Raw genomic sequence first — 57,496 nt, 5'->3', positions numbered from 1 at the left:
ACGACGGGCGGGCCGTCGTCGACCTTCCCGCACGGGAGGCGCGCGCCGCCGGACTCGCCACCTTCGAGGAGATCCTGGAGGTGCTCCCCACCGATATCGGGCTGGACGTGGACGTCAAGACGGTCATGGAGGACGCGGTGGACGCCCCCGCGCGTCGCACGACCTCCCTGGTCCTGCCCCACCTGCGCCGTGAGGCGGCGCGGCGCAGGGTGATGGTGTGCTCGTTCGACCCGGGAGTGCTGACCGCGGTCCATGAGGGCGCCCCGGAAGTGGCGACGGCATGGATGCCCTTCGTGCGCGGCCCCCTGGACCAGGCGGTCGCCGGAGCGGCGGGCCTGGGATGTCGGCTGGTGGCGATCGACGCCCGGTCCTTCGGGCTGCTCGGCGAGGCACCGCGCCCGGGTGCGCGCCCGGTCGGGTACACCGTGGAACTCGCGCACCGTGCCGGATTGCAGGTTCTTTCGTGGTGCCCCGGCCCGGCGGACGCGGCGCGTTTCGCCGCGGCGGGGATGGACGCCGTCGTCGTGGACGACGTCCCAGGTGTCATCGAGGCCCTTGGCAGGACCGGGGTCGCGTCCGGCACCCGCTAGGACGGGGCCTCGCCTCGAAGGCACGGGGGAAGCGGGACGACGGCCTGCGCCGGGGCCCGGCCGCCGTCACCGGTCAGGCGTTCTGGGTACGGGTGCGCGCCGTGCGGGAGTCCTTGCCCAAACCGGGCGGACTGGTGATGAAACCCGCTCCCCACGCCATGTGCATGGTGCCCAGGGCGACCGGGATGGCCATTCGGGCCTTGACCGGGAGGCCTGCGCCCAGCAGGACCGATGCGCCGGTGATCGCAACGGCGTAACCGGCCGGGACCAGCCAGGCCGGCCAGAAGAGGAAACCCCCGACGAGACCGGCGACGACCCCGGTGAGGGCGATCGGTGGGGCGAGGTAGCGCAGGTTGATGGTGCCCTTGTGCTGGCGGGCCACGACCCGGCGCCAACGGCCGTAGTGGAAGTACTGCTTGGCGAGCGCCTTCACGCTGGGGCGCGGCCGGTAGGAGACCCGCATACGGGGCTGGAACCACACCGTGCCGCCGGTGGCGCGGATGCGGTGGTTCATCTCCCAGTCCTGGGCCCGCAGGAACGCCTCGTCGTAGCCCTGTACGCGGTCGAGCGCGGAACGACGGAAGACCCCCAGGTAGACGGTGTCGGCGGGGCCGCCCTGGCCACCGGTGTGAAAACGGGCGTTGCCCACTCCGATTTTGGACGTCATGGCGGCGGCGACGGCCCGTTCCCAGTCGGTCTCGCCCTCGGCGGCCATGATTCCGCCGACGTTGTCGGCACCGGTCTCCTCAAGCGTTTCCACGGCCACGCGGAGGTAGTCGGCGGGCATCATGGCGTGCCCGTCGATACGCGCGACGATGTCATGGGAGGAGGCCGCGATGGCCGCGTTGAGTCCCGCTGGGGTCCGCCCGGTGGGGTTGGGAACGACTTTGACCCTCGGATCGTCCGCGGCCAGGGCGTCGGCGACCTCCTGAGTCCGGTCCGTGGAGGGACCGACCGCGAGGACGACCTCCAGCTCACCGGGATAGTCCTGGCTGAGCACGTGGCGAACAGCGGCTTGGAGGTGGCGTTCCTCGTTGAGGATGGGGGTTACTACCGAGACGGCCGGCCAGGTCACGGGCATGTCCAAAGAGTTCGGGCGGCAGGGGAGAAAAGAGACGGGGGGATGCGCAGTCGCAACGGTACTGCACCCTGCTCGCAGGCAGTGCGCGTCGAACGGGCCGACCGCGGCCGCGCACGCGCTCCCGCGGGTTTCGACACCCCCGAGCGCGGGGGGTGAAAGATTCCGGTAAGCGGCGGCTGGGAACGTCTTGTGCATCCGGCATCGTGGCGAATTGGCAGGCAACACGCCGCGGGTGTCTTCTTCGATCCACTGGCCGGATTCCTGACAACCTGTAGGGGTTGCACACATTGGGCCTTGGGGGAATGGTCGATGGGGCGGAGGCCAACTGGTGAACGGTGACGGTGACCCAACGACGGGGGGCGCCCCGGAGTTTCGCCGGGTGCGTTCGGGGCCGGTCCCTCCTGTGGACGGCAGCGGCTCCGGTCCGCGTCGGGGAGCAGCAGCCGTGGGCAGTCCCGCGTGGCTGCCCAGTGCTGCGGCGAGGCGGCGCCGGTTGACGCTGTTGTTGGCCGGGGTCATGTCGATGGTGGTGCTGCTGGCGTCGGGGACGGCATGGGCGATCACCGGCTGGGTCTCAGGACGGCTCAACCGCGACGACGTGTTCGCCGGGCTGCTGGACGCCGACCGCCCGGAAGCAGGCCCCCGAGGCGCACTGAACATCCTGGTGATCGGTTCGGACGGTCGCGGCGATATGCAGCGCGAGCGCCAGGACGAACTGGGGGTCGGCCACACCGACGGACAGCGCTCGGACACGATGATGCTGGTGCACGTCAACAACGACCGTGACCAGATCACGGTCGTGGGCATCCCGCGCGACTCCTGGGTGCAGATTCCGGGGCACGGCGGGGACAAGATCAACGCCGCTTACGCCTACGGCGGCCCGCAATTGGCGATCCAGACGGTGGAGCTGGCCTCCCGGGTGCGAATCGACCACTACGTCGAGGTCAACTTCAGCGGGTTCGTCGATGTCGTGGACGCCCTCGGCACGATCACGGTGTGCCTGCCCGAGGCGATCCAGGACGAGAAGGCGCACCTGGACATGGCGGCGGGGACGCACGAGGTGGACGGCGCCCAGGCGCTGGCCTTCGCGCGGACCCGCAAGACCTCCGACGGCGACCTGGACCGCATCGACCGCCAGCAGCAGGTGCTGGCCGCACTGTTGAACAAGGCGCTGAGCACCGAGACCCTCACCGACCCCGCCAAGTTCACCCGGTTTCTCGACAGTTCACTGAGCTCGGTGACCGTGGACGAGGGTCTGGACACCACCACCATCAACCAGCTGGGCAATCAGCTGAGTTCCATCACCCTGGACGACGTGTCCTTCACCCAGGTTCCGATCGGGCAGTTGGACTACTGGACGCCCAACGGCGACCTCGCCATCAAGTGGCACGAGGAGCGGGCCCGGGAGATGTTCACCAAGATCAGCCGCGACGAGCCGTTGGCCGCGCCCCCGGAACAGGAGGCCGGTGCGCCGACCGCCGACGAGGCGATCGCTCCCGGCGAGATCGCTCTGGAGGTCTTCAACGGGGTGGGCACGCCGGGGTTGGGCTCCACCGTGCGCACCGAGCTCACCACGGCGGGATTCGCGGTCGCCGGGGAGGCACAGAACTGGCCGACCCGGGACGTGGCCGAGTCCCTGGTGCGCTACGCGCCGGGGCAGGAGGCCGCGGCACGGGCCGTGCTGGAGGCCGTTCCCGGAGCGCGCCTCGAGGAGGACGCGACCCTGGCCGCACGGGTACAGCTGGTCGTGGGGTTCAACTACACGCGGGTGGCCGCGCCGGCGGCCGGCTCGGTTCCCGAGCCGAGCGCCGAGGCGTCCGCGCCGGACGGAACGGGATCGGGCGGACGGGACTCCGTGAACACCACTACGGCGGCGGAAAACATCTGCGGCTAGCCCGGGCAGCACGTCGGCCGGTCGGGGAGCTCCCCGACCGGCCGACGTTAGTTCAGCCGGCAAAGTGGTAGGAGGAAGGGCAAACCTGCCCTCGGGAGGATCCCTTGCTGCGCCACCCGCTCGGCCTGCTCGTCGGGCTGTTCATCACACCTCTCCTCTGGTCCGGCGCCGCGTGGTCGACGGCCGAGATCGGCTCGCATCTACAGAACCAGCAGTTCAGTGATCCGCTGCTGTTGACCGCTTGCGCCACGATGATGGGGGTCGGTCTGGCCGCCGGCCTGCTCGCCGGCTCACGAATCTCTCCCCTGGCCGCCTTCCTCCCCGGGGTGTCCATGCTGGGCGGCAGCCTCTGGGCACTGCTCAACTACCCGTCGATGGCCGCGGTACTGCCGTCCTGGTTCGAGCCGGGTTCGCTGTTCCACCCCTTGGGCCCCGGCCTACCGGTCTTCCTGGGGGTGGGGACGCTGCTGTTCATCTCTGCCCTGATCCCGTCACGGTGGCGCTCCGCACGCAGGACCGAGGAGGCACCGATGCCTTACGCACCGGCGCCCGAACCCGCTGCACCGCCCGTCGTAGAGGCAACCCCCGACTACGACTACTCCGCGCCGCCCGAACGAGAAGAGCCCCAGCCGCTTCCGCGGCGCAGGTGGACGCCCAAGCCCGCGCGGCCGCGCTATGCCGACGACCGCTACACGGCCGGCTCCGACGATCCGACCCGGACCACCACGCCGTTCCGGCGGAGCGAGGACGGGTTCGAGGCGGTGGAGCCCAAGGGCGAGGAACACACCCGGACCTTCCGCGACGGCTGAGCCCGCCGAGCGTCAGTGGGCCAGTACCGCATCGGTGTGGCACGGGTGACGGCCGCGCGGGATCATGGTGCCCTCGGCCCACCCCCGTATCAGGGGCGCGGTTCACCAGATCATCGAGGAGGTCACCCATGTCCAACGCACTGCGGCATGCGATCGGCGGTGTCGCTGGCCTTGTCGCGACCCCCCTCATCGTCGCCGGAACGGGATGGGGCAGCATGCAGCTGGCCCAGGTCCTGACGCGGTTCAGCCTGGACCTGGCGGTGACGCTGCCCGGACTGCTGGCCTTGGCGACCACCGGCCTGCTCATCGGGTTGCTCGCGGGGTCGCGGCTCTCCCCTCTGGGGTCACTGGTTCCGGGGGTCGTACTGACGGTATGGGGGGTGTGCGCCTTTTTGCCCATGACCTCGATGCTGTTCCTGCGCCTGTTGCCGCTGGAGTACTCGTACGCGGTGATCTTCTATCCGGTGCTGGGCGTGCTGCTGGTGGGGGCTTCCCTGACGCCTTCGCGCTGGCGTGCGGTCTCCTCTGCGCCGGCACCTGCCGCACCGGCACCCCGCCCCCTCGACGCGCAGCCGTGGCAGAGCCCCACCCCGCCGTGGCAGCAAAAGCAGGTCGTCGAAGCCGCGCAGCCGCAGGACGCACCGGTCCCCCACCTGTACGGCACCGGTCCCATCCCGCAGATTCCGGCCGAGCCGATGCACTTGTACGGCACCGGCCCCATCCCGCGGATCACCGACGAGCCGGAGCCGCCGCGCTGAACGGCCCGCCCGCACAACGCGACAGGACGACTGCTTTCCGAACGAATCATGAAATCTTTCTCTTCGGGTTCGTCTCGGGATTGGCGGGCTCGCGACTGGCAATGTCTCCGGCACGGACTCCGGGTACCACACCGCATCCGCGGTGTCCCTATGCGCGCCGGGCCCTCCCCCCGCGCCGCAACCCGAGCACGCCGGTACCATGCCAAAGCCCGTAGCGAGGAAGGACAAATCCATTGGTCGAGAAGCAGCGCCTGAAGATCTCGGTGCTGGGTACCGGATACCTTGGTGCCACGCACGCCGCCTGCATGGCCGAGCTGGGATTTGACGTGATCGGCCTGGACGTCGACCAGGCCAAGGTCGACAGCCTGTCGGCCGGTCGAGTGCCGTTCTACGAGCCCGGGCTGGAAGAGGTGCTCAAACGCAATCTCGCCTCCGGCCGACTGCGGTTCACCACCGACTATGCCGAGGTCAGCGCGTTCGCCGACGTGCACTTCATCTGTGTCGGCACGCCCCAGCAGGCCACCTCCAACGCCGCGGACCTCACCTATGTCGACGCGGTCGTGGAGACGCTGGCGCCGTACCTGACCAGGCCCACCGTGGTCATCGGCAAGTCCACCGTGCCGGTGGGCACCGCCTCCCGGGTCATGGCCCGCCTGCACGGCACCGCGCCTGCCGGCCAGGAGGTCTCCGTCGGATGGAGCCCGGAGTTCCTGCGCGAGGGGTTCGGGGTGGAGGACACCCTCAACCCCAATCGGATCGTGCTCGGCACGTCCTCGGAGCGGGCGGAGGCCGTGATGCGCGAGGTGTCGGCCAGGCAGATCGCGGCGGGCATCCCCTTCCTGGTGACCGACCTGCAAACCGCCGAACTGGTCAAGGTGTCGGCCAATGCCTTCCTTGCGACCAAGATCTCGTTCATCAACGCCATGGCCGAGGTGTGCGAGGCGGCGGGCGCCGACGTGATCCAGCTGGCCGCGGCGCTGTCGCACGACGACCGCATCGGCGGCAAGTTCCTCGGCCCGGGGCTCGGCTTCGGCGGGGGTTGCCTGCCCAAGGACATCCGGGCGTTCATGGCGCGCGCCGACGAACTGGGGGTGGAGCCCGCGCTGTCCTTCCTGCGCGAGGTGGACGCCATCAACCAGCGCCGCCGCGCACGCACCATCGACATCGCGCGGGGACTCATCGGCGGCAACTTCGCCGGACGCACCGTGGGCGTGCTCGGTGCGGCGTTCAAACCCAACTCCGACGACATCCGGGACTCCCCCGCCCTGGACGTCGCCGCGACCATCAGTTCGCTGGGCGCGAAGGTCATGGTCTATGACCCCGAGGCGTTGGAGAACGCACGGGCCGCACACCCCGACCTCACCTTCGCGCACTCGATGCTGGAGGCGGTCCGCGACGCCGATGTGGTGCTGCTGCTGACCGAGTGGGCCGAGTTCCGCGACGCCGACCCCGACGAACTGGCCAAGGTGGTCTCCCAGACCAAGATCGTGGACGGGCGCAATGCCCTGGACCCCGAGCACTGGCGCGGGCACGGTTGGATCTACCGGGCGCTGGGACGCCCCTGAGCCGACCCCGGCGACGCGGGACGACAATGGACGCATGGAACTGATCAACGACGAAGCCGCACTGCGCCGCATGTTGACCGAGAGCGAGGTCTGGGCCGTGGTCGGCCTGAGTGACAACCCGGCCCGCCCGGCGTACGGAGTCGCCCGCTTCCTCACGTCCAAGGGCAAGCGGATCGTCCCGGTCCACCCGTTGGCTGCTGCCGTGCACGGGGAGCCCGGCTATGCGCGCCTCGCCGACATTCCCTTCGACGTGGACGTGGTGGACGTCTTCCGCCGCTCGGCGGACGCCGGTGCCGTGGCCGACGAGGCGCTGGCCCGTCCCGAGGTGGGCGGCGTGTGGTTCCAGCTCGGGGTGACCGACGACGCGGCAGCCGGGCGGGTCCTGGCCGCGGGTCGCGCCATGGCCATGGACCGCTGCCCGGCGATCGAGTGGCCGCGCCTGGTGGGCTGAGCGTCGTCGCTCCCTCGAAGAACGGCCGGTTCGTGGCGCGCGCCGGCCGAGCGGCGTCGCCGGTGGGCAGGCGGCGTTTCGCCCCGGGGCCGGACGGAGACCCGACACACCGATTGACATATCGAATATCGATGCCTATCGTTTTTCGTTGTTATCGAAAAACGATAGGTAAGGCTCATGTTTCCGGAGACACCCATCAATTCGCGGCTGCGCCCCTTGCGCGGCCTTGTCCAGGCCCTCGCTCTGATCACCGGAATCTTCGCCGTGGCGACAGTAGTGGTCGCCCTATGCGGTGGCTTCGGGCTTCTCGACTCCCCTGTCGCCGTGCGCGTCTCCTCGTCGCTGGTGGACGGGCTGGCCACGGCACCCGGCGCGCTCGCCACCGGTGTGGCGCCGGGCGGTGACGTGGACCTGGTGTTCACCGACCCCACCTGGACACAGCGACTGCTGGGCGCGACCGGACCGGTGGTTTCACTGCTGCTGCTCACGGTCGGGCTGATCATACTGAACCGGGTGGCCGGTGCAGCCCTTCGCGAGGGGGCTTTCACCGAGCAGGTGTCCCGAGGGCTGCGCACGCTGGGAGTCTTCACCGTGCTCGGGGCGCTAGCGCACTCCGTGCTGGAGCTGGTCACTACGCTGGCGCTGAGCGCCCAGGCACTGGCTTCCGGGCTGTCCGCGTCCTGGTCGGTGCCCCTGCTTCCACTGACGTGCGGCCTCGGGGTTCTGGCCGTCGCCGAGATCGTGCGACACGGCCTGTCCATGCGCGAGGACCTCGAAGGCACCGTCTGATGGCGCCCGAGGCCGAGGGTCCCGGGCATTTCATCTCGGTCCACCTGGACACGCTGCTGGCCCAGCGGGGAATGACACTGGTCGAACTCTCCCATCGCGTGGGAGTGACAGTGGTCAACCTCTCGATCCTCAAGAACGGCCGGGCCAAGGCCATACGGTTCTCCACCCTGGCCCGGCTGTGCGAGGTCCTGGGCTGCCAGCCCGGCGACCTCCTGGGCTACCGCGCTCCGAACCCGAACGAGGACGGCCCCTCGGCAACCTGACGGCGCAGACGCTCACCCTTGGCGTGCGCCTGCTCCTTGAGTTCGACCTGGAAGCGCGCCATCCGCTCGCGCAACGCCTCGTCGTGGGCGGCCAGCATGCGCACCGCGAGCAGCCCGGCGTTGCGCGCCGCACCCACTGCGACGGTGGCGACCGGGACCCCGGCGGGCATCTGCACGATGGACAGCAGGGAGTCCATGCCGTCCAGGTACTTCAGCGGAACCGGCACCCCGATGACCGGGAGGGTGGTGACCGACGCCAACATGCCGGGCAGGTGTGCGGCACCGCCGGCACCGGCGATGATCGCCTTGAGGCCACGGTCGGCGGCCTCGGCACCGTAGGCGATCATCTCGTGCGGCATCCGGTGCGCGGAGACGACATCGGCCTCGAACGAGACACCGAACTCGTCCAGCGCCGTTGCCGCGTCCTGCATGAACGGCCAGTCGGAGTCGCTGCCCATCACGATCCCGACGGCGGGTCCGGTCTGCGTCACTGCTGGTCTCCCTTGAGGTATTCGGCTGCGTCGCGGGCCCGCGCCAACAGGTCGGCGTGGTCGTCCCCCACGACCGTGACATGGCCGATCTTTCGACCGGGGCGGACCTCCTTGCCGTAGAAGTGCACCTTCAGCTCGGGGTCCTTCGCCATCACATGAATGTAGCGGCCGTGGACGTCGGGATCGGTGCCGCCGAGCAGGTTCGCCATCACCGTGTAACGACCGACGGCCCGCGGCGACCCCAACGGAAGGTCCAGGACGGCCCGCAGGTGCTGCTCGAACTGGGAGGTGCACGCGCCGTCGATGGTCCAGTGCCCGGAGTTGTGCGGCCGCATCGCCAACTCGTTGACGACGACGCCGTCGGTGGTCTCGAAGAGCTCGACGGCGAGCATGCCCACGACCTCCAGGGCGTGCGCCAACTCGATGGCGAGCTCCTGGGCGCGGCCGGCCCGCTCCTCGTCCAGACCGGGCGCGGGCGCGATGACCTCATGGCAGATGCCGTCGCGCTGCACCGTCTCGACGACCGGGTAGACCGCGACCTGGCCGTAGGGGGAGCGGGCGACCTGGACGGCGAGTTCTCGGGTGAAGGCGACCCGCTCCTCCGCCAGGAGCGCGACACCGGAGTCGGCCGCGCGGCGCAGCACGACGCTCGCGTCGTCAGCGTCGTCGACCACCCACACGCCCTTGCCGTCGTAGCCGCCGCTGGCGGCCTTGAGCACGACCGGCCACCCGGCGCCTCCGGCGAACTCGGTCACGTCCTCGATCGTGGCGACGGCGCGCCAGCGCGGGCAGGGCGCGCCGAGCTCGGTGAGCCTGGCCCTCATCAGCAGTTTGTCCTGGGCGTAGCGCAGCGCCGAGCGTGAGGGACGCAGGACGACGCCGTCCTCCTCCAGCGCGCGCAGCACCGGCTCGGGGACGTGCTCGTGGTCGAAGGTCACCACGTCGCAGGACTTGGCGAAGGCCAACAGGTCGGGCAGGGCCCGGTCGTCGCCGAGCTGGGTGGCCGCCACAACGAGGGCGGCGCTGTCGGTGGCCGTGTTGGCCAGCACTCCGAAGTTCACCCCCAGCCCGATCCCCGCCTGGTGGGTCATCCGGGCGAGCTGACCACCCCCGACCATTCCGACGGAGGGGACAGGACGGTTACTCTCGCTCACAGCGCCTCGAATCTTGGTTCACAGTGCGGGGAGGGTCGACTTCTCGCCGCGCGGCCAACGCGGCACCCGCAAAAGTGTAGTGACCTCCCTGAACCCTGATCGGACCCGGCTCGTGCGACCATTCACCACCCTGTACCGGCGTTTCTCCTGGCTCGTGCACGAACTCGCGAAGTTCGGCACTGTCGGCGCGTTGGCATACGTGGTGCAGATCGCCGTGACGAACCTGTACTGGTACGCCTACGCCGGTGACCGGCAGGACGTCCTCGCGGTACTGATCGGGCAGACCGTCGGCACGGTTTGTGCGACGGTCGTGGCGTTCCTGGGCAACCGGTTCTGGACCTTCCGGCACCGGGCGCGCAGCGGACTGCTGCGCGAGTACGCCCTGTTCTTCGCACTCAACGGGGTGGGACTGCTGATCCAGCTGGCCTGCGTGTGGGCGACCGTGTCCCTGCTCGGGCTGGACGGTCCGCTGGCCCGCAACATCGCGGGCAACGTCGTGGGAGTCGGACTGGGCTCGCTGTTCCGATTCTGGTCCTACCGCAAATGGGTGTTTCGCACACCGGAATCACATGACGCCGGGGCGGCCGATCGTCCGCCGGTCCGCGCCGATCAGGAGTAGCCGAGGAACCTGTCCGATCGGCGTTTTCCGGGACCGGTCGAACACGCCTTTCACACCGATGCCGAAGCGCCGCCCTCCCGACACAGGCACGCCCCGGGGACGGGTCGGCACCCCGAATCCCGCACGGTAAGTGAAGTATGTCGACTATGAGGCTTGCGCATTTTTGGTCAACCCCTGGTCAATCGGCGCGCATAACCGGGAAAACGGTGAACGGCGGCTTACGATCTGCTCCATGACCTGCGTTTTGCTGGCCGAGGACGACACCTCGATCTCCGAGCCGCTCGCCCGTGCGCTCCGCCGGGAAGGCTACTCGGTCGATGTCACCGTCGACGGCATAGAGACTCTCGAACGCGCCCGTGCGGGCGACGTCGATCTGCTGGTCCTCGATTTGGGGTTGCCAGAAATGGACGGACTGGAGGTAGCCCGGCGCCTGCGCGCCGAGGGGCACGGAACCCCAATACTGATCCTGACCGCTCGTGCCGACGAGGTGGACACCGTGGTCGGCCTGGATGCCGGCGCCGACGACTACGTCACCAAGCCCTTCCGACTGGCCGAACTCCTGGCCAGAGTCCGCGCGCTGCTGCGCCGCGGCGGCGGCGAGGTCCCCGTCGTGCACGGAGTCCGCATCGACAACGACTCCCGACGCGCCTGGCTCGGCGACCGGGAACTCCAACTGACCACCAAGGAATTCGATCTTCTCCGTGTCCTGGTACGCGACGCCGGTAAAGTCGTCACTCGCGAACAGATCATGCGCGAGGTGTGGGACACCAACTGGTGGGGTTCCACCAAGACCCTGGACATGCACATCTCCTGGCTGCGCCGCAAACTCGGCGACGACGCCAACCAGCCTTCCTACATCACCACGGTGCGCGGCGTGGGCTTCCGGTTCGAGCGGGAGTGAAACCGGGTCCGCGGCGTGGCGCCCGCGAAACCGACCGACGAACGAGGGCGCCACGCTGGCGATGAGGTGACATGCGCAGGCGGATGCTGTTCTCCACTCTGGTGGTGGCCATCATCGCGGTAATGCTGCTGGGGCTCCCTTTGGGAGCGCTGACCTACCAGCAGGTCTACAACGACAACGCCGAACAGTTGCGGCGCGAGGCCGAACTGATCGTCACCGAGGCCGACTCTCAGCTGGAGAGCGACGGCACGATCGATCCTGCCTACTTCGCGGCGACTTATCCCGAGCGCTATCTGGAGATCACTCCACGCAACGGCGAAACGGTGCAGACGGGGGGCTGGCACTACAACCCGCGCGCCCCCGAAGCCACCACCGCACTGAGCTCGGAAACCGTCTCCGCCCGGGGCACGCGGGTGATCGTCTGGCGCGGCACCGAACGTGTCCGCGAGAACATCATCAGCGCCTGGGTCGGGATCGCCTCACTGTCCCTGCTGGCCATCGGCGTCGCCGTGGGCCTGGCGATGCTCCAGGCCCGCCGGTTGACCCTGCCGCTGGTGGACCTTGCCGCAACCGCCGAGCGTCTGGGGTCGGGGGTGGCCACCCCGTGGGGGCACCGTTACGGCATTCCGGAGGCCGACGCGGTCGCGGAGGTACTGGACCGCAGCGCCGAACGCATCGCGAGCCTGATCTCCACCGAACGCCACTTCGCCACCGACGCCTCCCACCAGCTGCGCACCCCGCTCACGGCGTTGACGATGCGGCTGGAGGAGATCATCGCCGAGGCCGACGACCCCGCGGTGGTCCGCGAGGAGGGCGAAGCGGCACTGGCCCAGACCGAACGACTCGTGCAGATCGTGGAAAGTCTGCTGGGCCGGGCCCGTAAGACACAGAACCCGGAGGTCCGGGCCGTTTCCATCGACGAGGTCATCGACCAGTTCGTGGCGGAGTGGCGGCCGGTCTTCACCCAGGCCGGGCGGGAACTACGCCTGGCCGGCATGGACGGACTCACCGCGATGACGGTGCCCACCGACCTTTCCCAGATCCTGGCAACGCTGGTGGAGAACGCGTTCAAGCACGGCGCGGGCGCGGTCACCGTACGCCGCCTGGAGTCGGGGCAGTCCGTACGCATCGAGGTCAGCGACGAGGGCGACGGAATCCCCGAGGAGCTGTCACCGCGGATCTTCGAACGCGAGGTGACCGGCGGCAACGGTACCGGCCTGGGCCTGGCGCTGGCCCGCCACATCGCCGAGGCGGAAGGGGCGCGCGTGGAGTTCGTCCAGGCCCGCCCCACGACCTTCGCCCTGTTCCTGCCCGTGGGCGGCGGCGGGCTCATCCGCTCGACCGGCCCGGCCTAGCCCGACCGGTCCCCTCCACGCCCCGTCGGCCGCCGACCGGGAACGGGCCGCCACACGGTTGTCGTGTGCGGCGGCCCGTTCATCGCCGCAGGTGCCGTTCCCCGACGTGGCGAACGGACACCGTCAAAGGTCAGTGCCCCCGCTTCACCCACTCGTCCAGGTGCGGGGCCTCGGCCCCGATGGTGGTGGAGTCGCCGTGGCCGGTGTGCACCACGGTCTCCGGCGGCAGCCCCAACAGACGCTCACCGATCGAGGAGACGATCGTCGGGAAGTCCGAGTAGGACCGCCCCGTGGCGCCGGGGCCACCCTGGAACAGGGTGTCGCCGGTGAAGACCACGCCGAGCTCGGGGGCGTGCAGGCACACGGCGCCGGGCGCGTGGCCCGGCGTGTGCAGAACCTCGAGGTCGACACCGCCCGCTTGCAGCCACTCCCCCTGGAGCAACGGTGCGTCCGGCTGGCGGTCGGGGTAGACCATCTCCCACAGCACCGCGTCATCGGGGTGCAGCAGGATCGCGGCTCCGGTGAGATCGGCGAGTTCGGCGGCGGCGTTGATGTGGTCGTTGTGCCCGTGGGTGCACACGATCGCCATCAACTCCCGGTCGCCCAGCGCCCGGGCGATCGCCGCGGCGTCGTGCGCTGCGTCGATGACGACCGCCTGCCGCTCGTCACCGATGATCCAGACGTTGTTGTCGACCTCCCACTCGCCGCCGTCCAGGCGAAACACCCCGGAGGTGACGAGTTTTTTGATGGGGGCGGCAGCGATTTCGTCGGCCATTTAGAAGACCACCACCGAACGCAGGACATCACCGCGGTGCATCTTGGCGAACGCCTCCTCGACGTCGTTGAGGCCGACCTTCTCGGTCACGAAACGGCCGAGGTCGAGCCGACCCTGAAGATAAAGGTTGATGAGCATCGGGAAGTCTCTGGAGGGCAGGCAGTCGCCGTACCAGGAGGACTTCAACGCGCCGCCGCGACCGAACACGTCCAGCAGCGGCAGGTCGATGCGCATCTCGGGGGTGGGGACCCCCACCAGGACCACCGTACCGGCGAGGTCGCGAGCGTAGAACGCCTGTTCGTAGGTCTCGGGGCGGCCCACTGCGTCGATGACGACGTCGGCGCCGTTGCCGCCGGTGAGTTCGCGGATCGCCTCGATCGGGTCGGTCGAACCGGAGTTGACGGTGTGGGTGGCGCCGAAGTCGCGGGCCCACTCCAGTTTCCGGTCCGACAGGTCCACGGCGATGATCTTCTCTGCACCGGCCAGCCGGGCGCCGGCGATGGCGGCGTCACCGACCCCGCCGCAGCCGAAGACCGCCACGGAATCGCCACGGGTCACGCCGCCGGTGTTGATGGCCGCGCCGATGCCCGCCATCACCCCGCAGCCCAGCAGGCCCGCGACCGCAGCTCCTGCGGCGGGGTCGACCTTGGTGCACTGTCCCGCCGCGACCAGGGTCTTCTCAGCGAAGGCACCGATCCCCAGCGCGGGCGAGAGCTCCGTGCCGTCGGTCAGCGTCATCTTCTGGGTGGCGTTGTGGGTGTTGAAGCAGTACTGCGGGCGGCCCCGGTTGCAGGCGCGGCACTGCCCGCACACCGCGCGCCAGTTCAAGATCACGAAGTCGCCCGGTTCGAGACCGGTGACCCCGGCACCGACCTCCTCGACGATGCCCGCGGCCTCGTGGCCGAGCAGGAAGGGGTAGTCGTCGTTGATCCCGCCCTCGCGGTAATGCAGGTCGGTGTGACAGACCCCGCATGCCTGGATCGCGACCACGGCCTCTCCGGGGCCGGGGTCGGGGACGATGATCGTCTCAACCGATACCGGCGCCTTCTTCTCACGCGCGACGACAGCTTTTACCTCGTGCGGCATGCAAACTCCTTCGTCCTCGGACACCGGGTGTGGCCTTCCAACATGCCCGACGGATCCGGCACGGGAAAGGACCTCGCTCGGCCGTGTGCCGAGCCCGGTGAACATACCTGGTCGGGCCGGTCGCCCTCCTTGGTGGTCGCGTCCAGCCGGCATTACCCACCAGAGTCCCGTTCATTCCCGGAGTCAGACCCCCGGTACGGCCACCTCGAAGCTGCGGCGCAGGACGTGGGGCTGCAATTGGCCCAGTCCGTGGGCGTGCCGGGCCCTGGCCCCCACCACCTGGTAGGCGGAGTCGCCTTCGAGCAGCTCGGCCAGTGCGTCGTCGATGAGGACGGTCCCGGGGCGGGCGAAGGAGGTGAGGCGACTGGCGCGGTTGACGGTGGTGCCGAACACGTCGCCCAGCAGCGCGAGGACCGGACCGTAGGCGAGCCCGACCCGGACGTCGGGAACCTCGATGTGCGTCTTCACTCCATCGGCCAGCTGCAGTGCGATCTCGGCCGCTTGGCGGGCGGAGTCGGTGACGTAGAGGATTTCGTCGCCCAGCGTCTTGACCACCCGGCCGCCGCCGGAGGCGACGATGTCGGCGGAGGTCGCCTCGAAGCCCTCGACGACCTCGGCCAGCCCCACCTCGTCGAGCTCACGGCTGAGCGTGGTGAAGGAGACGAGGTCGGCGAATCCCACGACCAGCGGGAAGTAGTTGGGGGCCGCGTCCTCGCTCTGCTCCATGACGGCCAGGGTCCGCGTGACGGAGGCCGCCAACTGGCGGCGCCAGATGTGCACGAGGAGTTTCTCGGCCTCGGGGATCAGTTCCTTGGTCAGTCCGACCAGCGGTCCGAGCTGGTTGTCCTCGGCGTTGTTGCCGGGAGAGTAGGACAGCGTGGTGAGGATGCTGGTCTGCCATTCGGCGAGCCGGGTCATGGTCTGCCCCATCGCCCGGGCCAGCCGCACGGCCGACTCCTCGTCGAGGAGGCCGGTGGCGAGCAGGTTCGTGGTGACCCTCAGCGCCTCGACGTCGCCGTCGGTGAAGGCGGGGACCTCATGGCCGCGGGCCGCGAACCCCAGGGCCCGCCAGACACGGTTCACGAACTCCGGGGACGCGCCCGACAGGCGGACCACCTCTGCGCGGGTGTATCGCGCCTCGCCTCCCAACAGGGCGGCTTCGATCTCCTTGGGGTCGGGACGCGACGACATGTTTTCTCTCATGTTCGGGTGCACCTTCGAGGACCGGATGTCCAGAGGTGCGACAGCGCGGGGCACGCCCGTTCTCGGACACGCCTGACTGCCGGTTTAGTACGTCGGGGGTGGGCCCGTCAAGAAACCGGCCGGTCGGCGGCGGCGCGCCCCTGCGCCCCGCGCCGGTCAGGGCGCCTGTGTCGGGGGCCGGTGGTGCCTGCGCTGTTCCTCGTCCACCTGCCGGTAGATCTGGCTCTGCAACCACTCCACCCGGGGCACCTTGGTCAGCAGCAGCCCCTCCTGTTCGGAGGCCGACTGCACCGAGAGCGTGCCGTAGCGCATGATGCGCTCCCACAGCGAGATGGAGAACGACACGTCGTTGATCCGGGTCAGCGGCATGTCGCGGCCGTGCCGGGCGAGGATGCCGTGCCGGTAGAGCAGGCGGCGGTTGGTGAGGATGTAGACGGTGCTCCACCACTTGAGGAGCGGCACCAGCCAGAACGCGAGGGCGGCGACGACGGCCAGGCCGATCACCGCGTAGAGCGCCCACTGGCCCCACTGTTCCTCGGTGGGCAGCAGCCACACCGCGACCGCCGCGATCCCGGCGACGAGCAGCAGCGCGATGAACTCCCCGACCAGGAGGGTCCAGTGTTGGCGGGTGACGTACACCAGCTCTTCGTCGTCGGCGAGATAACGGTCCGCGATAGGCATGGCATGAATAGTGGCACAACGGTGCACCGCGCGGTAAGCGGCTACAGGCGGCCGGCAACGGCCCCCGCCAGGAACGCCCGCCATTCCCCTGCGCCGAACACCAGGCGGGGCCGCTCGGGGTGCTGGGAGTCGCGCACGTTCATCCGACGCTGCTGCGGTGCGACCTCCACACATGCCCCTCCCTGCGAACCGCTGTAGGAGGACTTGCGCCAGGACGGACCGGACTGCTGCGACACGCTGTTCATAGCTCCCTCATGACGGCCGTGACCAGATCGGCGGAGGCCCGCGGGGAGAGCGCCTGACCGCACAGCGCCACGAAGGCGCCTCGGGCCGGGGCGACGTCGCGCGCCTGGTCCGTCATTGTCGCACTGCCGCGTCCCTCGACATAGAGCAGCGGCGGCTCGACCGCGAATTCCAAGAGAATCCACGAACCGTCGAGCCCGGCGTGCTCCTGACTGTCGGTCGGCAGCACCGACAGCGTCACGTGGTGGCGGTCGGCCATCGCCAGCAGGTGCGCCAACTGCCCGCGCAACACCGCCCGCCCGCCGATGGGGCGGCGCACCACGACCTCGTCCACCACCACCCGCAGGAACGGCGGGCGGTCGCGCTCGAACACCCGTTGACGGGCCATCCGGGCGGCGGTTTTGCGCTCGACCTCCTCGGGGGTGGCCGCCGGCACTCCGCAGGCGATGACCGCGCGGGCATAGGACGCGGTCTGCAACAGTCCCGGCACGGTCTGGGTCTGGTACTCGTCGATGGCCGTGGCCTCGGCCTCCAGCAGGGTGTAGGGCTTGAACCACGCGGCGTAGGCGTCCGCGTTCTTCAGCAGCGGCATGATCCGGCCCAGTGCGCCGCCGGTATCGAGGACACGGTCGCAGGCGTGGGTGAAACGATCGTCGGGGCGGCGTCTGCCGCCTTCGATCATGGACACCTTGGAGCGGCCGTAGCCGACCTCGGCGGCCAGTTGCTCCTGGGTGAGACCGGCTGCCTGGCGGTAGCGCTTGAGCTCGGTGCCGTAGTAGGCAGCCGCACCGGGTTCGAGGACGGGTTCACCGGCCGGCGGGACCACACGGAGATCGACCATCGCGGACTCCTGGTGACTGAGGAGAATCGAGGAGGGAACCGGCTGGTGGGAGACGCCGACGGCGCGAGGAGGCCGGTCGCCTGTCACGCTAACCCACGGTTGCGGGGCGCGATCGGCCGTTCAAGGATTTCTCGCGTCGCACTTGAGGCCACCGTTGCCACGCTTTTCTCGCGTCTGCCACAGCCCGCCACACCGGAGTCGGATATCACGGACACGACGTCGCACTCCCGATCGCGACGCCAAAGCCATCGCGCCAGGTCAATCCGCTGCCACATGCTCGTATCCATGAACGAGACAGTGAACCCCACGGCTGCTGACCGATCCGGCCAGGCACGGCTGCACCGGGAAACCGAAGCGATGGTCCGAGAGGAAGCTCCGCTGCGTTTCGCGGTCTGTGCGGTCAACGAAGCCGAGAACGACGCCGCGATTCTCGTGTGGGGGCAGGAATTCCCCGACGGCCGGGTGGAGGTCGTCCCCGATCTGTCGCGCGTGCGGGGATCGTTTCGCAGCGTCGACAGCCTGCTTCGCCGGATGCGCGCCTGCGGGGACCATCCCCTGCGGCTCGTCCGGCTCGACCCGGAACGCCCCCCGACCACGCCCGGCCCCCTATGACCGGGTGCTATCCGATACGGACGGCAGCGGTCAGCCCTCCCCGCGCACGTGCACCACGTCGCCCGCGCTGAGCGCCGTCTCGACGCCGTCGTCGGCGCGCACGGTGAGGCGGCCCTCGGCGTCGATTCCGGTCGCCGTGCCGTGCAGGAGTACGTCGCCGGGCAGATGGACCCGGACCTGGCGGCCCACCGTGTCGCAGCAGGCGCGGTACTCAGCGGCGAGCCCACTGACCTCGGCGTCGCCGCCGTGGCCGACCCACGCGGTGTAGCGGTCGGCGAAACCGCGCAGCACCGCACGCAGCAGCGGATCGCGGTCGGTGCAGGGCGCCTGCGCGAGGGCCAGCGAGACAGCGGTGTCCACCGGGAGCTCTTCGGCGCGTTGGGAGACGTTGAGGCCCATACCGACGACGATCGCGTTGCCCTGCGGAGCGAACACCGCTTCGGCGAGGATGCCGGCGAGCTTGCGGTCCCCCAACAGGACGTCGTTGGGCCACTTCAGTACGGCGTCGACCTCGGCGATCCGGCGCAGCGCGCCCACCGCGGCAACGCCCATCAGCAGCGACATCCAGCCGTATCCGTTGGTCACGACATCGGGGCGCAGCAGTACCGAGAAGGTCAACGCCGCACGCGCCGGGGTGTGGAACGCGCGGTCCAGGCGCCCGCGGCCGGCCGTCTGATGCTCGGTGACCAACACCGATCCCCCGGCGAGACCGTCCCTGGCCCGGGCTGCGAGCTCGGTGTTGGTGGAGGCCGTCGCAGGTGTCACCTCGACCCCGGTCCACAGGGCCCCGGGACGCACGAGCGCACGCACCAGCCCCCGCTCGTTCAACGGAGGCCGGTCGAGGTCGGAGTAGGGCGAGGAGAAGTCGTCGAACGAGGTCATGTGCCCATTGAACCGCCTCCGCACGGCCCTCGGGGCGGGGCGGGCGAACCAGCCGCCCGCCCCGCCCGGCGACCGCGCCGGTCAGCCGGTGTTCTGCAACCCGGCGGCGACGCCGTTGACCGACAGCAACAGCAGCCGCTCCAGGTGGCTGCGGTCCTCGGTGGACAGCGCCTCGGCCTCGCCCGTGCGCAACGCCTCCAGGGCACGCAGTTGCAGGTGGGAGAGTGCGTCCACGTAGGGGTTGCGCAGGTCCACCGCGCGCGAGAGCACGCTGCGGTTCTCCAGCAGACGGGTGTGGCCGGTGACTCCGAGCACGATCTCGCGGGTGCGGTCGTACTCGGCGAGGACCCGCTCGGTGAGCTCGGGCCGACCACCCAGTGCCAGATAGCGCTCGGCGATCACCCGGTCGGTCTTGGCGAGGCTCATCTCCGCGTTGTCCAGCAGCGACGCGAACAGCGGCCATTCGGCGTAGGCCGCACGCAGGGCGTCCACGTCGGGGGCCGCGGCCAGGCCCGTCCCCAGGCCGTACCAGCCGGGAAGGTTGACCCGGGTCTGCGTCCAGGCGAACACCCAGGGGATCGCGCGCAGGTCGTCCAGGCCGGTGGCCGCCGAGCGGCGCGAGGGACGCGACCCCAGTCGCAGCTCTCCCAGCTCCTCCAACGGGCTGACCTGGGAGAACCATGCGGCGAACCCCGGGGTGTCGACGAGATCGCGGTAGGCCCCGTGTGCGGCCTTGGCCACGGTGTCGGCGACCTCGCGGAACTTCGTCGCGGCCTCCTTGGCGCGGTCCTGCACGGTTGCCGTGGACGCCATGAGCACGGCGTGCCCGACCTGCTCGATGTGACGGCGGGCGATCGCGGGCTGCCCGTACCTCGCGAAAATGACCTCGCCCTGCTCGGTGACCTTGAAACGGCCGTCCACCGACCCCGGCGCCTGGGCGAGCACCGCCCGGTTGGCGGGGCCGCCGCCGCGGCCCAGCGCGCCGCCGCGGCCGTGGAAGAGGGTCAGCGTGACGTCGTTGCGCGTGGCCCACTCCGCCAGCTGCGCCTGGGCGTCGTAGAGGCGCAGGGTCGCGCTGACCGGGCCGACGTCCTTGGCGGAGTCGCTGTAGCCGAGCATGACCTCCAGGCGGCGCCCCGTGGCATCGAGGCGGCCGATGATGCCGGGCAGGGAGAGCATGCCGTCCAGGACCTGGGGCGAGGCTTCCAGGTCCGCGCCGGTCTCGAACAGCGGGATGACGTCGAGGACGGGCGCCTTCCCGGTGGGCAGCGCGTACTCGGCGAGCTCGTAGACGGCGGCGACGTCCTCGGCGGAACGGGTGAAGCTGACGATGTAGCGGCGGCACGCCTCGACACCGAACCGCTCCTGGATCCAGGCGATGACCCGCAGCGTGGCCAGGACCTCCCGGGTCTGCTCCGACAGTTCCTCCCCTGCGCGCAACTGCTCCAGAGCCGCGGCGTGCACGGCGCTGTGCTGGCGTACCTCCAGCTCCGCGAGGTGGAAACCGAAGGTCTCGGCCTGCCAGATGAGGTGCTGAAGCTCACCGTATGCCTGACGGTGGGCGCCGGCAGCGGCCAGCGACTCCTGCACGGTGCGCAGGTCGGACAGGAACGCCTCGGGCCCCGGGTAGGCGAGGTCGGCGTTGCGCTCACGGGTGGCGCGCAGCCGCTCCGTGGCCAGGAGCAGGAGCTGCCGGTGCGGCTCGTTGGGCGAGCGCTTGAGGATCTTGCCCATCATCCGGGGATACCCGGCCTGGGCCGTGGCCAGGGTGTCGCGCAGGTCGCCACTCGCCGGGGTGAGATTGGAGTACTCGGTGTGGGTGCGGCTGATGCGTCCGCAGGCGTTCTCCAGCGCGCGCAGCACGTGCTCGGACTGGATGGCGATGGCCTCACGGGTGATCTCGTGCGTGACGAAGGGGTTGCCGTCGCGGTCGCCGCCGATCCAACTGCCGTAGCGCACGAACGGGCGGGCCTGCGAAGGACGCTGACCGCTGCCGGCGGCGTCGATCGCGGCGTCCAGGGTGCGGTACACCTCGGGGATGATGCGGAAGATGGTCTCGTCGAAGGCCGCGAGCGCGGTGCGCACCTCGTCCAATGGGTCCATCTTGGTGTAGCGCAGCTGGGAGGTGCGCCACAGCAGGTCGATCTCCTCCAGGAGCCTGCGGTGTGCCTCGGCCTCCACGGTGCTTCCCGGGTGCGCGGCGCGCAGCTTCTCCAACTGCTCGCTGACCCGCAGGATGGAGGTGGACACGGCGCGGCGGCGCGCCTCGGTGGGGTGCGCGGTGAGGACCGGATGGAACTCCATGCCGTCCACGAGTTCGGCGAGGCGCTCCTCACCGCTGCTCTCGCGGATCGCGCGCACGGCAGCGGCCAGCGACTCGCGCGGCGGGTTGTCGGCGTCGTCGCGCTCACGCAGGGACCGAATGCGGTTGTGCTCCTCGGCGAGGTTGGCGAGGTGGAAGTAGACGGTGAAGGCGCGGGCCACCTGCTTCGCCCGCTCCAGTGGGAAGGAGGCGACCAGCTCGGTGATCTGCTCACCGGTGACCGACCCGTCGCGGGCGCCGATAACGGCGTGCCGCAGGCGTTCGACGTCGTCGAGCAGATCTTTCCCGCCGTTCTCTGCGAGCACTGTGCCGAGCATCTCGCCGAGCAGGCGGACGTCGCCACGCAACTGGTCGGGCATCTCCTGGCGTGCGCTGTCGCGTGTCATGGGGGAGACGATACCCAGATTGGTCTAGCCCATTTGGGAGCAGGGTCTCCCCGGTGTCGCCGTGTGCACGGGTCTTCTCCGAAGATGCGCACTTACCCCCGGATAACGGTGGTCGGCCTCACCCCGGCAACGAGCACGGGGCTACCCTGGGGCATTATGGCGACCGAAGCCCCCGAACCGCTGCCCGCGGCCCAGATCGACATCCACACCACCGCGGGCAAGCTCGCCGACCTGAAGCGCCGCCGCTACGAGGCAGTGAACGCAGGTTCCGAGCGAGCCATCGAACGACAGCACGCCAAGGGCAAGATGACGGCGCGCGAGCGCATCGACGCCCTCCTCGACCCCGGCTCCTTCGTGGAGTTCGACGCGCTTTCCCGACACCGATCCACCAATTTCGGGCTGGAGCACAACCGCCCCTACAGCGACGGCGTCGTCACGGGCTACGGAACGGTGGACGGCCGCCCCATCGCGGTGTTCAGCCAGGACGTCACCGTCTTCGGCGGCTCGCTGGGCGAGGTCTACGGCGAGAAGATCGTCAAGGTCCTGGATCATGCGCTCAAGACCGGATGCCCGGTCGTGGGCATCAACGAGGGCGGTGGCGCGCGCATCCAGGAAGGGGTGGTCGCGCTCGGCCTCTACGCCGAGATCTTCAAGCGCAACGTGCACGCCTCCGGGGTCGTCCCGCAGATCTCCCTGGTCATGGGCGCGGCAGCCGGCGGTCACGTCTACTCCCCAGCACTCACCGACTTCATCGTGATGGTCGACCAGACCTCACAGATGTTCATCACCGGGCCCGACGTGATCAAGACCGTCACCGGCGAGGACGTCTCCATGGAGGAGTTGGGCGGCGCGCGCACGCACAACACCAAGTCCGGCGTCGCGCATTACATGGGCAGCGACGAGGCCGACGCCCTGGAGTACGTCAAGACCCTGTTGTCCTACCTCCCGGCCAACAACCTGGAGGATCCCCCGGTCGGCGACGCCGAGATCGAGCCGGAGGTGACCGGGACCGACCTGGAACTGGACGCCTTCATCCCCGATTCCGCCAACCAGCCCTACGACATGCACCAGGTCATCGAGCACATCGTCGACGACGGTGACTTCCTTGAGGTGCAGGCGCTGTTCGCGCCCAACATCGTGGTGGGCTACGGCCGGGTGGAGGGCCGATCGGTGGGCATCGTGGCCAACCAGCCGATGAGCTTCGCCGGCTGCCTGGACATCGACGCCTCCGAGAAGGCGGCGCGTTTCGTGCGCACCTGCGACGCCTTCAACATCCCCGTCCTGACCCTGGTGGACGTGCCCGGGTTCCTGCCCGGCACCGACCAGGAGTTCAACGGGATCATCCGGCGCGGCGCCAAACTGCTCTACGCCTACGCCGAGGCCACCGTCCCGCTGATTACCGTCATCACCCGCAAGGCGTTCGGCGGCGCCTACGACGTGATGGGCTCCAAGCATCTGGGGGCCGACATCAACCTGGCCTGGCCGACCGCGCAGATCGCGGTGATGGGCGCCCAGGGCGCGGTCAACATCCTGCACCGGCGCGCCCTGGCCGCGGCCGAGGACGTCGAGGACGAGCGCACCCGGCTGATCGGCGAATACGAGGACCGCCTCCTCAACCCCTATTCGGCGGCCGAACGCGGTTACGTGGACGGCGTCATCCTGCCTTCGGAGACGCGCACCTCGGTGGCCAAGGCGCTGCGTTCGCTGAGCGGCAAACGCGCGCAGCTGCCGCCCAAGAAGCACGGGAACATCCCCCTCTGATGGCCGCCGACGCAACGGAACCCCGCTCCGCGCCCTTCCTCCAGGTGGTGCGGGGCGATCCCGGCCCCGAGGAGATCGCCGCCCTGGTCGCGGTCCTCACCGCCCGCGCCCGGGCGGCCCGGGCTGCCCGGGACGTCGCGCCCGAGCCCGACTCCGCCTGGCGCAACCGTGCCCGCCTGGTGCGCGCACCGCAACGACCGGGCCCCGGCACCTGGCGACGCAGCTTCCACCCCGGATGAGCGGCTGTGCCTGCCCGGTCCCGCCCGTGCCCCGGACTGCCGGACCGCACCGGCCGTCCGGGCCCACCCACTCCACGACCCGCCGAACGCGTCGGCTGCCCGGCATCCGACCCCGCTCCAGGAGGAATGTTCGACCGTGCGTAAAGTTCTGATCGCCAACCGGGGCGAGATCGCGGTACGGGTGGCACGCGCCTGCCGCGACGCCGGTCTGGGCAGTGTCGCGGTCTACGCCGACCCCGACCTCGACGCCCTGCACGTCAAAATTGCCGACGAGGCGCACGCCCTGGGCGGCGCCACACCCGCGGAGTCCTACCTCGACATCGCCAAACTGCTGGCGGTTGCCGAGGTCTCGGGTGCCGACGCGGTGCACCCCGGGTACGGGTTCCTCGCGGAGAACGCCGACTTCGCCCAGGCCGTCATCGACGCCGGGCTGACCTGGATCGGACCGCCGCCCGCGGCCATCACCGCGCTGGGCGACAAGGTCCAGGCCCGCCACATCGCGCAGAAGGTCGGCGCACCACTGGTCGCGGGTACCCCCGACCCGGTGTCGGGCGCAGAGGAGGTCCTGGCGTTCGCCGAGGAGCACGGGCTGCCCATCGCCATCAAGGCGGCGTTCGGCGGCGGGGGGCGCGGGTTGAAGGTCGCGCGTGCCCTGGAGGAGGTCGCCGAGGCCTACGATTCGGCGGTGCGTGAGGCGGTCACGGCCTTCGGGCGCGGCGAGTGCTTCGTGGAGCGTTACCTGGACCGCCCCCGCCACGTGGAGACCCAGTGCCTGGCCGACGCGCACGGCAACGTCGTGGTGGTCTCCACCCGCGACTGCTCGCTGCAACGACGCCACCAGAAACTCGTCGAGGAGGCGCCCGCCCCGTTCCTCACCGACGCGCAGTCGGAGCTGCTGTACTCCTCGTCCAAGGCGATTCTGCGTGAGGCGGGTTACGTGGGCGCGGGTACGTGCGAATTCCTGGTCGGCCAGGACGGCACGGTCTCGTTCCTGGAGGTCAACACCCGTCTCCAGGTGGAGCACCCGGTGAGCGAGGAGGTCGCGGGCATCGACCTGGTGCGCGAGATGCTGCGGATCGCCGAGGGCGGGGTGCTGGACTACGACGACCCGGTGCTGCGCGGGCACTCCTTCGAGTTCCGGATCAACGCCGAGGACGCCGGGCGCAACTTCATGCCCGCACCCGGCACCATCACCACGCTGAATCTGCCGGGCGGCCCGGGGGTCCGGGTCGACACCGGCTGCGAGGCCGGATTCACCGTTCCTCAAGCGTTCGACTCACTGGTGGCCAAGCTGATCGTGACCGGCCGGACCCGCACCGAGGCGCTGGAGCGGTCGCGGCGGGCCCTCGCCGAGTTCGAGGTGGGCGGCATGCCCACGGTGATCCCGTTCCACCAGGCCGTGGTGACCGACCCCGCGTTCGCACCCGCCGAGGCCGCCGAGCCCTTCACCGTGCACACGCGCTGGATCGAGACGGAATTCACCACCACCATCGCCGCGTATGCGGGAGATGTGGCCGACGCGGTGGAGACCGAGCCGCGCGAACGGGTCACCGTCGAGGTAGGGGGCCGACGGGTGGAGGTCGTACTGCCCGCGGGGCTGGGTGCCACCGCGGCCGATGGCACTGGGGCGGCCAAGACCGCGAGGCGCAGTGGCAAACGCGCCAAGGCCGCGACCGCCGTCAGCGGCGACGCGCTGGTGTCGCCGATGCAGGGGACCGTGGTGAAGCTGGTGGTGCAGGACGGGGCCGAGGTCGCCGAGGGCGACACCGTCGTGGTCATCGAGGCCATGAAGATGGAGCAGCCCTTGACGGCCCACAAGGCCGGGACGGTCTCGGGGCTGTCAGTGGCGACCGGGGAGACCGTGGGCAACGGAGCGGTGGTCTGCGCGATCACGAGCGCCTAGGTGCACCCGGCCGTAGACGGGGCGTTGCCCCTCGTGCCCCGGGGCACGAGGGGCAATGTCCTTCCCGGCCGTTCCGGCGGTTCGGGCATCGTCGCGCGGTCTCGGGAGCCGGCCCGGGCCGGGCCGCAGGGAGAATCAAACCGAATCGACCTCTTGAGGGTAGGAATAAAGCCGCTTGTCCGGTTATTGTGTTTTCTCGTGACCAATCTTTGGGGACTGACCAGGCGGTGGCACATCGATCTGTGCCGCCTCGCCAGCCACGCGTGTCGTTAGCTTCGGCTCGACCAGAGCAGTAAAGCTCCGCGCGTCTTCCATACGCCGTGTCGTCAACGGCGCTCCCGCTTGTCACGGAGACCGGTCCACCACCATCCCGGCGGGCCCCTCCACGCCTCCCTCATCCCTGGAGCATTCCCGTGCTGTCCGCACTTCGCCGCGTCCCGTTCGCGGTCCAAGTACTCATCGCGCTCGTCCTGGGCATCGTGCTCGGTGTCGTCGCCCGCCAACTGGGCCCCGTCGGCGAGGCCGGCGATCCCAACTGGCTGGCCGTCACCCTCGACACCATCGGCTCCACCTTCGTGGCGCTGCTGCGCACGATCGTCCCGCCGCTGATCCTGCTGGCCGTCATCTCCTCCATCGCCAACCTGCGCAACGTGACCAACGCCGCGCGCCTGGCCGGGCAGACCCTCCTGTGGTTCGCCATCACCGCGCTCATCGCCGTGGCCATCGGCATCGGCCTGGGCCTCGTCATGCGCCCCGGCGTGGGCACCGGCGTTGACCCCTCCGGTGTGAGCGAACCCTCCAGCACCGGATCGTGGCTGGCCTTCCTGGACAGCATCGTGCCCGCCAACTTCCTGGGGCTGACCGCCAGCACCAGCGCCGACGACGCGGGCGTGCTCAGCACCTCCCTCAGCTTCAACGCGCTCCAGCTCATCGTGATCGCCATCGCCATCGGCATCGCGGCGGTCAAGGTCGGAAAGTCCGCCGAGCCCTTCCTCGCCTTCACCCAGTCCGCGCTCGACGTGGTCCTCAAGGTGCTGTGGTGGGTCATCCGGCTCGCCCCGCTGGGCACCGTGGGCCTGCTCGGCAACGCCGTCTACAGCTACGGCTGGACCACCATCGGCGCGCTGGGCTCGTTCACCCTGGCGATCTACATCGGCCTGGCACTGGTGCTCTTCGTCGTCTACCCGCTACTGACCTTGGCCAACGGCCTCTCTCCGGTCAAGTACTTCACGGGTGTCTGGCCGGCCGTGCAGTTGGGCTTCGTGTCCAGGTCCTCGATGGGCACGCTGCCCGTCACCCAGCGCGTCACCGTCACCAACTTCGGTGTGCCGCAGTCCTACGCGTCCTTCGCGGTCCCCTTCGGTGCGACCACCAAGATGGACGGCTGCGCGGCGATCTACCCGGCGATCGCGGCGATCTTCATCGCGCAGTTCTTCGGGATCGACCTGAGCATCACCCAATACCTGTTGATCGTGTTCGTGTCGGTCATCGGCTCCGCGGCGACCGCGGGCACCACCGGCGCCACCGTCATGCTGACCCTCACGCTGTCCACCTTGGGCCTGCCCCTGGAGGGCGTGGGGCTGCTGCTGGCCGTCGACCCGATCCTAGACATGGGACGCACCGCGACCAACGTCGCGGGCCAGGCCCTGATCCCGGCAATTGTGGCAAAGCGCGAGGGCATCATCGACCTGGAGCGCTACAACGCCCCGCGCGGCCTCGACGGCTTCGTCTCCGAGGACAGCACCACGGACACCACCGCCACGGTCTCCGCCGAGGCCGCCGCATCGGAAACCACCGGGGCGACGGCAGAGCCGGCTGCGAGCACCGCCAAGTCGTCCTCCGGCGCCTGACGCACCGCACCGCCGTTTTTCCGGGGCCGCCCCATGCGGGGCGGCCCCGCCTCTGCTCTGGAGGTCGGACAGGGCTTTCACCTACAATCTGGGCATGTCCCCACCCCCCGGCTCGCTTCGTGCCGCCGTGACAGCAGCCCTGGCCGCGATCGCGGCTTTCGCGGCGCTTCCGGTGCTCCCCGTCGCCGCACAGGAGACCCAAGCGGTGCAGACCTACCCGGCCTACCTGGCCGAGCAGCTGGCCGAGGACCCCGTGTACGTCAGCGACCACTTCGCCGGCGTCCTCGACCTCTCCGACTCCCGGAGCAGGATCACCGCCCAGGTCGAACGTCTGGAATTCCCGATGTACGTCATCGTGGCGCCCCGGCTGACCTCCTACGGGGAGATGCTCGACGACGGCTTCCTGGCGGCCGTGCACGACCGCCTCGGCGAAGACGGCGTCTACCTCCTGCTCGACCACAGCGGTGCCACCAACTACGCCCTCGCCTACGGGGTGCAGGTCCCGCTGCGCGAGGCGACCATGGAGGCGACCATGGTCCCCTCCTTCGACTACGCAACCCCGGCCCCCGACGTCGTGGAGCGCATCGTGGACAACCTGGCCGCCGGCCCGGCCGAGGCAAAGGCCCGCTACGAGCGCAGGCAGGAGCTCTACCGATCCGGTGCCGATGACACCGGGGACGGCTACGAGCGGGACGGGTTCCTCGCCGAGCTGGCCGCCGAGCTCGACCCGGAGAGCAGCGCGGGGATCCGCAACCAAGGGTTGCTCATCGGCGCCGTGATCAGCGGCCTGGCGACCATCGCCGGCGGGGCGCTGCTCCACCGCCGCTACCGTCTCGGTTCCGCTCCCACGGCGCCCCGCCAGGTGCGGACTCCCCCGTCTCGGCCGGTCACGTCCGCCCCTTCCGGACCGGGCAACCGGTCCCAGCGGCGCAGACGAGCCAAACGGGGCCGCAAGTGAGGCGGGTGGCGGCCACGGCGGCCGCGGTACTCGCCCTGTCCTTCGTGGCCGTCCCCGCCGGAGCGGTCGAATTCTCCCCGACCCCCCCGTACGTTCACGACACCGAACGGGTGGAGCGCATCGCCGCGGCGCTGCGCGAGGACCCGTTGTTCGTGGACATCGACTCCGCCGGCGGTCTGAGCGCGGCCGAGACGGCGCGGATCCGGGCCGCCCTGGACGACCAGCCGGTCCCGGTGTACGCGGTGGTCGTGCGCAGCAGCCCCGAAGACGAGTCCGGGGGCGACGGCGACCTCTTCCTGCACGCCCTCCACCACGTCATGGACGAGGACGGCGTCTACCTGCGCATCGAGGTCCCCTGGAGCCGATCCGCCGAGTACCAGGGCTTCTACACCGACCTCGCGGTACTGGGGGTGAGCCTGAGCTCCTACGACATCAAATCGGCCGCCGACGGCCCTCCCTACGACGTGGCGGGAATCGTGGCCGTCCTGGAGGAGGTGCGCACGGCGCCGGAGGCGCCGGTGCGCGACGAGCTCCCCCGTGCGGTGCAGCGGCAGGAGGAACGGGAGGACGAGGCCTCCGCCAATCCCACCAACCCGCTGGCCACCGGCGACTTCTGGGGCGGCCTGCTGGTCATCGGGCCCCTCGTCGGCGCACTGCTCTACGGGGCCGCCCTGCTCCTGGCGTTCCTCGTGCGGCTCGGGCTGCGCACGGCCGGGATCTCGCTTCGGCCTCCCGACCCCCGCGACCTCGACCTGCCCGCCGTCCTGCGGGCCAGGCGCCGGGCACCCAGGCGTCCCAGCCGCCGCACGCTCACCGCGCTGCTGCACACCGAACTGCGCGCGCTCGCCAAGGCCGTGGAGACCGCGAGTCCCGACACCGACCGCGAGAGGATCCGCACCGCCTACGACTTCGCGAACCTCACTGCGACCACCCCCGGGGCCAGTCCGGAGAACCTCGTGGGCGCCATCGTCGTGGCACGCAACGGCCGCGCCCTGACCGACCCCGATTGCCCTCCCCGGCTCCCCGGGGCGTGCATGGTCAACCCGTTGCACGGGTCGGCTCCGCCGGACAGCGGCAAGCATCCGATCCCGCGGTTGGGGCGACTCGCACCGATCTGCGCGCACTGCCTGGCGCGTCAGGGACACCTGGCCTCACGCGTACTGATGCTGGACAAGAAACCGCACTTCGCGACCGACACCGTGTGGGTCACGACGCGCTACGGAGAAACGGTCCCGGACCTGGCCCGGTACGCCTTGAAGGAGCTCGATGTCTGACCCCCGCCCCGCTGCCGGCCACCGCCTGATCCGCCTGGCCGCCCTCGCCGCCGCCGCGATGCTGTCGTGGCCGACGGCAGCCGTCGCCCAGGACTCCCCTTCCCCCTCCGCCACCATCGCCGACGCCCTCTCCCAGCGGCCCGTGTACGTCGACCCCTCCCTGGAGTCGGTGCTGTCGGCGGAAGCCCAGGAGGGGCTGGTGGAGCAGATCGAGTCCTCCGACGAGTCCATCTACGTGATCGTGGTCCCGCTGGTGCGCGGCGACGCCTGGGACGGTGACGAAGAGCAGCTCATAGGGGTGGTGAGCGATCGCCTCGAAGGAGACGGGCGCTTCCTGGCCATGGGGGCGGACTCCCGGTTGGACGGCAAGGACTACGGCGGCGGATCCTCGCACGCGCTCTATGCGGCCCTGGCCGTGAACATCGACCCCGAGATGGACAACGCGCCGTTGGCCACCCGGTTGGAACGCGCGGTCGACCTGACGGCGGCGGGCACCGGTGAGCAGGAGTACGAGCGGCTCTACGAGGAACGCGACACCGGCGGGTCCGGTCTCGGCGGCCTGCTCAGCGGCGCGAGCGGCCAGGGGGCGAGGTCCGGCACGGGACTGCTGCTCGGTGGCGGCGCGCTCCTGGTGGTCGTGGTCGGACTGGGGCTGCTCCTGGTACGCCGGCGCCGGACGAACGCCCTGCCCCCGCCGCTGCCGCACAGCACGTTCGCCGCGATCGACACCGCCCAGGCCGCGCAACTGCGCTCGGAACTGCGGTCAGCGGTCACCGAGCAGGGCGAACGCCTGGCGTCCTTCTCCCTGGAGGGTGCGTCGGAGAAAGCGGGAACCGCCTTCCAAAAGGCACTGGACGCCGGTCAGGCAGCGGGCAAGGCGCTGGACGAGACCTCCGACCTGGCCGGCCTGGCCGGGGTGCGGGTCCTGTTGGACATGAGTTCCGAGGCGCTGGAGGCGACGCGGGCCGGACGCTCCGCTCCAGCACCCTCACCGCACTGCTTCTTCAACCCGCTGCACAAGGGCGCCACGGCCCCCGCCTCCTGGCGGGCCGTGGGGTCCCGTCAACGCGTGCGGGTACCGGCCTGCGTCCAATGTGCCGGTGCGCTGAAGACCCACCGTGAGCCCGAGGCCCTGCCCGCCACGCACGAGGGGCGACGAATTCCCTACTACGAGGTCCCCGCCGAACGCAGTGTCTGGGCCGCTACGGGGTACGGAACGCTCCGCTCGGACCTGGTGCAACGCATTCTGCGCGGCGATCTCCGCGAAGGCTCCTGACCGGTTCTGCGCACGTCTAGGCTGTTGGGGCCGCGCCGCTGCTTGGACCATCCGGGAACCAAACCCCCCAGCCGTTCGTCGAACAGGCGTGAGGGAGGCGAGAGGAACGATCATGTTGCGCCGATTGACACTACCCGCACTGCTCGCCGCAGTGCTGACAGTCTTCATGGCCGCCGCGCCGGCGAGCGCGGCCGAGGCCCCGGGCGTCTCGGAGGTTGCGAGCGCCCTGAAGAGCAGCCACATCTATGTTGACGACGCCAGCGCCCAGGACATCCCGCAGGCGGAGATCGACGCGATGGCCTCGGCCGCCGAAAGCGCCGAGACCCCCGTCTACTTCGTGATCGTGGCGGACGGCGTGTTCGCCTCCGAGACCACGTCGGCGGCGTTCCTCTCCGAGCTGCGCGACGAGGTCGGCGAGGGCACCTACGCGCTGGCCGCGGGCGGCAGCAAGGTGCTGCGCTCCGACGTCATCTCCGAGGGCGACCAGCGCTCCATCTACAACGAGTGGAACCGCACCGCCAACCCCGTTGACGGGATGGTGGGCGTCGCCGGCGGTGCCGACGACGCGGCCAGCTCCGCACAGGCGTCGGGGACCTTCGGCCTGGTGCTGCTGGGCCTGCTTGCCCTCGCCGTGGTCGGCGGTGGCTTCTTCATCTACAACTCCAAGAAGAAGCGCGAGGCCAAGGCCGCCCAGGAGCTGCTGGAGATCAAGCAGATGGCGACCGAGGACGTCGTTCGCCTGGGCGAGGACATCGCCCAGCTCGACATCGACCTCAGCCGGGTGGACGACGCCACCCGCACCGACTACACCCACGCGATGGACTCCTACGACCGGGCCAAGACCCAACTGGACACCATCCAGCGCCCCGAGGAAATCCAGGAGGTCACCAACTCCCTGGAGGACGGCCGCTACTACATGGTCGCCACCCGGGCGCGGATGCAGGGCGAAGAGGTGCCCGACCGCCGCAAGCCCTGCTTCTTCAACCCCCAGCACGGACCGTCCGAGCAGGACGTCATGTGGGCGCCCATGGGCGGCGCACCGCGCTCGGTTCCGGCCTGCGCGGCCTGCTCCCACGACGTGCTCTCCGGCGCGCACCCCGACGTGCGCATGGTCGAGGTCGACGGCCAACGGCGCCCCTACTACGACGCCGGCCCGGCCTACGCGCCCTACGCGGGCGGCTACTTCGGCACGGACATGATGATGGGTATGTTCACCGGCATGATGATGGGCTCCATGATGGGGTCCATGATGGGTGGCGGAATGATGGGCGCCGGCATGGGCGGCGGCTACGAGGGTGACATGGGCGGCGGCGACGTCGGCGGCGGGGACTTCGGAGGCGGCGACTTCGGCGACTTCGGCGGCGGTGGCGACTTCGGCGGATTCGGCGACTTCTAGCCCTCCGCGCACACCCGCACCACACAGCACCACAAGGACGGCCCCGGTCACTGACCGGGGCCGTCCTTGTCGGCGGTGCCGGCTACTCGGGGGATGCCCGCATCAGCGAACGGGCCGCCTCGGTGACGCTGCCCGACAGGGAGGGGTAGACCGCGAAGGTGTGCGCGATGTCGTCCACGGTGAGGCGTTGCTGCACGGCCAGCGAGACGCCCAGGATCAGCTCACTGGCGCGGGGGCCGACGATGACCCCGCCCAGCACGATGCCGGTGTGCTGGCGGCAGATGAGCTTGACGAAGCCGTCCTTGGTCCCGTGCATCTTGGCGCGCGGGTTGGTGTCCAGCGGCAGGTTGACCACGCGCGCGTCCACCCGTCCCTCTTCGACGTCGGCCTCGCTGACACCCACGGCGGCGAGCTCGGGGTGGGTGAACACCGTGGAGGAGACGTTGGACAGCTTGAGCGGGGAAACCGCCTCGCCGAGCGCGTGCCACATGGCGATGCGCCCCTGCATGGCGGCCACGGAGGCGAGCATGTTGATCCCGGTGCAGTCACCGGCCGCGTACACGCCGGGGGTGGAGGTCCGTGAAACCCGGTCCACCTGGACGAACCCGCCGTTGTCCAGGCGTACTCCGGCCTCTTCCAGCCCGAGGTCGTCGGTGTTGGGGATCATGCCGACCGTCATCAGGCAGTGGCTGCCGTCGACGGTGCGTCCGTCGGCGAGCCTCACCCGCACGCCGGTCTCGGTACGGGTCACCGACTCCGCGCGGGAGTTGCCCAGCACCGTCATACCGCGGCGGATGAACACCTCCTCCAGGACCTCGGCCGCGTCGGTGTCATGGGTGGGGAGCACGTGGTCACGGGAGGAGACGAGGGTGACGTCGGAGCCCAGTGCCTGGTAGGCGTTGGCGAACTCCGCACCGGTCACCCCGGAGCCGACGACGATGAGGCGTTCAGGCAGTTCGTCGAGGTCGTAGAGCTGACGCCAGGTGAGGATGCGCTCGCCATCGGGCTTGGCCGTGGAAAGCTCGCGCGGGTGGGCACCGGTGGCGATGAGGACCACGTCGGCGCGCAGCCGCTGGTCGCCCACCGCAACGATGTGCGGGTCGACGAGGCGGGCCTCGCCGGAGACGAGTGTGACGCCCTCCGTCCGCAGGCGGGCGGCGGTGTCGGCGGACTGGGCCTGGACGAGCCGCTTGACGCGGGCGTTGATCGTCTTGAGATCGACGGATACCAGGTCCTTGTCCTCCGGCTCGTTGCCGACGTTGATGCCGAGTCTGGCGGAGTCCTTGACGTAGGTGGTGCGCACCGAGGTCGCGATCAGCGTCTTGGACGGCACGCAGTCCGTGAGCACGCAGGCGCCGCCGATGCCGTCGCGGTCCACGACCGTCACGTCGGCTCCCAGCTGGGCGGCTACGAGCGCCGCCTCGTAGCCTCCGGGTCCGCCTCCGATGATGACGACCTTCGTCACGTCTGATCCACTCCTCGTATCGCGCGTTCTGAGCCTCGCGGCAGCGGGTTCGCCACGGCCGCCGGCGACCGTCGCGCGGTTCGCCCGCCGGTCACTGCCCTCCCCATTCTCCTCCATGTCATATGGGCGTTTCAGCACCGAGTCCCCTCACCAGCACGTAGCATGACGCGCGTGCCTTTGTACGCCGCATATGGAAGCAACCTCGACCCCGAGCAGATGGCCAAGCGCGCGCCGCACTCACCGCTGTGGAGCACCGGCTGGCTGGAAGGCTGGCGGTTGACCTTCGGCGGACGCGGCCCCGACGGCGGCGCTCTGGCCACCATCGTCGAGGACGCCGACGCCAGCGTGTTCGTCGCGCTGTACGACGTGCCCGAGTGGGACGACCCCTTGCTGGAAGCCCGGGAGCGCAGCGACCTGGGCACTTCGACCAGGATCAAGGTCCGGGTGGTGACCCTCATGGAGGGCGAGGTGACGGCCTGGGTCTACGTGCTCGACGACTACGAGGGCGGCCTGCCCACGGCCCTCTACCTCGGCATGATCGCTGAGAGCGCGGAGAAGGCAGGAGCCCACGCGGAGTACGTGGCCGATCTCCGGTCTCGCCCCTGCACAGCGGTTGACCGATAGGACGACAATCACTCTGCGTGGCGATCCGAAATGAATCGGTCATCGCGGAGTAGGGTCCGAGATGTGAGCGAATCCACGCAAGGTCGCCCTGTGTCGAGCACCGCGGAGGCCAAGAAGCACGCGGCCGCCGCGGCGGAGGAACTACTGGAGCGGATGAGCGCCGACGCCTTCGACGCGGTCGTCATCCTCGGTCCCGGTTTCGCCGAGGCTGTCACGGTCCTGGGGAGTCCCGACGCCGAAGTCGATCCGGCCTCCCTGGTCGGTTTCGGTCCGGCACAGGAGGGGTCCACGGAGTCGGTGCACAGCGTGTGGGTGGGCGCCAAGCACGTGCTCGTCTTCGTCGGACGCACCAATTTCTACGACGGTTACGGCCCCTTGCGAGTGGCGCACGCCGTCCGGACCGGGATCAGCACCGGCGCACGGACCGTCGTCCTCACCGACACGGTGGGCACGCTGCGCACCGACTTCCAGGTGGGACAGCCGATCCTGGTACGCGACCACATCAACCTGATGGCCGCATCACCGCTGGTGGGCCCCGACTTCGTGGACCTGACCCGGGCCTATTCGCAACGGCTGCGCGACACGGCTCACGAGGCCGACCTCTCCCTGGCCGAGGGCGTCTACGGAGCGGTGCGGGGGCCGCAACCGGGCACCCCGGCCGAGCTGGGCCTGCTGCGCACAGCGGGCGCGGACCTGGTCGGATCGGCCACGGTTTTGGAGACCATCGCGGCGGTGGAGATGGGCGCGGAGGTACTGAGCGTGTCCGTGGTGGGCGAAGACGCCCTCTACTCCGGCAGCGGCCCCCGCGACACCGGGCAGTTGCTCGCCGTCGCGCAGTACTACGCGCAGCCGATGGGGCAGTTGCTGAACCGGTTCCTGCTCCGCCTGTGACCGCGAAGGCCCAGACGTCAAGAGCGCCGCGGGCCGCCGGGGAATCGATCCTCGGCAGCCCGCGGCGCTCTTGACGGTTCGGGTCTGGTGGAACAGTCCTGGGGGAAGGCGCGACACCCCTTCCGCGCTCGGGGCGGGCGCCCTCCCCCAAAGGAACCGGCGAAGTCCGACATACACCGGGCGACGAACCGGCACTGCGTGGCGAGCAGCATCCCGAGGCCGGGGATGACTGTGCCGACACCGCGACCGCTGCCTGTCGTGCTTCCGTACGACCCGGTCCTCGAAGTCCCCGCAGACCCGTGAACGGACCGAACCGTACTTTTCCATGGTGTGCGCGCCGTTGGCAGCTCGTCCGGGAGTCGTGTCGACCCGCCCGGCAGAGGCAACCGCGAGTGGCGATTCGCGGCCCGTGAGGCGCGCACCCGCTATTCAGTTGACCCGTACATCACCTGAGGCAACAGGTCCGGGGCGACGGTCCGCGCTCCGCCAACCCCCGAACCCTTTGTCTTAGGCATACCTTACCTAACCATTCATTCTCGGCCCGGGTCAAGTCGATCACCGGGAAACCCGAAAAAATCCGGTCCGGCCAACGGGTCAGAGGAAGAACAGCACTGCGACCAGCAGGATCACCGGAACCGCCAGCGCCACCACGGCGTCAGGCGATACCAGGACCGTGGGCTCGGTGCCCACGGCCCCGCCCCCCTCCGCCTCTTCGGACGGCCGGGCCTTCCTCCGCTCGGCCTCCCCCCGCAACTCCCACGCCATCAACGTCACCGGACGCATCGCGCGCGGATCGTCCTGCTGGTCCCCGCCCCATCCGTCTTCGGCGTAACGCAGGTTCGCGCGCACGTGGGCACGTTTGGTCTCCCGCAACGGCCAGGAGCGGATCACCTGGCCCCCCGCGTGCACCCGCAACACGTCGGTGACGTCGGCCCAGGTGAACGCACTCCACGGAACGAAGGTCTCGCGCAGCGGGTTGATGACGCGCACCCCCAGCGGAGTCGTGACGATCTTGGGCCGCAACGCCAATACGTAGGCCGCGCCCGCGGTACACAAGAGCACCGCCGCGGCGACGACCGCCGCCGATGTGCGTCCGCGCATGGCCAGGTCCACGAGATTGAACGCGACGACACCCAGCCAGACCCAGGCCAGCACCCGGGGCACCGGCTGCTTGAAGGTCTTCACTGCGTGGCCCACTTCAGCTGCGCGAACCCGGGCTTGATCCGGCCGTTGATGAGCGCCAGACGCTCATCGAAGGGCACGAACGCCGACTTCATGGCGTTGACGGTGAACCATTCCAGGTCGTCCCAGTCGTAGTCGAACGCCTCGACCAGCTTGGCGAACTCGGCCGACAGGGTCGTACCGCTCTGCAACCTGTTGTCGGTGTTGACGGTGACCCGGAAACGCAGCTGGCGCAGCAGTCCGATGGGGTGGGACTGAATGGACTCAGCGGCCCCCGTCTGCACGTTGGAACTCGGGCACATCTCCAGCGGAACACGCTTGTCACGCACATAGGAGGCCAGACGGCCCAGACTCGGCTGCCCGTCACCGCCGTGGTGGATGTCGTCCACGATGCGCACACCGTGCCCCAGACGGTCGGCCCCGCACCATTGCAGTGCCTCCCAGATCGAAGGCAGCCCGAACGCCTCCCCCGCGTGAATGGTGAAGTGGGCGTTCTCCCGACGCAGGTACTCGAAGGCGTCCAGGTGCCGGGTGGGCGGGTGCCCCGCCTCGGCCCCGGCGATGTCGAACCCGACCACGCCGGCGTCGCGGTAGCGCACGGCCAGTTCCGCGATCTCGCTGGACCGCGCGGCGTGGCGCATGGCGGTGAGCAGCGTGCCCACCCGGATCGACTCTCCGCGCCCGGCAGCACGTGCGCAGCCCAGCGCGAAGCCGGCTTGAACGGCCTCGACGACCTCTTCCAGTTCCAGGCCGGCTTCCAGGTGCTGTTCAGGGGCATAGCGCACCTCGGCGTAGACGACACCGTCTGCGGCGAGGTCCTCGGCACACTCGGCAGCGACCCGCTCCAAGGCGTCGCGGGTCTGCATGACCGCGACGGTGTGGCCGAAGGTCTCCAGATAGCGCTCCAGCGAACCGGAGTCGGCAGCGGCGGTAAACCAGGCGCCGAGCTCGGTGGCGTTGCTACTGGGCAGGCCGGCGTAGCCGATCGCGTCGGCGAGTTCGATGATCGTCTCCGGACGCAGACCACCGTCGAGGTGGTCGTGCAACAGCACCTTGGGGGCGCGCCGGATCTGCTCCAGGGTCAGCGTTTGGCTCATGGGCTTCAGGATGCCACCCACCAGGCACCGGAGCCGACAGACCGGCCCGGGGGCCGCAGGACGTACGGCTTTTGGCCCGGCAACCGGATACCGCCCCCGGGAAAGGCTCAGGCCAGTGCCGAATTCTCCACGCTTTCGTCAGCGGTAGGGAAATCGCCGCCCCACAACGCCGTCAACGCGGTGGCGGCCATCAGCCGTACCCCCACGCCGATGGCGCGCTCGTCCACGTCGAAAGTGCCGCGGTGCAGGTCGAGCATCGGCACGTCCGGAGAGGTCCAGTGCGTTCCCAGGCGCGCGTAGGCCCCCGGAACGGTCTCCAGGTACCAGGCGAAGTCCTCTCCGCCCAGGCTGTGCGGAGTGGGCGCGACCGACTGCGGACCGAGGATCTGCACGCACGCGTCGCGCAGCATCTGCACGCTGCTCTCCTCGTTGATGGTCGGCGGCACCCCGCGCCGGTAGTCGAGTTCGGCGGTCACCCCGTAGGAGGTGGCAACCGCGTCCAGCAGCTCCTTGATCAGATCAGGGGCGGAGTGCCATGCCTCGTCGTCCAGGCAGCGCAGCGTCCCTTCCGCCACCCCGTCGTCGGGGATGGCGTTGGGGGCCGAGCCGGCACTGATCCGGCCCCACACCAGGCTCAGTCCGGAGCGAGGGTCCACCCGGCGCGACAGCGCAGCGGGCAGTTCCGTGACGATCTTGCCCAGTGCGTAGACCAGGTCGGCGGTGAGGTGCGGTCGGGCGGTGTGACCGCCGGGGCCGGAGAGGCGCACCAGCAGCTGGTCGCACGCAGCGGTGATCGGGCCCTGGCGCAGTCCCACCTTGCCCACCGGCAGCCGCGGATCGCAGTGCAGGGCGAAGATACGGCTCACACCGTCGATACCACCGGCGTTGATGACCTCACGGGCACCGCCCGGCAGTTCCTCGGCGGGCTGGAAGATCAGCCGGACCCGGCCCGGAAGCGCGCCGGCACGCTCCTGCTGGGCCAGGAACAGACCGGTGGCCAGCAGGACGGTGGTGTGCACGTCGTGGCCGCACGCGTGGGCCGCACCGGGCACCGTGGAACGGTAGGCCACGTCTTTCTCGTCGTTGAGCGGCAGGGCGTCGATGTCGGCGCGCAGCGCGACGAGCGGCCCCTTCCCCGAACCGATGTCGCAGACCAGCCCGGTTCCCTGTGGAAGCTGACGTGGTTGCAGGCCGACTGCGCTCAGACGTTCCATGAGGCGCTGCGTCGTGCGATGCTCGGCGAAGGCCAACTCGGGGTGCATGTGCAGGTCGCGCCGGAACTCGACGAACTCACGCTCCCGACGCTCCAAAAAAGCCGACATTTGTTCTCGCAGGTCACGTCCCTGCATGCGAGGGTCCCCTCTTCCTCGACGGATCTGTCCGGTCATGGTCGGCTTCCGGTTGCGCGCCGCCGGCGCCCGCGGCGGGCAGGGGCCCGAGAGCTGCCCCGGGCGCACCGTCCCTGAACTCGACCGAAAGGGCGTCCACCACGTCGTTGAGCGTCCCGCCCTGCTCGATAATGGCCCGCTGGCGCTCATAGGAGGCGCCGTTGCTCAAGGTCTCGGACACGACGTCCAGCTCAGCGGCGCAACCGAGGCGCGCGGCCACCGGCTTCAACTCGCGGACGAGCTCGTAGAGGTCGTCGCGCAGAGGGGCGGTACTTCCACGCTCATCAGTGATAACGCGTGCATCCAGGCCGTACCGGGTGGCCCGCCACTTGTTGTCGGTCACGACCCATGTGGGCGGGCTGGGAAGACTGTAACCGCGGTCGAGCTGTTGTTCAAACAACTGCACGAGGCTCTGGGAGAGCGCCGCCGCCATCCCGACCTCGCGCAGGGTGGGGATGCCGTCGAACATCCTGATCTCCACCGTGCCGAAGTCCGGGTGCGGACGGACGTCCCACCACACTTCCTTGATACTGGCGATCGTTCCCGCGCGCAGGAGCGTCTCCATGTACTCCTCGAACGCGCCCCAGTGCGGCAGACGGGGCGGCGGGCCAGCGGTGGGAAGCGCCCCGAAGACGATGGAACGGCTGGAGGCGAGCCCGGTGTCGTGGCCGCTCCAGAACGGGCTGGAGGCGGTGAGCGCGAGGAAGTGCGGGAGGTAGTTGGCCAGAGCGTTCACGATCGGGATGGCCCGGTCCTGGGAGCTCACTCCCACGTGGACGTGGACCCCGAAGGTGAGGATGCGCCGCGCCAGCCATTGCATCTGCTCGATGAGCTCGCCGTAGCGCTGTACGGGGGAGAGCGTCTGGTCGCGCCAGTCGTCCAAGGGGTGGGTCCCCGAGCAGATCAGCCCGATCCCGCTGGGGTCGGTCGCCTGCTGCAACCGTTCGATGGTTCTGGCGAGATCGGTCCTGGCCTCTTCGACGGTCTCGCAGATACCGGTCACCACTTCGACCGTGCACTGCATCAACTCGTGACGGAGCGGGGGGTGGTTTCCCTGGCTGAGTTCGGGAAGGCGTCCGAGCAGCTGCTGGGCCTCCTGGCGCAGGTGTCGCGTAGCGCTGTCGACCAGTTGTAGTTCCCACTCGACCCCGAGGGTCGTCCGCTCCGAAGAGTTGAATCGAATGGCCATGCTCAACCTCCGCGCTGTCGTGCAGCCGGGTCGTGTACCGGCTCCAGACGCACGATAGGCGAGACGCCGGAGGAGATGTCAGTACGTTCCATGGCCGGTTTCACTTCCTATCGACGGTCGATGCGCGGTGACAGGCCGGTGGGCTGGGACTTTGACTGCGGGCGTATCCGTTCTTCCGTGCCGAGGATTACAGAGACCCGCACCGGACCGCAGGAGAACACCGCAGCATGATCCGAAATGACCATGCCGTCGTCGTATCGGACCACCATTTCCCGAACGCACCATGAGCAAACGTTGCTAGCAACGGCCACCGGGACGCACGGTTCCATCACGTTCTGACGGTTCGGCCCCACTTGTCGATGATCACGCTACACAACGGAAGTTGAAACCCTGTCGAAGTGACCAACACGTGATGTGAGCGGTCACCGGCCGCGTCGGATCGTACGCCGGTGCCGTGACCACACCAGCAGGGCGAACGCCCCCGTCCCCAGAAGCAACGGCGTGGCCAGCGACCGGGCGCGGTCCACCAGTCTCCGGTTGCGCAGCAGTCGCTCGGAGCGCAGCGCCTGCTCGTGGCTGGGCCTGGCCGGCAACGTCGCGCAATAGTGGACGCTGCGCTGCTCCCAACGGGTCAGGACGGCGGGTTCGGCGGCCGACGCGGAGACCGGCACGCTCATGGGGACCGCCCCCAGGTAGGGCGGCTGGATCGGAAGCCAGGTCGCGGTCCAGGCCGCCGCGAAAATGACGAACCGCAGCACGACGTTGATCCACACCAGCAATCCCACGACCACCGCGAACGAGGCGAAGACCGGGTTGGACAGCGTCCCGGCGATCAGGAGCGCGCCCAGCGCCTTGAGCGCCTCGAAACCGACCGCACCCAGCAGTGCCCCCCTCCACAGCAGGCGCCACGGCCGACGCGTCCCCGAGAGCCGGGCGAACAACACCATGAAGATGAAAGTGTCGAAGGTGATGGCGATCGCCAATCCGAGCAGCCGGGTCGCCACCAGAGCGAACCACGCGCCGTCCAACGCCACCCACGACAGCAGCCAGCTCGTCGCAGCCTGGGCAACGCTGGTGAAGGCCACCGAGGCCAGCAGCGCGGCCCCCAGAAGAACCACCACGACCACGTCCCAGAGCTTGGCGAGCAGGAAGTTCGGGCCGTCCGCGGGATTCTTCAACCAGATGATGTGCAGCGCCTCGCGCAGCGCCGCGATCGCGCCGAGCCCCGCGTAGAGCAGGCCCAGCAGACCGATCACCCCCGCACCGGTACGCGCCTGGGCGACCTGGTCGATCGGGAGCTGCTCGGCCAGTCCCGGCAACAGGTCGTCGATCGCCTGTTCCATGTAGGAGCGGGCGCCCATGTCGAAGACGGCCACGTACCCCAGGACCGAGAAGGCCAGCGCGATCAGCGGGAAGAAGGACAGGAAGGAGAAGTAGGTGACGGATGCCGCCAACTGGTTGCCGCGCTGGTCGGCGTAGCGCTCGTAGGCCCGCACGATGTGGTCGATGCCCGGCCTGCGTTCACGCAGCGCCCAGTAGTAATCCATCGCCGCGTGCTGATAACGCTGCACCCCGGTCCGGACTCGCACCGACAATGAGGTCACTCCGCCTCCAGCATGATCGACCGGTTTCGATGGGGACGTAGCGTAGCCCCGGTCGCCACGCCGGTCGGGGAGAACGCACCGTGTGTCCCGAAACGGGCCGTCTCATGGGCAACGCCCCGCAGCGGACCTGTTCCACCCTGCCATGCAACGGTTGCTCCCGTAATGGGCGGGGCGCCGTCGAACGCCCTCGGGGCCGGCCTGCCGTACGGCCGGCGCTACCCGACCCGGCCCGCTCCCCCGGCCGGTACAGCGTTGAAGAACACCGGGGCAGACCAACGATGCGCGGCGAAGGCAGCCGCCACGGCCTCGGCGATCGGAGCAGCCCGCCCCTCTGGCACCACCGAGAGCGCCAAACCCAGTGGCCCGCTCATCCGCCCGCCCCTGGCCCCGCGTCGGGCAGCGGTGTCGACCGCGGCATCCACCTGTGGGGTGGAAACCCCCAACGCGTCGCGCAAGGACAGGTGCGAGGAGTTGAGCAGCGCGCCGATATCTCCGGCGGCGCCGGCGCGCAGCAGCCCGACCAGGGCGTTGACCCGATGCCCCTCGGTCACCACGTGCCTGGCACGCAACCGGAGGGCCGGATCGTGGAGCACCGTCAGGGCTCCCGAGAGGTCGTCGACGTCACGCAGGCTCGCCACCTCCAGCTGCGCTGCCGCTTTGTCGCACTCCACGCGCCGTGCAGCGAACTGGTCGGCGGCCCGCGCCGCCCCCGTGTCGGTGATCAGGAGCCGCAGTCCGGCGCCGGCCAGTGCGAACGCCATCGTGCGCCCGGTCCCGCTGCGCCGATCCGTCAACAGGGCCCGCCCCTCTGCACAACGCAGCGAGGCATCGAGGTCGGCGGGGTTCCCGGGTGCCCCCTCGTGCGCACGATGAGCGATGCGCACCAGGGAAGCCCGCTCACGGGAGGGCTCCGGTCCGGCGAAGACCTCGGCTAGCGCCAGCAGGACCGCCGCGATGAGCGGAGCGACGCCCCCCAGCGGCGCGGCGCGCACCAGGACGCGGACCCCCGTCCCCGAGGGCAGACCGTATCCGGCCTCGGCCAGCGCGGTGAGGACCGCGACGGTGGCGTCGCCGCGGACGACCCGGCGGGGACGCTCGGCACGGCGCACCTGGACCACTCCATCGGTGGCCGGGGCCAGTGCGACGGACGCCCCCCACGGCAGCGCGACCGACAACAGCACACCGTCGCCCAGCGGACCGTCGTCCCCGATCACCGCGGCTGCGGCGGGCGCTCGCCACACCCCCGCGGGCGGCATACCGTAGACCGCGGAGAACAGCTCGGCCAGCACACGGGCCTCACGCTCCGGCTCGACCCGTTCCCCCATGTGCACGAGCGGTGCACCACTGCGCCGCCGGATACCGAACAATCCCGTCACCGTCACCTCCCGAGCCGGTCACGACGTTATCGGGTGCCCACCCCGGCAAGGACCTGGGGCGACCCCTCCGGCTCCGCCCCGCATCAGCGTCGACACCTCCAACGGCGCTTGCCGGACCAGGCATGATGCGGCAAACCAGGCGCGGTCTTCCCCCAATAGAACCGAAATACCATGTGGCGAGTCCAATAAGGCATAGCGACGGCGAACGGACGGGCAACCAAGGCGATGGCTGACAGATCAGATGGGCGTAAGCGCAGGCCCAGTGCGGACCGTACCGGGGTTTTCCGGCGCGGCGCCGACGGGGGCGTGCCCGACGAGATCAACAGGCTTTACCGGGAGCGCGATTCGGCTCAGCGGTCGGCGGGACGTACCCAGCCCACCAAGCGGATGCCCCCGGTGGACCCCGGATCGTCGACACGGCGCGGCTCCGCCTCAGGAGGACGCGGCAGAATCCATGACGGCACAGGGCGCAACCGCCGTGACAAGGAGCGCCGGGCGCGGCGACGGCGCACGATCGCCGTGGTCGTCATCGCGCTGCTCGTCCTGGTCCCCACGGTCTTCTACTTCTGGGCCGACTCCCGCCTACAGCGGGTGGATGCGCTCACCGACTACGAGGGCCGCCCCGCGGACCAACCGGGGACCACGTACATGATCGTGGGATCGGACAGCCGGGACGGGCTCAGCGACGAGGACATGAACTCGCTGCGCACCGGACGCGCCGAGGGCAAACGCACCGACACCATCATGGTGCTCTACGTTCCCGAGAGCGGGCGGCCCTCCATCGTCAGTGTGCCGCGCGACTCCTACGTGAGCATCCCCGGGATCGGCGAGAACAAGATCAACGCGGCCTTCGCCGAGGACCTGGGCGGCGGACCCGCGACCCTGGTGCAATCCTTCGAGCAGGCCAGCCAGGTGCGCATCGACCACTACGTGGAAATCGGGTTCGCCGGGTTCGTCGACATCGTGGACGCGATCGGCGGCGTGGAGATGTGCCCGGAGGAACCGATGGAGGACCCCAAGGCAGGGCTGGACATCGCGGCCGGCTGCCAGGAGATGGACGGCGCGACCGCGCTGGGCTACGTGCGCACCCGCGCCTCCGCCCGCGCGGACCTGGACCGGATCCAGCGCCAGCGCGAGTTCTTCAGCGCGCTGGTGTCGAAGGCAACCGCCCCCTCCACCCTGGTCAACCCGTTCCGCTCGGTCCCCCTGGTGGTCAACGGGACCGCGACCTTCAGCGTGGACGACGACGACCACCTGAGCAACCTCGCCGGCATGGCGCTGGCGATGCGCGACCAGCCGAGCACCACGACCGTTCCGGTGGGCTCCACCCCGACTCTGCCGGGCGCGGGTTCGGTGGTGCTGTGGGACGAGGGCCTCTCGGAGGAGATGTTCGAAGCGATGCGCACCGGCCAGGAGATTCCGGAGTCGGCCCTACAGGACTGATCCGGCCCGAACGGCAGGGGACGCCCGCTCGCATGGAAAAGAGGGAAGGTCCCGCGCTTGTTCAGCTGCGGGACCTTCCGGTGACGCTCCGCGCCGTGCGCGCCTACCCCCCAGCGGGCGCTCGGCCGGTCACGTCGGTTATTACTGAGAACGGGATCTCGTCTCCGTCTCAAGTAAGACACTACGGGCCCGGGAGTAAAGGCCACCGGTCCGGCTTGGCCAAGCGCGAGCAATGATCTGCGCCACTGTTCCCCGGGGTTGCCGGCCAACCAGTGACATCTCGCCCGCAAACCCCCAGAACAGCAGGCCGAGGGGGCGGCACCGACGCTACGGCCGGCACCGCCCTCCCAACACGGGAACATCAGGCGTCAGGCGAGACGCTTCTGCAGGTTCTCGTCCAGCGCGGCGAGGAACGCCTCGGTGGTGAGCCACTCCTGCTCCGGGCCGACCAGGAGCGCGAGGTCCTTGGTCATCTGACCGCCCTCGACGGTCTTGATGACGACGTCCTCAAGGGTGGTGGCGAACTCGATCACCGCGGGGGTGTTGTCGAGCTTGCCGCGGTGCTCCAGGCCCCGGGTCCAGGCGAAGATGGAGGCGATCGGGTTGGTCGAGGTCGGCTTGCCCTGCTGGTGCTGGCGGTAGTGCCGGGTGACCGTGCCGTGCGCTGCCTCGGCCTCGACGGTCTGGCCGTCAGCGGTGCGCAGCACCGAGGTCATCAGGCCCAGCGAGCCGAAGCCCTGCGCAACAGTGTCGGACTGCACGTCACCGTCGTAGTTCTTGCAGGCCCAGACGTAGCCGCCCTCCCACTTGAGCGCAGCGGCGACCATGTCGTCGATCAGCCGGTGCTCGTAGGTGATGCCCGCGGCGTCGAACTTCTCCTTGAACTCCGCCTCGAAGATCTCGGCGAAGACATCCTTGAACTGGCCGTCGTAGGCCTTGAGGATGGTGTTCTTGGTGGAGAGGTAGACGGGGTAGCCGCGGTCGAGGCCGTAGTTCAGGCTCGCTCTGGCGAAGTCCTCGATGGACTTGCGGTAGTTGTACATCCCCATGGTGACGCCGCCGCCCTCGGGGAAGTTGGCGACCTCGAACTCGACGGGCTCGCCGCCGTCCTGAGGCGTGTAGGTCATCGTGACCGTGCCGGGGCCGGGGACCTTGAAGTCCGTGGCCTTGTACTGGTCGCCGTGGGCGTGACGGCCGATGATGATCGGCTTGGTCCAGCCGGGGACCAGACGCGGAACATTGGAACAGATGATCGGCTCGCGGAAGACCACGCCGCCGAGGATGTTGCGGATGGTGCCGTTGGGCGAGCGCCACATCTTCTTGAGGCCGAACTCTTCGACCCGGGCCTCGTCGGGAGTGATGGTCGCGCACTTGACGCCGACGCCGTACTGCTTGATGGCGTTGGCGGCGTCCACCGTGATCTGGTCGTCGGTGCGGTCGCGCTCCTCGATCCCCAGGTCGTAGTACTTCAGGTCGATGTCGAGGTACGGCAGGATCAGCCGCTCCTTGATGAACGACCAGATGATGCGCGTCATCTCGTCGCCGTCGAGCTCTACTACGGGGTTCGCGACCTTGATCTTGGCCATGGCTGTGTGGCTGTCCCTTCGTTTCGGCCGGCTCGGGGCCGGCTACTGGCCCTGCGGCCGACCGCGCCGTGCGGCGGGTCCATGCCGTGGCCATCTGCTCGCCGCAAGAGTCCTGCGCACGCCCGGTCGGCGGGGCCGATCCGGACATGTCCCGATGGCTTCATCTGTCGGACTATGCGGTATCTCGATATCAAGCTTATTAGAGACCCGGATCAGAGCTGTGGCGCGACCCATGCCAAGACGATGAGGAGCACCGCGAGAGTGACCAGCGTGGTGACGTCGATCCACCTACGCCGCACCGCAAGCATGCCGACCCGTTTGGGCGGCAGGAGCAGGCGAAAGATCGCTCCGAGCAGCAGCGCACCGGCGATGATGGCGGGGCCGCGCTTGAAATACGCCGCGGCGACCACCACGATCCCGGAACTCATCATGGACAGCACCAGGAAATAGGGCACCTGCGACAGCCAGCCGGGAACTTCCGCCCGCGGGGCGGAACCGGAGTCGACCGTGTCGCCCCCGGGCTCCTCGGGGGGATCAGATTGGCGTGCTACCGCTGCCTCCACCGTTTTCTGGCTCACCGTAACCTCACGCTAGCGCACACCATTGCGGGACCGACCGGACCGGTGATGAGTGTCATGGCGCGGTCCGGCCATGAAAGATTATGCCGCGACCGAAACACGCCTCATTCGGCGGCCAGTCACCACCAACAGTCATCGGCGACTTCACGACATCGCTGGCCACGCTCAAAAATTGACCGATGACCTTCACCACACCCGCACCAAGGGTGCGGGAATTCGGTCACCTTACACCCCGACGAGCAAGCCACCCGAATTTCTCAAAAATGTCGCAAACCCCCTGAGATGACGCCCTTCCTCACCAACAAGGGCGTAGAAGTGACGTGTCACGGGTAACCAATCATGAGATGAGTGCCACGGTGAGCGAGGACGATCCCCTATGAACCCCACTCAGTCGGCGACGGCATCGCGGGCCACCCCTGCCCCCGCGCGTGCCACAACGCCCCGTCGCACCCATTACCGCAGGTCGCGCCCCACGTTGGGAGGAACAACCGTGGACGGGCCCTATATACGGGTCGAGGAGAGTGGTGACGTACAACCCCTCGCAGCAGAGGTCACCACTGTGGGACGTGGGGGTGGGGCCGACATCCACCTCACCGACCCGAGCGTCTCACAGCTCCACGCGGAGTTCATTCGCCGCGGCCCCTACGTCTATGTCGTCGACCTCGGGTTGTCGCGCAACGGCACCCGCGTCAACGGCCGCCCCATCGCCCGCCGAGTCCTAGAGGAGGGCGATGTCGTCAGCTTCGGCGCCGCGCGCTGCAAGATCGGCGGCCTCATCCAGGAGGAACTCAACCCCGACGTGGAGCTGCGCCGCGGCGCGGCTCCCGAGCTCACCCGTCGCGAACTCGATGTCCTGACCGCGCTGTGCCGCCCGGCCCTGTCCGACGAAGCATTCGTCTCCCCCGCAACAGCGCGGGAGATCGCCGAAGCCCTTGTCGTCACCGAGGCGGCCGTCAAACAGCACCTACTACGCCTGTACCAGAAATTCCGTATCGGCGAAGGAGTCAACAGGCGAACCCGCCTGGCCAACGAGGTCGTCGCCCTGGGCCTGGTACGCCCGATCCCGGTCCTGGACCGAAAGGCGAGCTAGTCCGGGTGGGAAGCCCCGCGTTCAGGGGCTTCCCACCCGAGCCCGGCCGGACACCTCCGTGCCCCGGCCACGAGCCGCTCAGACCGCGGCCGCCTCCGCCGCCTCGACCACATTGGCCAACAGCATCGCCCGCGTCATCGGCCCCACTCCACCGGGGTTGGGCGCCACATAGGCGGCCGTCTCACGTACGTCCGCAGCCACATCGCCCACCAGTTTGCCCTCGGCGGTGCGCGAGACGCCCACGTCCAATACCGCTGCACCGGGCTTCACCATGTCGGCCGTGATCAGACCGGCAACGCCTGCGCCTGCCACCACGATGTCGGCGCGCCTCGTGTGCTCGGCGAGATCGCGGGTCCCGGTGTGGCACAACGTCACCGTCGCGTTCTCCGAACGCCGGGTCAGCAGCAGCCCCAGCGGCCGTCCCACCGTCACGCCCCGGCCGACCACAACCACGTCGGCGCCCTTGAGCGAAACACCGTAGCGGTTCAACAGCTCGACGATGCCGCGCGGCGTGCACGGCAACGGGGCCTTCTGCATGAGGACCAGCCGCCCCAGATTGACGGGTTGCAGACCGTCGGCGTCCTTGGCCGGGTCGATCAGCCCCAGCACCCGGTTCTCGTCCAGCCCCTTGGGCAACGGAAGTTGCACGATGTAGCCGGTGCAGGCCGGGTCGGCGTTGAGCTCGGCAACAGCCTGCTCCACATCCTCCTGGGTCGCCGTGGCGGGCAGGTCCCGGCGAATGCTGGCGATCCCTACCTCCGCGCAATCGCGGTGCTTGCCGCGCACGTAGGAGTGGCTGCCCGGGTCGTCACCGACTAGGACCGTCCCCAGTCCGGGAACGACCCCCTTGGCCCGCAGCGCCGCCACCCGCTCGGTCAGCTCCGCCCGGATCGCCGCGGCGGTCGCCTTGCCATCGAGAATCTGCGCAGTCACCGTATCCCTCTCTTGCCGAATGGACACGGGCGTCCCACCCCGCTTCCGGGGCGAGACGCCCGCAGGTCAACGAACCCGGGACCTAGTGGAAGAAGTGCCGAGTACCGGTGAAGTACATGGTCACGCCCGCCTTCTCCGCGGCGGCCACGACCTCCTCGTCACGAACCGAACCCCCCGGTTGCACAACGGCGCGCACTCCCGCATCGGTCAGGACCTCAAGCCCGTCCGCGAAGGGGAAGAACGCATCGCTGGCGGCAACAGCACCGCGGACCCGCTCCCCCGCCCGGGCGGCTGCCAGACGCGCCGAGTCCACCCGGTTGACCTGCCCCATGCCAACGCCCACCGTCGCACGGTCCGCGGCCAGCAGGATCGCATTGGACTTGACCGCACGCACAGCCCGCCACGCGAACGCCAAGTCGGCCAGCACCGCTTCGTCCGCGGCCGGCCCAGCACGCAACTCCCAGGCCGCCGGGTCGTCTCCGGGGGCATCGACGAGGTCGGCCATCTGGATGAGGACACCGCCACTGATCTGGCGCATCTCCGCGCGGGCCGAGAGGCCCGGCGCGGTCACCTCCAACAGCCGGATGTTCTTCTTGCGGGTCAGCAGTTCCAGGGCGTCGGAGTCGAAGCCCGGGGCGACGACGACCTCGGTGAAGACCTCGGCGACCTGCGCGGCCATCGCCGCGTCCACCGTCCGGTTCGTGGCGATGACCCCGCCGTACGCCGACACCGGGTCACAGGCGTGGGCCTTGCGGTGCGCTTCGGCGATGTCGTCGCCCACAGCGATACCGCACGGGTTCGCGTGCTTGATGATCGCGACGCACGGGTCGGTGAAGTCGTGGGCGGCACGCAGCGCGGCATCGGCGTCCACGTAGTTGTTGTAGGACATCTCCTTGCCGTGCAACTGGCGCGCACCGGCCAGGCCGGCTGCCGAGGCACCGGAGCCGGAACGGTAGAGGGCAGCGCTCTGGTGGGGGTTCTCCCCGTAACGCAACGTGGCGGCGCGCTCGTAGGACTCCGCAGCGAAGTCGGGCCACCCCGACGCCACCGACAGTTCGTCGGGCGCATAGGCGGAGGCGAACCAGCTGGAGACTGCGGCGTCATAGGCAGCGGTGTGCGCGAACGCCCCCGCAGCCAGGCGTTTGCGCTGGTCCAGGGTGAATCCGCCCGCCCGGACGGCCTCCAGCACGCGGTCATAGGCCGCGGGGTCCACCACGACCGCAACGCTCGGGTGGTTCTTGGCAGCGGCGCGGACCATGGTCGGTCCGCCGATGTCGATCTTCTCGATGCACTCTTCGGGAGAGGCCCCCGAGGCGACGGTGTCGGCGAACGGGTAGAGGTTCACCACGACGAGATCGAAGGGGGCGATGTCCAGCTCCTCCAGGGCCGCCCGGTGCTCGGCCTTGGTCCGGTCGGCCAGAATCCCGGCGTGCACCGCGGGGTGCAGGGTCTTGACCCGGCCTTCCAAGCACTCGGGGAAACCCGTGACGGCTTCGACCGGGGTCACCGGCACTCCCTGGGCGCTCAACCGGGCTGCGGTCGAGCCGGTGGAGACGATCTCCACACCCGCCTCGGCGAGGCCGAGAGCCAGCGCCTCCACTCCGGTCTTGTCGTAAACGCTGATCAGCGCACGCCGAACGGCCTGCTGGGTCACCGGTTCTCCTCTGTCGCATAGCTTCCGGGCGCTGGGCCCAGTTTCACCTGTCGGCCGTCAAGGGCCCAGCCTTGACGGGCCAGTCTGCCCACCACGTCCACGAGCATGCGGCGCTCGACGCCCTTGATGCGCTCGTGCAGCACCGCAGCGTCGTCGCCGTCCTCGACCCGGACGGTGACCTGTTCGATCACCGGCCCGGTATCGACGCCCTCGTCGACGAAGTGCGCGGTGGCACCGGTGACCTTGACCCCGTAGGCCAGCGCATCGCGGACGGCGTGCGCTCCGGGGAAGGCCGGCAGCAGTGCCGGATGAATGTTGACGACCGTGTGCTCGCTGAGCACCTCGCGGCCCAGGATCCGCATGAACCCGGCGGATACCACCAGGTCAGGCGTGAACCCGGAGATCCGCGCGGCCAGCGCGCGGTTCCACTCCGCCCGGTCGGCGTAGTCGGAGAAAGGGATCAGGAACGTGGGGATACCGGCCTGCTCTGCGTGGGCCAGGCCCGCCGCCTCGCGATCGGCACCGACCGCGACGATCTGCGCGCCATACGCGGGATCCGCGGCCGCGTCGAGCAGGGCCGCCATGTTGCTGCCCGTGCCCGAGATGAGAACGACTACTCGCGCCGACAGTGTGCTTCCTCCTCATGGGAAAACAAAGTGGGGACGACAACGGCGTCCCCGTTCCCGGGGGCGCGACCGAAGCGCGCAGCATCCGGAATGCGGGCCGGTCCGCCAAAGGCGGACCGCAGCGGGGGCCTGAACGCCTCCGTGCCGCTGCTCAGCCTATCCCCACGCGGTCCCTCCTTCAGGGGTCGGCCCCGAAAACCGACCGCGCGCACCGTGTTCACGGGAACACGACGCCCCCCGCAGGACCGGGGTACGAGGTTTCACCCAGAGACGGGTAGCGTCTACCTCACATGCTTTCTCACCTCCGCGAAGCCGCTAGGAGCCCCAAGTGACAGACCAGCCGTCCACGCAGCAGACCGAAGGGCAGCAGCCCACTGTCGAGCGGGGCGGCCTCTGGGGACTCTTCTTCTCCACCGCAGGGCTTCTCCTGCCGCCTTACGGTGCGATCCTGTCGGTGTTCGGGATCATCCAGGGCATCCGCGCCCGGCGCAGCGCCAAGGCCAACGGCGCGCAGGCGCCCGGAGCGATGCTGAGCATCATCGTGGGGATCGTGGGCATCGCCTTCTCCGCGTTGTTCGCCGTCCAGACCGCCGTGCTGTGGGACGAGAACACCGCTCTGCGCGAGTGCACCGCCAAGGCCAACACCGTCAGCTCCCAGGACCAGTGCGACGCCACGTACAAAAAGGCCCTGGAAGAGCGCTTCAGCGACTACCCCCAGATCGCCGAGCTGCTGTAGCGCCCCCGCCGGCTGGTTCACAACGGCTGCGCCCGGTCACGGGGCCGGGGCCGCATCGTCGTCCAGCGGTCGGGGAGTGTCCGCCTCCGCGGACTCGGGACCTGCCTCGTAGGTGATCCCGTAGAGCTCCGCGTCCTCGTCAGTGGCAACAGCCGTGCGCTCGGCCTTGGTCCGCCGCCGCAACCGGGGCGTCCACCGCCGCCGCCGCTGCTTGGCAGGACGCGATGCCACCGCCGCGCCGTCGTTTCCGGAACCGGGTTCGGTGACGGGCTCCGGCTCCGGCTCGTTGACGGGCCCACGGCCCTCGACAGGCTCGGTCGGCGCGGGGGCTTGCCCACCCCTCTCCCCCCTCCCCGGTCGGAGACCGGCAACCGCAGGGATCGCGGTGCGCTCGGCCTTGGTCCGCCGCCGCAACCGGGGCATCCACCGCCGCCGTTTGGCGGCACCAGCCTGCCTGGCGCTGCGCGGGGTGCGAAAGTACAGCCAGTTCGCCACCCACGCGGTGATCGCCGCCGCCACGCCCACCTCAAGTGCGGTGACCAGGCCGACGTGCCAGGGAGAGGGTCCCACCTCGGCCAGGCGTTGCGCCCCCAACGGGCCGCCGGCCAACACCGCGAGACCGGCCCACACGATCCCCGTGGTCAACCCGCAGACGAATCCCCACAACGGCGCCGCCTCGCTGACCACCGTGGGCGCACTGCGCAACGTCAGTGCCCCACCGACGCCTCCGGCCACCAGCGGTGCGGCCAGCGCCACCAACGACAGCACGGGGGCCGGGCCGCTTTCGGGCAGCGCGGCCAGCATCGGCAGGTGGGGGACCGGCCCCAGGACGACGCCGGTGGGGGCGACCGTGGTTTCGGCCCCCAGGGCGAAACCAGGACCGATGGCGTAGGAGCCGGCGAAGATGATCGCGTTGGGCAGGTACATCAGCTGGATCAACAACAGCAGCGCCCCTCCGACTATCCCGGGCGCCAATCGTTCGGTGACGGCGACCGCCTCCCCGATGTTGAACGCCAATGCGCCGAAGAACAGCAGTGTCCCCGCCAGTAGCAGGGTCGACGTCGCACTGAACGTCCCCACCAGCAACGAACGCCAGCGCGCCGGCATGATCTCCAGCAACCGGCGGCGCGGAATGGCCTTGTCCTTGAGGAGTTGGCGCAGCACCCCCAGTCCGCCGGCCACGAAGGCCAGCAGGAAACCGGAGAGAAGGGCCTGCACCATGCTGGGCTGGATCACCTCGGTCTGCCCGACCAACGCCAACGTCCCGGAAATGGCCGCATACGGTCCGGCAAGAGCGAGGGCTGCCTGGAACACGTGGCGCAGCCGCGGAAGTTCACAGCTGCGCGCCAGCCACCTCCCCGACCGGTACAGCAGGATGCCGGGCAGGATCAGCAGACCGATGGGCAGCATTCCGACGTGCCCACCGGGGATCTCGAACCCGGCGTGTTGACCGATCAGCCACGCCTGCACGGCCACCCGGAACACGTCCGCGATGTCCTCACCGAACGTGGCGTGCGGAGCGGCCACCCAACCGATCAGGATCAGTGTGACGAGTGTGGTCAGCCCGATCGCGGCAGCCGAAGCGGCACCCATGCCGCCTGCCGTGTACAAGGGCCGGGGAGCGTCGTCCTCGGTCGGTGCAAAGGCGGCCGCCGACCGACCGCGCCCGCTGGGCTTGCGGTCGGCGGAGCCGCGGGGCTTGCCGCGGTTCACGGGAGATCCTGCTGGCGCGCTCACCCGTTCATGCTCCCAGCCGGTGCCCTCCGGGCGGCCTATTGCACCGGGCGTGTCGGCACTTGGCTCCTCTGCGCGGTGTGGTAGTCGGCACCCGCGCACACCGGGAGAACAGCGCGGGCCCGCCACTGCCCCTGAAGGCGTGCGGCGGGCCCCTGGCTCACTGGGGTGGAAACCCTAGAACAGCTCGCGCGCCAGCTTGGCGGTCTCCGTGGGGGTCTTGCCGACCTTGACGCCGGCGGCCTCCAGGGCCTCCTTCTTCGCGGCGGCCGTACCGGAGGAACCGGAGACGATGGCACCCGCGTGGCCCATCGTCTTGCCCTCGGGCGCGGTGAAACCGGCCACGTAGCCCACGACGGGCTTGGTGACGTTGTTCTTGATGTACTCCGCGGCACGCTCTTCGGCGTCACCACCGATCTCACCGATCATGACGATGGCGTCGGTGTCGGGGTCGGCCTCGAACGCGGCGAGGGCGTCGATGTGCGTGGTCCCGATGATCGGGTCGCCGCCGATGCCCACAGCGGTGGAGAAGCCGATGTCGCGCAGCTCGTACATCATCTGGTACGTGAGCGTGCCCGACTTCGACACCAGCCCGATGCGGCCCGGCTTGGTGATGTCGGCCGGGATGATGCCCGCGTTGGACTGGCCCGGGGTGATCAGACCGGGGCAGTTCGGCCCGATGATGCGGGTCTTGTTGCCCTTGGAGCCCGCGTAGGACCAGAAGTAGGCGGTGTCGTGCACCGGAACGCCCTCGGTGATGACCACGGCGAGGCCGATCTCGGCGTCGATGGCCTCGATCACGGCGTCCTTGGTGAACTTCGGCGGGACGAAGATGACGGTGACGTCGGCGCCGGTGGCCTTGATGCCCTCGGCCACCGAACCGAACACCGGAACCTCGGTGCCGTCGAAGTCGACGCTCTGGCCGGCCTTGCGCGGGTTCACGCCGCCGACGATGGTGGTGCCCGAAGCGAGCATGCGGCGGGTGTGCTTGGTGCCCTCAGAGCCGGTCATGCCCTGCACGAGGACCTTGCTGTCCTTGGTGAGGAAGATAGCCATGTTGATAGTCCCCGGTTACTTCGCGGCCAGTTCGGCGGCCTGTGCGGCGGCGCCGTCCATGGTGGCCACCTGGCGGACCGCCGGGTGGTTACGGTCGTTGAGGATCTTGCGTCCGAGCTCGGCGTTGTTGCCGTCCAGACGCACCACGAGCGGCTTGGAGACGTCGCTGTCGCCCGCCTCCAGCAGCTCCAGGGCCTGGACGATGCCGTTGGCGACCGCGTCGCAGGAGGTGATGCCACCGAAGACGTTGACGAAGACGCTCTTGACGGCGGGGTCGCCCAGGATGATCTCCAGGCCGTTGGCCATGACCTCGGCGGAGGCGCCGCCACCGATGTCGAGGAAGTTCGCCGGCTTCACGCCGCCGTGCTCCTCGCCGGCGTAGGCCACGACGTCGAGCGTGGACATGACCAGCCCGGCACCGTTACCGATGATGCCGACCTCGCCGTCCAGCTTGACGTAGTTGAGGCCCTTCTCCTTGGCCTTGACCTCGAGCGGGTCGCCTTCGGCCGCGAAGGACAGCGCGTCGAGGTCCTGGCGGAACTCGGCGTTCTCGTCCAGGGTGACCTTGCCGTCGAGCGCGACGACGTTGCCGTCCTTGGTCAGGATGAGGGGGTTGACCTCGACGAGCGTCGCGTCCTTGGCCACGAAGACGTCCCAGAGCTTGGTGACGAGCTCGGTGGCGCCCTTCGCGGCGGCCTCGGGCAGTTTGCCCTGGGCCACGATGGCGGCGGCGATCTCGGCCGGCGCACCCTGGATCGCGTCGATGGAGACCTTCGCGACGGCGTCGGGGTTGGAGACCGCGACCTCCTCGATCTCCATGCCGCCTTCAGCGGAGCAGATCGAGAGGAAGGTGCGGTTCGCCCGGTCGAGCAGGAACGAGAAGTAGTACTCCTCGGCGATGTCGCTGGCCTCTTCGACGAGGACGCGGTGGACCGTGTGGCCCTTGATGTCCATGCCGAGGATCTGCTCGGCCTTCGCGGTCGCGTCGTCGGGGCCGTCGGCCACCTTGACGCCACCGGCCTTACCGCGCCCGCCGGTCTTCACCTGGGCCTTCACCACGACGCGGGGTTTGCCCGCGGCCGCGAATTCTTCGGCGATGACACGCGCCTCCTCGGGCGTGCTCGCCACCTTTCCCTGGGGTACGGGAACCCCGTACTCCGCGAAGAGTTCCTTCGCCTGGTATTCGAACAGGTCCACGAGGGTCCGTCCTTGACTCGCTGGCTGAGTGTCCTGCGGAGGCGACATCACGCCACACGGGAACCGTCGGGCGGTCGCCCGCGTTGGAGGGTACGTCGAAAAGCCATCCGCAACATGCGGAAGCTTAGCCGTCCCGACTCTTGACAGCCGACACCGGGGGCACCGTGACCTGTCGGAAAACCTCGCGAAGGGCGCCATTCACCCCTTCTCTCCTGCGATTGTGGTGGGAATTGGTGTGACGGGTCACATCGGGGCTAACAGCACCGGCAGTACGGTCGAGCCGTTTCTTTTCCCATGTGCGGCCTCGGCGCAATTCACCGGAGACCCGACCGAGCGGCTTACTCAGCCGAACTGGTCGTATCCGAGTTTGACCACGAGCGCGACCACCACCACGACGAGGACGACCCGCACGAAACCGGTGCCGCGGCGCAGTGCCATGTGCGCGCCCACCTGTGCACCCACGATGTTGGCGGCGGCGAGGCACAGTCCCAGCAGCCACATCACGTTGCCGTTGTAGGCGAACACGGCGATGGCGCCCAGGTTCGTCGCGGTATTGACGATCTTGGCGGACGCGGAGGCAGTGACGAAGTCCATGCCGATGATCGACGTGAGCGCGATGATCAGGAAAGTCCCGGTACCGGGACCGATGATTCCGTCGTAGAAGGCGATTCCCACGCCGGCCACCGTTACGGCGGCGACGATACGGCGCGGGGTGAGCAGCGTGGGGCGTGCGGCCGAGCCGAGCGCCGGCCGCAGGACGACGACCGCCAGAACAGTGAGCAGAACCACCATGACGACCGGGCGCAGCGCCGCCGAGGAGACAGCTCCCGCCAGCGCCGCCCCGGCCCCCGATCCGGCGAGGGCGAGTCCCGCGGTCGGCCAGACCACACGCGGGTCCAGTTTCAATCCGCGGGCGTAGGTGATCGCGGCGGAGAAGGTCCCGAAGACGGCCGTGAGCTTGTTGGTCCCCAGGACACTGGCCACGGGGGCTGTTGGAAAAGCCACCAGGAGCGCGGGCAGGAGCAGGAGGCCGCCGCCTCCAACAACCGCGTCCACCCAGCCCGCGGCGGCAGCCGCGAGAATCAGCAGGCCGACGATCTCGATATCCATGCGATCTACCGAATCCGGACAGGAATTGTCAAAAGCCCGATAGCGGGGCGAAAGGCGTGTGATGTCACAGGAACTGGAGCCTAGCCGGTGGACGATCACCGGGTCAGGCCCGGGGCCCGTTGGCCCAAGCCACCACACGGTGAGAGTTCTGCCACGTAAAACAGCGGGTGTCCTGCCCGGATGAGGCGCACGGTGCAACGCGATCGGACCGAGTGGCAGTTGCGGAGAACACCACCGGGCGCGGGCGGCACGAAACCGTGGCGCCCTCAAGTACGAGGGGCTTCCTGCCAGCCTCTGCGCGGAGGCGGCGACGATCCCAGAAGCGCAGGAAGAAGGGGCGAATTCTCCTGCCGTCCGGCCCCGTTCATAAAAAAAGGGGGGGCAGCGCCCCCCCAACACACAAACACCCCCACAAATGCGGAAGGGCTCGCCCAGCCACCCCCACAAGAGGCAACCAAACGAGCCCAACCAACATCAATTACGGCGGCGTCCTACTCTCCCACCCCAGCAAGGAGGCAGTACCATCGG

52 protein-coding genes (1 of these 52 cut by a window edge) are annotated in these 57,496 nt (G+C 69.5%); 25 read left to right on the top strand and 27 right to left on the bottom strand.

Translation table 11 applies throughout. The features are described 5' to 3' along the window. Positions 1-590, top strand: the 3' portion of a protein-coding gene (locus QSJ59_RS19495; protein ID WP_285761151.1) for a glycerophosphodiester phosphodiesterase. 184 nt of this gene lie to the left of the window's left edge; the window shows 590 of its 774 coding nt (coding positions 185-774); its start codon lies beyond the left edge, outside the window; it ends in the stop codon at positions 588-590. A 73-nt stretch (positions 591-663) separates the two neighbouring features. Here QSJ59_RS19495 and QSJ59_RS19490 read toward each other — a convergent pair whose 3' ends face one another. After that, positions 664-1,665, bottom strand: coding sequence for a glycosyltransferase family 2 protein (locus QSJ59_RS19490; protein ID WP_285761269.1), 1,002 nt, complete (start codon positions 1,663-1,665; stop codon positions 664-666). A 334-nt stretch (positions 1,666-1,999) separates the two neighbouring features. On the opposite strand from QSJ59_RS19490, the gene QSJ59_RS19485 reads away from it, so the two are divergent. The 7 genes from QSJ59_RS19485 (at position 2,000) to QSJ59_RS19455 (ending at position 8,200) form a co-directional block, all read left to right on the top strand. Then, on the top strand, positions 2,000-3,565 hold the full coding sequence (locus QSJ59_RS19485) for an LCP family protein (protein WP_432707509.1): 1,566 nt from the start codon (positions 2,000-2,002) through the stop codon (positions 3,563-3,565). Between the two features lie 104 nt (positions 3,566-3,669). Next, positions 3,670-4,374: a hypothetical protein gene (locus tag QSJ59_RS19480; protein WP_285761150.1), complete on the top strand. Its 705-nt coding sequence runs from the start codon at positions 3,670-3,672 to the stop codon at positions 4,372-4,374. A gap of 128 nt (positions 4,375-4,502) precedes the next feature. Beyond that, complete coding sequence (locus tag QSJ59_RS19475; RefSeq protein WP_285761149.1) at positions 4,503-5,132, top strand: hypothetical protein; 630 nt, start codon at positions 4,503-4,505, stop codon at positions 5,130-5,132. Between the two features lie 233 nt (positions 5,133-5,365). Next, complete coding sequence (locus QSJ59_RS19470; protein ID WP_285761148.1) at positions 5,366-6,697, top strand: UDP-glucose dehydrogenase family protein; 1,332 nt, start codon at positions 5,366-5,368, stop codon at positions 6,695-6,697. Between the two features lie 34 nt (positions 6,698-6,731). Next, positions 6,732-7,148: a CoA-binding protein gene (locus QSJ59_RS19465; RefSeq protein WP_285761147.1), complete on the top strand. Its 417-nt coding sequence runs from the start codon at positions 6,732-6,734 to the stop codon at positions 7,146-7,148. A 177-nt stretch (positions 7,149-7,325) separates the two neighbouring features. Beyond that, complete coding sequence (locus tag QSJ59_RS19460; protein WP_285761146.1) at positions 7,326-7,937, top strand: DUF2975 domain-containing protein; 612 nt, start codon at positions 7,326-7,328, stop codon at positions 7,935-7,937. Further along, on the top strand, positions 7,937-8,200 hold the full coding sequence (locus QSJ59_RS19455) for a helix-turn-helix domain-containing protein (protein WP_285761145.1): 264 nt from the start codon (positions 7,937-7,939) through the stop codon (positions 8,198-8,200). Before QSJ59_RS19460 ends, QSJ59_RS19455 begins: the two co-directional genes overlap by 1 nt. On the opposite strand, the gene purE is transcribed toward QSJ59_RS19455, so the two are convergent. Together purE and QSJ59_RS19445 are read right to left on the bottom strand one after the other, a co-directional pair. Then, complete coding sequence (gene purE / locus QSJ59_RS19450; protein ID WP_285761144.1) at positions 8,155-8,691, bottom strand: 5-(carboxyamino)imidazole ribonucleotide mutase; 537 nt, start codon at positions 8,689-8,691, stop codon at positions 8,155-8,157. The two genes, QSJ59_RS19455 and purE, sit on opposite strands and share 46 nt — an antisense overlap. Continuing rightward, positions 8,688-9,809: a 5-(carboxyamino)imidazole ribonucleotide synthase gene (locus QSJ59_RS19445; protein WP_432707512.1), complete on the bottom strand. Its 1,122-nt coding sequence runs from the start codon at positions 9,807-9,809 to the stop codon at positions 8,688-8,690. The genes purE and QSJ59_RS19445 overlap by 4 nt, the downstream gene beginning before the upstream one ends. 148 nt (positions 9,810-9,957) lie before the next feature. Between QSJ59_RS19445 and QSJ59_RS19440 the strand changes: the two genes are divergently transcribed. The 3 genes from QSJ59_RS19440 (at position 9,958) to QSJ59_RS19430 (ending at position 12,720) form a co-directional block, all read left to right on the top strand. Then, entirely contained in the window at positions 9,958-10,464 is a 507-nt protein-coding gene (locus tag QSJ59_RS19440) for a GtrA family protein (protein ID WP_285761142.1), read from the top strand. 232 nt (positions 10,465-10,696) lie between these two features. Continuing rightward, complete coding sequence (locus QSJ59_RS19435; RefSeq protein ID WP_285761141.1) at positions 10,697-11,365, top strand: response regulator transcription factor; 669 nt, start codon at positions 10,697-10,699, stop codon at positions 11,363-11,365. Between the two features lie 71 nt (positions 11,366-11,436). Next, a complete protein-coding gene (locus QSJ59_RS19430) occupies positions 11,437-12,720 on the top strand; it encodes a sensor histidine kinase (protein ID WP_285761140.1) in 1,284 nt (427 codons plus the stop codon). 130 nt (positions 12,721-12,850) lie between these two features. On the opposite strand, the gene QSJ59_RS19425 is transcribed toward QSJ59_RS19430, so the two are convergent. From QSJ59_RS19425 to QSJ59_RS19400, 6 genes are all read right to left on the bottom strand, one after another. Then, the gene (locus QSJ59_RS19425) at positions 12,851-13,495 is read right to left on the bottom strand and encodes an MBL fold metallo-hydrolase (protein ID WP_285761139.1); all 645 of its coding nucleotides are present in this window, start codon (positions 13,493-13,495) and stop codon (positions 12,851-12,853) included. Continuing rightward, on the bottom strand, positions 13,496-14,581 hold the full coding sequence (locus tag QSJ59_RS19420) for an S-(hydroxymethyl)mycothiol dehydrogenase (protein WP_285761138.1): 1,086 nt from the start codon (positions 14,579-14,581) through the stop codon (positions 13,496-13,498). It lies immediately after the preceding gene. A gap of 183 nt (positions 14,582-14,764) precedes the next feature. Then, positions 14,765-15,772 (bottom strand): adenylate/guanylate cyclase domain-containing protein, encoded by a 1,008-nt coding sequence (locus tag QSJ59_RS19415; RefSeq protein ID WP_285761267.1) that lies wholly within the window; start codon positions 15,770-15,772, stop codon positions 14,765-14,767. A gap of 168 nt (positions 15,773-15,940) precedes the next feature. Beyond that, positions 15,941-16,465, bottom strand: coding sequence for a PH domain-containing protein (locus tag QSJ59_RS19410; protein ID WP_285761137.1), 525 nt, complete (start codon positions 16,463-16,465; stop codon positions 15,941-15,943). A gap of 41 nt (positions 16,466-16,506) precedes the next feature. Continuing rightward, a complete protein-coding gene (locus tag QSJ59_RS19405) occupies positions 16,507-16,710 on the bottom strand; it encodes a DUF397 domain-containing protein (protein WP_285761136.1) in 204 nt (67 codons plus the stop codon). After that, entirely contained in the window at positions 16,707-17,549 is an 843-nt protein-coding gene (locus QSJ59_RS19400) for a helix-turn-helix domain-containing protein (RefSeq protein ID WP_285761135.1), read from the bottom strand. Before QSJ59_RS19400 ends, QSJ59_RS19405 begins: the two co-directional genes overlap by 4 nt. Before the next feature lie 285 nt (positions 17,550-17,834). Between QSJ59_RS19400 and QSJ59_RS19395 the strand changes: the two genes are divergently transcribed. After that, positions 17,835-18,161, top strand: coding sequence for a hypothetical protein (locus tag QSJ59_RS19395; protein WP_285761134.1), 327 nt, complete (start codon positions 17,835-17,837; stop codon positions 18,159-18,161). Between the two features lie 30 nt (positions 18,162-18,191). Here QSJ59_RS19395 and QSJ59_RS19390 read toward each other — a convergent pair whose 3' ends face one another. Continuing rightward, positions 18,192-19,043: a biotin--[acetyl-CoA-carboxylase] ligase gene (locus QSJ59_RS19390; protein WP_285761133.1), complete on the bottom strand. Its 852-nt coding sequence runs from the start codon at positions 19,041-19,043 to the stop codon at positions 18,192-18,194. Positions 19,044-19,124: 81 nt separating this feature from the next. Continuing rightward, complete coding sequence (locus QSJ59_RS19385; RefSeq protein ID WP_285761266.1) at positions 19,125-21,725, bottom strand: phosphoenolpyruvate carboxylase; 2,601 nt, start codon at positions 21,723-21,725, stop codon at positions 19,125-19,127. 183 nt (positions 21,726-21,908) lie between these two features. On the opposite strand from QSJ59_RS19385, the gene QSJ59_RS19380 reads away from it, so the two are divergent. From QSJ59_RS19380 to QSJ59_RS19345, 8 genes are all read left to right on the top strand, one after another. Further along, positions 21,909-23,513: an acyl-CoA carboxylase subunit beta gene (locus QSJ59_RS19380; RefSeq protein ID WP_285761132.1), complete on the top strand. Its 1,605-nt coding sequence runs from the start codon at positions 21,909-21,911 to the stop codon at positions 23,511-23,513. Then, on the top strand, positions 23,513-23,752 hold the full coding sequence (locus QSJ59_RS19375; RefSeq protein ID WP_285761131.1) for an acyl-CoA carboxylase subunit epsilon: 240 nt from the start codon (positions 23,513-23,515) through the stop codon (positions 23,750-23,752). Before QSJ59_RS19380 ends, QSJ59_RS19375 begins: the two co-directional genes overlap by 1 nt. A 136-nt stretch (positions 23,753-23,888) precedes the next feature. Then, positions 23,889-25,655, top strand: a complete 1,767-nt coding sequence (locus QSJ59_RS19370; protein WP_285761130.1) for an acetyl/propionyl/methylcrotonyl-CoA carboxylase subunit alpha — start codon at positions 23,889-23,891, stop codon at positions 25,653-25,655. Between the two features lie 413 nt (positions 25,656-26,068). Beyond that, entirely contained in the window at positions 26,069-27,505 is a 1,437-nt protein-coding gene (locus QSJ59_RS19365; protein ID WP_285761129.1) for a dicarboxylate/amino acid:cation symporter, read from the top strand. 94 nt (positions 27,506-27,599) lie between these two features. Beyond that, positions 27,600-28,463: a hypothetical protein gene (locus tag QSJ59_RS19360; RefSeq protein ID WP_285761128.1), complete on the top strand. Its 864-nt coding sequence runs from the start codon at positions 27,600-27,602 to the stop codon at positions 28,461-28,463. Positions 28,464-28,468: 5 nt separating this feature from the next. Further along, positions 28,469-29,737, top strand: a complete 1,269-nt coding sequence (locus tag QSJ59_RS19355; protein WP_285761127.1) for a hypothetical protein — start codon at positions 28,469-28,471, stop codon at positions 29,735-29,737. Then, positions 29,730-31,013 (top strand): hypothetical protein, encoded by a 1,284-nt coding sequence (locus QSJ59_RS19350; protein WP_285761126.1) that lies wholly within the window; start codon positions 29,730-29,732, stop codon positions 31,011-31,013. The genes QSJ59_RS19355 and QSJ59_RS19350 overlap by 8 nt, the downstream gene beginning before the upstream one ends. Before the next feature lie 112 nt (positions 31,014-31,125). Then, positions 31,126-32,409 carry a chemotaxis protein CheA gene (locus tag QSJ59_RS19345; RefSeq protein ID WP_285761125.1) on the top strand — a complete coding sequence of 428 codons (1,284 nt, stop codon included), beginning with the start codon at positions 31,126-31,128 and terminating at the stop codon, positions 32,407-32,409. An 82-nt stretch (positions 32,410-32,491) separates the two neighbouring features. Here the strand turns inward: QSJ59_RS19345 and QSJ59_RS19340 are convergent, their stop codons facing one another. Further along, complete coding sequence (locus QSJ59_RS19340; RefSeq protein WP_285761124.1) at positions 32,492-33,874, bottom strand: NAD(P)H-quinone dehydrogenase; 1,383 nt, start codon at positions 33,872-33,874, stop codon at positions 32,492-32,494. A gap of 162 nt (positions 33,875-34,036) precedes the next feature. Here QSJ59_RS19340 and QSJ59_RS19335 point away from each other — a divergent pair, with 162 nt between their 5' ends. Beyond that, positions 34,037-34,498: a gamma-glutamylcyclotransferase family protein gene (locus QSJ59_RS19335; protein WP_432707508.1), complete on the top strand. Its 462-nt coding sequence runs from the start codon at positions 34,037-34,039 to the stop codon at positions 34,496-34,498. Positions 34,499-34,588: 90 nt separating this feature from the next. Then, positions 34,589-35,389, top strand: coding sequence for a phosphorylase family protein (locus QSJ59_RS19330; protein WP_285761122.1), 801 nt, complete (start codon positions 34,589-34,591; stop codon positions 35,387-35,389). 594 nt (positions 35,390-35,983) lie between these two features. On the opposite strand, the gene QSJ59_RS19325 is transcribed toward QSJ59_RS19330, so the two are convergent. From QSJ59_RS19325 to QSJ59_RS19300, 6 genes are all read right to left on the bottom strand, one after another. Beyond that, on the bottom strand, positions 35,984-36,574 hold the full coding sequence (locus QSJ59_RS19325; protein WP_285761121.1) for a PH domain-containing protein: 591 nt from the start codon (positions 36,572-36,574) through the stop codon (positions 35,984-35,986). After that, a complete protein-coding gene (locus tag QSJ59_RS19320; RefSeq protein ID WP_285761120.1) occupies positions 36,571-37,668 on the bottom strand; it encodes an adenosine deaminase in 1,098 nt (365 codons plus the stop codon). Before QSJ59_RS19320 ends, QSJ59_RS19325 begins: the two co-directional genes overlap by 4 nt. Before the next feature lie 107 nt (positions 37,669-37,775). Next, on the bottom strand, positions 37,776-39,017 hold the full coding sequence (locus tag QSJ59_RS19315) for a M20 family metallopeptidase (protein ID WP_285761119.1): 1,242 nt from the start codon (positions 39,015-39,017) through the stop codon (positions 37,776-37,778). Then, positions 39,004-40,245: a glutamate--cysteine ligase gene (locus QSJ59_RS19310; RefSeq protein WP_285761118.1), complete on the bottom strand. Its 1,242-nt coding sequence runs from the start codon at positions 40,243-40,245 to the stop codon at positions 39,004-39,006. The genes QSJ59_RS19315 and QSJ59_RS19310 overlap by 14 nt, the downstream gene beginning before the upstream one ends. Before the next feature lie 422 nt (positions 40,246-40,667). Further along, positions 40,668-41,849 carry a YhjD/YihY/BrkB family envelope integrity protein gene (locus QSJ59_RS19305; protein ID WP_285761117.1) on the bottom strand — a complete coding sequence of 394 codons (1,182 nt, stop codon included), beginning with the start codon at positions 41,847-41,849 and terminating at the stop codon, positions 40,668-40,670. Between the two features lie 215 nt (positions 41,850-42,064). After that, positions 42,065-43,225 (bottom strand): galactokinase, encoded by a 1,161-nt coding sequence (locus tag QSJ59_RS19300; protein WP_285761116.1) that lies wholly within the window; start codon positions 43,223-43,225, stop codon positions 42,065-42,067. Between the two features lie 225 nt (positions 43,226-43,450). Between QSJ59_RS19300 and QSJ59_RS19295 the strand changes: the two genes are divergently transcribed. Further along, entirely contained in the window at positions 43,451-44,668 is a 1,218-nt protein-coding gene (locus QSJ59_RS19295) for an LCP family protein (protein WP_285761115.1), read from the top strand. Positions 44,669-45,036: 368 nt separating this feature from the next. Here the strand turns inward: QSJ59_RS19295 and QSJ59_RS19290 are convergent, their stop codons facing one another. Together QSJ59_RS19290 and QSJ59_RS19285 are read right to left on the bottom strand one after the other, a co-directional pair. Beyond that, a complete protein-coding gene (locus QSJ59_RS19290) occupies positions 45,037-46,254 on the bottom strand; it encodes an NADP-dependent isocitrate dehydrogenase (RefSeq protein WP_285761114.1) in 1,218 nt (405 codons plus the stop codon). Positions 46,255-46,466: 212 nt separating this feature from the next. Further along, on the bottom strand, positions 46,467-46,832 hold the full coding sequence (locus tag QSJ59_RS19285) for a DUF3017 domain-containing protein (protein WP_285761113.1): 366 nt from the start codon (positions 46,830-46,832) through the stop codon (positions 46,467-46,469). Between the two features lie 490 nt (positions 46,833-47,322). On the opposite strand from QSJ59_RS19285, the gene QSJ59_RS19280 reads away from it, so the two are divergent. Next, positions 47,323-47,922, top strand: a complete 600-nt coding sequence (locus QSJ59_RS19280; protein ID WP_285761265.1) for an FHA domain-containing protein — start codon at positions 47,323-47,325, stop codon at positions 47,920-47,922. Positions 47,923-48,000: 78 nt separating this feature from the next. On the opposite strand, the gene QSJ59_RS19275 is transcribed toward QSJ59_RS19280, so the two are convergent. From QSJ59_RS19275 to purN, 3 genes are all read right to left on the bottom strand, one after another. Then, the gene (locus QSJ59_RS19275; RefSeq protein ID WP_285761112.1) at positions 48,001-48,855 is read right to left on the bottom strand and encodes a bifunctional methylenetetrahydrofolate dehydrogenase/methenyltetrahydrofolate cyclohydrolase; all 855 of its coding nucleotides are present in this window, start codon (positions 48,853-48,855) and stop codon (positions 48,001-48,003) included. Between the two features lie 82 nt (positions 48,856-48,937). Next, positions 48,938-50,509 (bottom strand): bifunctional phosphoribosylaminoimidazolecarboxamide formyltransferase/IMP cyclohydrolase, encoded by a 1,572-nt coding sequence (purH, locus tag QSJ59_RS19270; protein WP_285761111.1) that lies wholly within the window; start codon positions 50,507-50,509, stop codon positions 48,938-48,940. Beyond that, positions 50,506-51,138: a phosphoribosylglycinamide formyltransferase gene (gene purN / locus QSJ59_RS19265; RefSeq protein WP_285761264.1), complete on the bottom strand. Its 633-nt coding sequence runs from the start codon at positions 51,136-51,138 to the stop codon at positions 50,506-50,508. The genes purH and purN overlap by 4 nt, the downstream gene beginning before the upstream one ends. 325 nt (positions 51,139-51,463) lie before the next feature. Here purN and QSJ59_RS19260 point away from each other — a divergent pair, with 325 nt between their 5' ends. Then, positions 51,464-51,871 carry a DUF4190 domain-containing protein gene (locus QSJ59_RS19260; protein WP_285761110.1) on the top strand — a complete coding sequence of 136 codons (408 nt, stop codon included), beginning with the start codon at positions 51,464-51,466 and terminating at the stop codon, positions 51,869-51,871. Between the two features lie 36 nt (positions 51,872-51,907). Here QSJ59_RS19260 and QSJ59_RS19255 read toward each other — a convergent pair whose 3' ends face one another. From QSJ59_RS19255 to QSJ59_RS19240, 4 genes are all read right to left on the bottom strand, one after another. After that, a complete protein-coding gene (locus tag QSJ59_RS19255) occupies positions 51,908-53,464 on the bottom strand; it encodes a cell division protein PerM (protein ID WP_285761263.1) in 1,557 nt (518 codons plus the stop codon). A gap of 318 nt (positions 53,465-53,782) precedes the next feature. After that, positions 53,783-54,661 (bottom strand): succinate--CoA ligase subunit alpha, encoded by an 879-nt coding sequence (gene sucD / locus QSJ59_RS19250; protein ID WP_285761109.1) that lies wholly within the window; start codon positions 54,659-54,661, stop codon positions 53,783-53,785. A gap of 15 nt (positions 54,662-54,676) precedes the next feature. Continuing rightward, entirely contained in the window at positions 54,677-55,858 is a 1,182-nt protein-coding gene (gene sucC, locus QSJ59_RS19245) for an ADP-forming succinate--CoA ligase subunit beta (protein ID WP_285761108.1), read from the bottom strand. Positions 55,859-56,200: 342 nt separating this feature from the next. Then, the gene (locus QSJ59_RS19240; RefSeq protein ID WP_285761107.1) at positions 56,201-56,968 is read right to left on the bottom strand and encodes a TSUP family transporter; all 768 of its coding nucleotides are present in this window, start codon (positions 56,966-56,968) and stop codon (positions 56,201-56,203) included. Positions 56,969-57,496 lie beyond the last annotated feature (528 nt).

It is taken from the genome of Nocardiopsis ansamitocini (genome assembly GCF_030268225.1).
Lineage (GTDB): Bacteria > Actinomycetota > Actinomycetes > Streptosporangiales > Streptosporangiaceae > Nocardiopsis_D > Nocardiopsis_D ansamitocini.
The sequence above is the reverse complement of the archived record's forward strand: the minus strand, read 5'-3'. Positions and strand labels throughout refer to the sequence as shown.

Excerpts from the sequence above, each read along its gene's own strand:
- QSJ59_RS19375 (WP_285761131.1), top strand. The coding sequence starts at position 23,513 with ATGGCCGCCGACGCAACGGAACCCCGCTCCGCGCCCTTCCTCCAGGTG.
- QSJ59_RS19310 (WP_285761118.1), bottom strand. The coding sequence starts at position 40,245 with ATGGCCATTCGATTCAACTCTTCGGAGCGGACGACCCTCGGGGTCGAG.
- QSJ59_RS19445 (WP_432707512.1), bottom strand. The coding sequence starts at position 9,809 with ATGGTCGGGGGTGGTCAGCTCGCCCGGATGACCCACCAGGCGGGGATC.
- QSJ59_RS19465 (WP_285761147.1), top strand. The coding sequence starts at position 6,732 with ATGGAACTGATCAACGACGAAGCCGCACTGCGCCGCATGTTGACCGAG.
- QSJ59_RS19430 (WP_285761140.1), top strand. The coding sequence starts at position 11,437 with ATGCGCAGGCGGATGCTGTTCTCCACTCTGGTGGTGGCCATCATCGCG.
- QSJ59_RS19410 (WP_285761137.1), bottom strand. The coding sequence starts at position 16,465 with ATGCCTATCGCGGACCGTTATCTCGCCGACGACGAAGAGCTGGTGTAC.
- QSJ59_RS19320 (WP_285761120.1), bottom strand. The coding sequence starts at position 37,668 with ATGAGCCAAACGCTGACCCTGGAGCAGATCCGGCGCGCCCCCAAGGTG.
- QSJ59_RS19255 (WP_285761263.1), bottom strand. The coding sequence starts at position 53,464 with ATGGGTGCCGCTTCGGCTGCCGCGATCGGGCTGACCACACTCGTCACA.
- QSJ59_RS19420 (WP_285761138.1), bottom strand. The coding sequence starts at position 14,581 with ATGCCGCACGAGGTAAAAGCTGTCGTCGCGCGTGAGAAGAAGGCGCCG.
- QSJ59_RS19460 (WP_285761146.1), top strand. The coding sequence starts at position 7,326 with ATGTTTCCGGAGACACCCATCAATTCGCGGCTGCGCCCCTTGCGCGGC.
- QSJ59_RS19455 (WP_285761145.1), top strand. The coding sequence starts at position 7,937 with ATGGCGCCCGAGGCCGAGGGTCCCGGGCATTTCATCTCGGTCCACCTG.
- QSJ59_RS19415 (WP_285761267.1), bottom strand. The coding sequence starts at position 15,772 with ATGTCGTCGCGTCCCGACCCCAAGGAGATCGAAGCCGCCCTGTTGGGA.
- QSJ59_RS19380 (WP_285761132.1), top strand. The coding sequence starts at position 21,909 with ATGGCGACCGAAGCCCCCGAACCGCTGCCCGCGGCCCAGATCGACATC.
- QSJ59_RS19385 (WP_285761266.1), bottom strand. The coding sequence starts at position 21,725 with ATGCCCGACCAGTTGCGTGGCGACGTCCGCCTGCTCGGCGAGATGCTC.
- QSJ59_RS19345 (WP_285761125.1), top strand. The coding sequence starts at position 31,126 with ATGTTGCGCCGATTGACACTACCCGCACTGCTCGCCGCAGTGCTGACA.
- sucD (WP_285761109.1), bottom strand. The coding sequence starts at position 54,661 with ATGGCTATCTTCCTCACCAAGGACAGCAAGGTCCTCGTGCAGGGCATG.
- QSJ59_RS19290 (WP_285761114.1), bottom strand. The coding sequence starts at position 46,254 with ATGGCCAAGATCAAGGTCGCGAACCCCGTAGTAGAGCTCGACGGCGAC.
- QSJ59_RS19240 (WP_285761107.1), bottom strand. The coding sequence starts at position 56,968 with ATGGATATCGAGATCGTCGGCCTGCTGATTCTCGCGGCTGCCGCCGCG.
- QSJ59_RS19405 (WP_285761136.1), bottom strand. The coding sequence starts at position 16,710 with ATGAACAGCGTGTCGCAGCAGTCCGGTCCGTCCTGGCGCAAGTCCTCC.
- QSJ59_RS19475 (WP_285761149.1), top strand. The coding sequence starts at position 4,503 with ATGTCCAACGCACTGCGGCATGCGATCGGCGGTGTCGCTGGCCTTGTC.
- QSJ59_RS19315 (WP_285761119.1), bottom strand. The coding sequence starts at position 39,017 with ATGCAGGGACGTGACCTGCGAGAACAAATGTCGGCTTTTTTGGAGCGT.
- QSJ59_RS19360 (WP_285761128.1), top strand. The coding sequence starts at position 27,600 with ATGTCCCCACCCCCCGGCTCGCTTCGTGCCGCCGTGACAGCAGCCCTG.
- QSJ59_RS19350 (WP_285761126.1), top strand. The coding sequence starts at position 29,730 with ATGTCTGACCCCCGCCCCGCTGCCGGCCACCGCCTGATCCGCCTGGCC.
- QSJ59_RS19390 (WP_285761133.1), bottom strand. The coding sequence starts at position 19,043 with ATGACCTCGTTCGACGACTTCTCCTCGCCCTACTCCGACCTCGACCGG.
- QSJ59_RS19335 (WP_432707508.1), top strand. The coding sequence starts at position 34,037 with ATGACGCGCGTGCCTTTGTACGCCGCATATGGAAGCAACCTCGACCCC.
- QSJ59_RS19400 (WP_285761135.1), bottom strand. The coding sequence starts at position 17,549 with ATGGTCGATCTCCGTGTGGTCCCGCCGGCCGGTGAACCCGTCCTCGAA.
- QSJ59_RS19435 (WP_285761141.1), top strand. The coding sequence starts at position 10,697 with ATGACCTGCGTTTTGCTGGCCGAGGACGACACCTCGATCTCCGAGCCG.
- QSJ59_RS19395 (WP_285761134.1), top strand. The coding sequence starts at position 17,835 with ATGAACGAGACAGTGAACCCCACGGCTGCTGACCGATCCGGCCAGGCA.
- QSJ59_RS19295 (WP_285761115.1), top strand. The coding sequence starts at position 43,451 with ATGGCTGACAGATCAGATGGGCGTAAGCGCAGGCCCAGTGCGGACCGT.
- QSJ59_RS19425 (WP_285761139.1), bottom strand. The coding sequence starts at position 13,495 with ATGGCCGACGAAATCGCTGCCGCCCCCATCAAAAAACTCGTCACCTCC.